General features: G+C 48.5%; 46 protein-coding genes (2 of these 46 cut by a window edge). 41 read left to right on the top strand and 5 right to left on the bottom strand.

The window, feature by feature from the left end:
- From DFP94_RS14680 to DFP94_RS14625, 12 genes are all read left to right on the top strand, one after another.
- Positions 1–693, top strand: the 3' portion of a protein-coding gene (locus tag DFP94_RS14680; RefSeq protein WP_114497226.1) for a flagellin N-terminal helical domain-containing protein. Its footprint begins 123 nt before the window's first position; only the last 693 of its 816 coding nucleotides appear in the window; its start codon lies off the left edge, out of view; the stop codon is at positions 691–693.
- 189 nt (positions 694–882) lie between these two features.
- Positions 883–1,455, top strand: a complete 573-nt coding sequence (locus DFP94_RS14675) for a hypothetical protein (RefSeq protein WP_114497225.1) — start codon at positions 883–885, stop codon at positions 1,453–1,455.
- Between the two features lie 12 nt (positions 1,456–1,467).
- Complete coding sequence (locus tag DFP94_RS14670; protein ID WP_114497224.1) at positions 1,468–3,339, top strand: motility associated factor glycosyltransferase family protein; 1,872 nt, start codon at positions 1,468–1,470, stop codon at positions 3,337–3,339.
- A 41-nt stretch (positions 3,340–3,380) separates the two neighbouring features.
- Positions 3,381–4,385 (top strand): UDP-N-acetylglucosamine 4,6-dehydratase family protein, encoded by a 1,005-nt coding sequence (locus DFP94_RS14665; protein ID WP_114497223.1) that lies wholly within the window; start codon positions 3,381–3,383, stop codon positions 4,383–4,385.
- 16 nt (positions 4,386–4,401) lie between these two features.
- Positions 4,402–5,433 carry an N-acetylneuraminate synthase gene (gene neuB / locus DFP94_RS14660; RefSeq protein ID WP_281269492.1) on the top strand — a complete coding sequence of 344 codons (1,032 nt, stop codon included), beginning with the start codon at positions 4,402–4,404 and terminating at the stop codon, positions 5,431–5,433.
- On the top strand, positions 5,430–6,572 hold the full coding sequence (gene neuC, locus DFP94_RS14655) for a UDP-N-acetylglucosamine 2-epimerase (RefSeq protein ID WP_114497222.1): 1,143 nt from the start codon (positions 5,430–5,432) through the stop codon (positions 6,570–6,572). Before neuB ends, neuC begins: the two co-directional genes overlap by 4 nt.
- A gap of 19 nt (positions 6,573–6,591) precedes the next feature.
- Positions 6,592–7,224, top strand: a complete 633-nt coding sequence (locus tag DFP94_RS14650; RefSeq protein ID WP_114497221.1) for an acetyltransferase — start codon at positions 6,592–6,594, stop codon at positions 7,222–7,224.
- Between the two features lie 9 nt (positions 7,225–7,233).
- Positions 7,234–8,382 (top strand): DegT/DnrJ/EryC1/StrS family aminotransferase, encoded by a 1,149-nt coding sequence (locus tag DFP94_RS14645; protein ID WP_114497220.1) that lies wholly within the window; start codon positions 7,234–7,236, stop codon positions 8,380–8,382.
- A gap of 9 nt (positions 8,383–8,391) precedes the next feature.
- Positions 8,392–9,102: an acylneuraminate cytidylyltransferase family protein gene (locus DFP94_RS14640; protein ID WP_114497219.1), complete on the top strand. Its 711-nt coding sequence runs from the start codon at positions 8,392–8,394 to the stop codon at positions 9,100–9,102.
- On the top strand, positions 9,095–9,892 hold the full coding sequence (locus tag DFP94_RS14635; protein ID WP_114497218.1) for an SDR family oxidoreductase: 798 nt from the start codon (positions 9,095–9,097) through the stop codon (positions 9,890–9,892). Before DFP94_RS14640 ends, DFP94_RS14635 begins: the two co-directional genes overlap by 8 nt.
- Positions 9,886–10,815, top strand: coding sequence for a Gfo/Idh/MocA family protein (locus DFP94_RS14630; RefSeq protein WP_114497217.1), 930 nt, complete (start codon positions 9,886–9,888; stop codon positions 10,813–10,815). Before DFP94_RS14635 ends, DFP94_RS14630 begins: the two co-directional genes overlap by 7 nt.
- Positions 10,799–11,623, top strand: a complete 825-nt coding sequence (locus tag DFP94_RS14625) for an SDR family oxidoreductase (protein WP_114497216.1) — start codon at positions 10,799–10,801, stop codon at positions 11,621–11,623. The genes DFP94_RS14630 and DFP94_RS14625 overlap by 17 nt, the downstream gene beginning before the upstream one ends.
- Positions 11,624–11,708: 85 nt before the next feature.
- Here the strand turns inward: DFP94_RS14625 and DFP94_RS14620 are convergent, their stop codons facing one another.
- Positions 11,709–13,592, bottom strand: a complete 1,884-nt coding sequence (locus DFP94_RS14620) for a glycosyltransferase (protein WP_181873161.1) — start codon at positions 13,590–13,592, stop codon at positions 11,709–11,711.
- A gap of 352 nt (positions 13,593–13,944) precedes the next feature.
- Between DFP94_RS14620 and DFP94_RS14615 the strand changes: the two genes are divergently transcribed.
- From DFP94_RS14615 to DFP94_RS14535, 17 genes are all read left to right on the top strand, one after another.
- Positions 13,945–14,142: a cold-shock protein gene (locus DFP94_RS14615; RefSeq protein WP_114497214.1), complete on the top strand. Its 198-nt coding sequence runs from the start codon at positions 13,945–13,947 to the stop codon at positions 14,140–14,142.
- 231 nt (positions 14,143–14,373) lie between these two features.
- Positions 14,374–15,483 (top strand): hypothetical protein, encoded by a 1,110-nt coding sequence (locus tag DFP94_RS14610; RefSeq protein WP_114497213.1) that lies wholly within the window; start codon positions 14,374–14,376, stop codon positions 15,481–15,483.
- Positions 15,484–15,637: 154 nt separating this feature from the next.
- Complete coding sequence (gene hpf, locus DFP94_RS14605) at positions 15,638–16,201, top strand: ribosome hibernation-promoting factor, HPF/YfiA family (protein WP_114497212.1); 564 nt, start codon at positions 15,638–15,640, stop codon at positions 16,199–16,201.
- Positions 16,202–16,603: 402 nt separating this feature from the next.
- Positions 16,604–19,111 carry a preprotein translocase subunit SecA gene (secA, locus tag DFP94_RS14600; protein ID WP_114497211.1) on the top strand — a complete coding sequence of 836 codons (2,508 nt, stop codon included), beginning with the start codon at positions 16,604–16,606 and terminating at the stop codon, positions 19,109–19,111.
- 108 nt (positions 19,112–19,219) lie between these two features.
- A protein-coding gene (prfB, locus tag DFP94_RS14595) for a peptide chain release factor 2 (RefSeq protein WP_114497210.1) occupies positions 19,220–20,333 on the top strand; the annotation gives its coding sequence in 2 pieces (ribosomal slippage) (positions 19,220–19,291 and positions 19,293–20,333; 1,113 coding nt in all).
- Positions 20,334–20,514: 181 nt separating this feature from the next.
- A complete protein-coding gene (locus DFP94_RS14590) occupies positions 20,515–21,399 on the top strand; it encodes a YitT family protein (protein ID WP_245954840.1) in 885 nt (294 codons plus the stop codon).
- Positions 21,400–22,086: 687 nt separating this feature from the next.
- Positions 22,087–23,139 carry an N-acetyl-gamma-glutamyl-phosphate reductase gene (gene argC, locus DFP94_RS14585; RefSeq protein ID WP_114497209.1) on the top strand — a complete coding sequence of 351 codons (1,053 nt, stop codon included), beginning with the start codon at positions 22,087–22,089 and terminating at the stop codon, positions 23,137–23,139.
- A gap of 71 nt (positions 23,140–23,210) precedes the next feature.
- Positions 23,211–24,446 carry a bifunctional glutamate N-acetyltransferase/amino-acid acetyltransferase ArgJ gene (gene argJ, locus DFP94_RS14580; RefSeq protein ID WP_114497208.1) on the top strand — a complete coding sequence of 412 codons (1,236 nt, stop codon included), beginning with the start codon at positions 23,211–23,213 and terminating at the stop codon, positions 24,444–24,446.
- A 71-nt stretch (positions 24,447–24,517) separates the two neighbouring features.
- A complete protein-coding gene (argB, locus tag DFP94_RS14575; RefSeq protein WP_114497207.1) occupies positions 24,518–25,363 on the top strand; it encodes an acetylglutamate kinase in 846 nt (281 codons plus the stop codon).
- A 167-nt stretch (positions 25,364–25,530) separates the two neighbouring features.
- Positions 25,531–26,850 carry an acetylornithine transaminase gene (locus DFP94_RS14570; RefSeq protein ID WP_114497206.1) on the top strand — a complete coding sequence of 440 codons (1,320 nt, stop codon included), beginning with the start codon at positions 25,531–25,533 and terminating at the stop codon, positions 26,848–26,850.
- Positions 26,847–27,812, top strand: coding sequence for an ornithine carbamoyltransferase (gene argF / locus DFP94_RS14565; protein ID WP_114497205.1), 966 nt, complete (start codon positions 26,847–26,849; stop codon positions 27,810–27,812). Before DFP94_RS14570 ends, argF begins: the two co-directional genes overlap by 4 nt.
- A 48-nt stretch (positions 27,813–27,860) precedes the next feature.
- Positions 27,861–29,096, top strand: a complete 1,236-nt coding sequence (locus DFP94_RS14560; RefSeq protein ID WP_114497204.1) for an argininosuccinate synthase — start codon at positions 27,861–27,863, stop codon at positions 29,094–29,096.
- A 133-nt stretch (positions 29,097–29,229) separates the two neighbouring features.
- The gene (gene argH, locus DFP94_RS14555) at positions 29,230–30,645 is read left to right on the top strand and encodes an argininosuccinate lyase (protein WP_114497203.1); all 1,416 of its coding nucleotides are present in this window, start codon (positions 29,230–29,232) and stop codon (positions 30,643–30,645) included.
- A gap of 269 nt (positions 30,646–30,914) precedes the next feature.
- Positions 30,915–32,912 (top strand): methyl-accepting chemotaxis protein, encoded by a 1,998-nt coding sequence (locus tag DFP94_RS14550; protein ID WP_114497202.1) that lies wholly within the window; start codon positions 30,915–30,917, stop codon positions 32,910–32,912.
- 161 nt (positions 32,913–33,073) lie between these two features.
- Complete coding sequence (locus DFP94_RS14545; protein ID WP_114497201.1) at positions 33,074–33,715, top strand: YhbD family protein; 642 nt, start codon at positions 33,074–33,076, stop codon at positions 33,713–33,715.
- Positions 33,716–34,441, top strand: coding sequence for a hypothetical protein (locus DFP94_RS14540; RefSeq protein ID WP_114497200.1), 726 nt, complete (start codon positions 33,716–33,718; stop codon positions 34,439–34,441).
- Positions 34,442–34,623: 182 nt separating this feature from the next.
- Positions 34,624–35,157 (top strand): hypothetical protein, encoded by a 534-nt coding sequence (locus DFP94_RS14535; protein ID WP_181873160.1) that lies wholly within the window; start codon positions 34,624–34,626, stop codon positions 35,155–35,157.
- Positions 35,158–35,287: 130 nt separating this feature from the next.
- Here DFP94_RS14535 and DFP94_RS14530 read toward each other — a convergent pair whose 3' ends face one another.
- The gene (locus DFP94_RS14530; protein ID WP_114497198.1) at positions 35,288–36,799 is read right to left on the bottom strand and encodes a CynX/NimT family MFS transporter; all 1,512 of its coding nucleotides are present in this window, start codon (positions 36,797–36,799) and stop codon (positions 35,288–35,290) included.
- Between the two features lie 225 nt (positions 36,800–37,024).
- Between DFP94_RS14530 and DFP94_RS14525 the strand changes: the two genes are divergently transcribed.
- Complete coding sequence (locus tag DFP94_RS14525; RefSeq protein ID WP_114497197.1) at positions 37,025–37,690, top strand: DNA-binding response regulator; 666 nt, start codon at positions 37,025–37,027, stop codon at positions 37,688–37,690.
- A gap of 620 nt (positions 37,691–38,310) precedes the next feature.
- Here the strand turns inward: DFP94_RS14525 and DFP94_RS14520 are convergent.
- Complete coding sequence (locus tag DFP94_RS14520; protein ID WP_114497196.1) at positions 38,311–39,819, bottom strand: VanW family protein; 1,509 nt, start codon at positions 39,817–39,819, stop codon at positions 38,311–38,313.
- A 212-nt stretch (positions 39,820–40,031) separates the two neighbouring features.
- On the opposite strand from DFP94_RS14520, the gene ftsE reads away from it, so the two are divergent.
- The 5 genes from ftsE (at position 40,032) to DFP94_RS14495 (ending at position 45,934) form a co-directional block, all read left to right on the top strand.
- Complete coding sequence (gene ftsE / locus DFP94_RS14515) at positions 40,032–40,718, top strand: cell division ATP-binding protein FtsE (RefSeq protein WP_114497195.1); 687 nt, start codon at positions 40,032–40,034, stop codon at positions 40,716–40,718.
- A complete protein-coding gene (gene ftsX, locus DFP94_RS14510) occupies positions 40,708–41,622 on the top strand; it encodes a permease-like cell division protein FtsX (protein ID WP_114497194.1) in 915 nt (304 codons plus the stop codon). The genes ftsE and ftsX overlap by 11 nt, the downstream gene beginning before the upstream one ends.
- 99 nt (positions 41,623–41,721) lie before the next feature.
- On the top strand, positions 41,722–42,939 hold the full coding sequence (locus DFP94_RS14505) for a murein hydrolase activator EnvC family protein (RefSeq protein ID WP_114497193.1): 1,218 nt from the start codon (positions 41,722–41,724) through the stop codon (positions 42,937–42,939).
- A gap of 135 nt (positions 42,940–43,074) precedes the next feature.
- Complete coding sequence (locus DFP94_RS14500) at positions 43,075–44,541, top strand: S41 family peptidase (protein ID WP_114497192.1); 1,467 nt, start codon at positions 43,075–43,077, stop codon at positions 44,539–44,541.
- Between the two features lie 67 nt (positions 44,542–44,608).
- A complete protein-coding gene (locus DFP94_RS14495; protein WP_245954839.1) occupies positions 44,609–45,934 on the top strand; it encodes a PDZ domain-containing protein in 1,326 nt (441 codons plus the stop codon).
- Between the two features lie 90 nt (positions 45,935–46,024).
- Here DFP94_RS14495 and DFP94_RS14490 read toward each other — a convergent pair whose 3' ends face one another.
- Both DFP94_RS14490 and DFP94_RS14485 read right to left on the bottom strand, forming a co-directional pair.
- Complete coding sequence (locus DFP94_RS14490; protein ID WP_114497191.1) at positions 46,025–46,900, bottom strand: OmpA/MotB family protein; 876 nt, start codon at positions 46,898–46,900, stop codon at positions 46,025–46,027.
- Positions 46,897–47,682: a flagellar motor protein gene (locus tag DFP94_RS14485; RefSeq protein WP_114497190.1), complete on the bottom strand. Its 786-nt coding sequence runs from the start codon at positions 47,680–47,682 to the stop codon at positions 46,897–46,899. Before DFP94_RS14485 ends, DFP94_RS14490 begins: the two co-directional genes overlap by 4 nt.
- Before the next feature lie 207 nt (positions 47,683–47,889).
- Between DFP94_RS14485 and uvrB the strand changes: the two genes are divergently transcribed.
- From uvrB to galU, 6 genes are all read left to right on the top strand, one after another.
- Entirely contained in the window at positions 47,890–49,884 is a 1,995-nt protein-coding gene (gene uvrB, locus DFP94_RS14480) for an excinuclease ABC subunit UvrB (RefSeq protein ID WP_114497189.1), read from the top strand.
- A gap of 20 nt (positions 49,885–49,904) precedes the next feature.
- Positions 49,905–52,763, top strand: a complete 2,859-nt coding sequence (gene uvrA / locus DFP94_RS14475; protein WP_114497188.1) for an excinuclease ABC subunit UvrA — start codon at positions 49,905–49,907, stop codon at positions 52,761–52,763.
- A gap of 638 nt (positions 52,764–53,401) precedes the next feature.
- Positions 53,402–53,611 carry a DUF2759 family protein gene (locus DFP94_RS14470; protein WP_114497187.1) on the top strand — a complete coding sequence of 70 codons (210 nt, stop codon included), beginning with the start codon at positions 53,402–53,404 and terminating at the stop codon, positions 53,609–53,611.
- A 372-nt stretch (positions 53,612–53,983) separates the two neighbouring features.
- The gene (locus DFP94_RS14465) at positions 53,984–56,503 is read left to right on the top strand and encodes a U32 family peptidase (RefSeq protein WP_114497186.1); all 2,520 of its coding nucleotides are present in this window, start codon (positions 53,984–53,986) and stop codon (positions 56,501–56,503) included.
- A 310-nt stretch (positions 56,504–56,813) separates the two neighbouring features.
- On the top strand, positions 56,814–57,011 hold the full coding sequence (locus DFP94_RS14460) for a hypothetical protein (protein WP_181873159.1): 198 nt from the start codon (positions 56,814–56,816) through the stop codon (positions 57,009–57,011).
- A gap of 244 nt (positions 57,012–57,255) precedes the next feature.
- Positions 57,256–57,671, top strand: the 5' end (the start) of a protein-coding gene (galU, locus tag DFP94_RS14455) for a UTP--glucose-1-phosphate uridylyltransferase GalU (RefSeq protein ID WP_114497184.1). Its footprint extends 451 nt past the window's final position; 416 of the gene's 867 nt are visible here — the first part of the coding sequence; it begins with the start codon at positions 57,256–57,258; its stop codon lies off the right edge, out of view.

The following is a 57,671-nucleotide window of genomic DNA, read 5'->3' as shown; positions in this document are numbered from 1 at the left end:
GCTGACGATGCTGCTGGTTTGGCAATCTCCGAAAAAATGATTTATCAAATCAACGGTTTGAACCAAGCACAACGTAACGCGCAAGATGGTATCTCCCTCTTGCAAACAGCTGAAGGTGACTTGACTGAAGTTCACTCCATGCTGCAACGTATGAATACGCTCGCTAACCAATCCGCGAACGGAACATACCAAAAAGAAGATCGTGCAAATCTGCAAAAAGAAGTTAATCAATTGCTTTCCGAAATTAACAGAATTACTGAGAATTCCAATTTCAATGGCGTCAGCTTGTTGAAATCGGCAGTTACTGTTAAATTCCAAATTGGTGTAACATCTTCTGAGTCTTTAACTGTTAGCTTGTCTAGCAACAAAGTTAGCGCACTTAAAATCAGTAATCTTTCCATCAGTACAGCTACTCAAGCTGCACAAGCATTGCATAAAATCAAGTCTGCAATTTCTACCGTATCTACAAACCGTGCAAACCTTGGTGCTTACCAAAACCGTTTGGAGCACACAATTAACAGCTTGGGTGTAACTTCCGAAAACTTGTCGGCAGCAAACTCCCGTATTAAAGATGCTGATATGGCTACTGAAATGACAGCATTTACGAAGAATCAAATTCTTGTTCAAGCTGGTACAGCTATGTTGGCTCAAGCTAACTCGGCTCCACAAGCTGTATTGAAACTTCTTGGATAAGAAATACTTCAGGTAATATAAGATTAAGACTGGGCACATCGTTGCTCGGTCTTATTTTTTTGTATTGATATCAATAAATAGTAAATCACCCTGCTATTAATTGGATCTTTATAGATAGATTTGCCTATACAATTAGAATGAAAAACTTCCGATAAATATATTAAACAGAATGTGAGGTCGTGAGTTGAAATGCGAGTAGATGTTGATAATGTAAATGTAAAAGAAATAGATAACAGTATTCAATCGGTTAACAATTGGTGGATGGAAGTTACCTCTAAAATTTATAAACAAGATCGTTTCATATATTGTGTTGAGATTAATGGCCAAGTATTTTATAACGAATATGAACGGGTAATACTGGATAACTTTCAAACAATTGAAAGTATTAATATTCGAACAAAGACGAAGCAGGAAAGTATTACCGAAACATTATCAAACATTAATGAATACTTAGCTGGATTCTTACCTGCTTCTTCTAAAGTTGCTGATTATTTTTATGGCGAGTTAAGCGACAATGAATGGAACCAGTTTTCAAGTTTTGTAAGTGGCCTGCAATGGATTATAGATGCGATCCGCTTTTTGGAAACATTAAATGTCAATAGTGATATGGATTTATTGGTTAGTAACCGGACCGAGATTGAAAGAATTATTGCTGAAATGGACCAGAGTTTGCAAAAAAGAGAATATGTAATGGTAGGAGATCTTATTCAGTATGAATTAGTACCTGTTTTGGAAAATTATAAATTGCAAATTCAAGAATAGAGGTTAGCGGGAATGAATGTTCTGGAATTAAATAAAAAATATTTGTCTCGACACTACCCTGCTTTAATTCGTGCTTTTGAGTCTACTTTAGAAGATGAGTATACTTACACTAGAGAAATAACTCGTAGTGGTGAACTTAATCTTCGAATTGAAATTAATCAAAATTCTTATTACTTGCATAGTCGTTATAATGCACGGCATGAAGCTAAGAAATGGGTTGAATCTATTGGAAGTGAGATTGATGATATAGATAATGTTCTCCTTGTAGGAATTGGCCTAGGTTATTATCTTGAGGAATTGCTCTCTGTTACGAAGGCTAGATATATATTTGTATATGAACCGAGCGTTTTGGTTTTCAAAGAATGGCTGAACGAAAGAGCAATTGAAAAGACTTTGTCAGACCCGAGAATTCGTTTGTTCGCGGTAGGTGAAAGTGAATTTTTGCCCCTTCAGTTAGCTAATGATATTTCAGAACAAATGATAGGCACCTTTAGAAAAGTTTCTCCTCCTATATATGAAAGGTTATTCCCGGAGATTTCCGAACAATTCAATACAAAAATGAAAGATACAATTATACAACAGATATCTAATATGCAAACTCGTGAATTTAACCAAGAAACATGGTTAGAAAATAGTTTGTTTAATCTACCTTACCTCATTAATAATTCTTCTATTCTAGCATTGAAAGATAAATGGAAAGATCAGAATATTAAAGCGATTATAGTAGGTTCAGGTCCTTCCCTGAGCCAGGATTTGCATTATCTATCAGAATTGAAGGAAAAGTGTTTAATAATTGCAGCGGGGTCAAGCATACAAGCTATGGAGCACTTAGGAGTATATCCTCATTTCGTTGTGTCCATGGATGGTACGAAAGCTAATCATCATGTTTTTAAGAACGTGGACGTATCAAGGGTTCCCTTAGTATTTTGTCCATCGATTTATTATGAGATTTTGGAAGGACATAAAAATTCACTTTATTATGGTAAATTCCAAAGTGATATAATAACCAAGTATCTTTATGAATCGCAAGAAAATGAAATTCCTTCGTTTATTTCAACGGCTACTGTGACTGGGACGGGTATTCAAATCGCTGCATTTATGGGGATAAAGGATATCTACTTAATGGGTCAGGATTTATCATATCCCAATAATCAATTTTATGCACCAGGGGTAGTTCATATATCAGAAGAAATTCAAGATTTACACATAGCGCATTCAGAAAAATGGGTGAAGAATGTTGATGGTGGCCTTAATCGCACAAAAGGTAGTATGGAGGTTCTATTAAAAGATATAGAAATACTAGTAAAAATAATGGAACTACAAGGCGTTAAAATTATTAATACTTCTAAAGGTGGAGCGGTTATTGAAGGCACCGAGTGGGCTTCTATGGATAAAATAGCTCCTAGCTTATTGGAGTATCCTTCTATTGATTTTGAAATATCAAAGCAAATACCAGCAAAAACTCCTGAAACGAAAGACAAGCAAGTGAAAGAAGTAAGTACTAAACTAAAAAAAGTTAGTGGAGAAACTAAGAAACTAGAATTGAAAATAAAAAAGTTGACAGAAGTAATAAAAAAATTAGAGTATGCTTTGTCTGAAAGTAGTTTTAATAAAACTACGGAAAGATTAGTTGAGATTGATAAACTATGGAAGAACATTACCCAAAATGATGTTTTTAACGTTTTTTACCAATATTCGTTAGCACATTATATCAATATATATATGCGACATGTTCCTGAAATTGTGGAAGCGGAAGATATATTTAAAAAGGGCCGGCTTATTACAACTCATTTAGGTGTCTTAGTAAAGCGAATGAGGGATTTTAGTCCTAGCTTGATTTCAATTTTAGAGAAGGCAACGGAGAGGCTTAAAGCTTTAACTTAGTTAAAGATCTCCATATCAATCGAAGAAGTAGGCGAATTCTAATGTTTAAAGATAAAGTGGTTTTAGTAACTGGAGGAACGGGCTCTATCGGCAGCGAGATTGTAAGAAGCATTCTTAAAGAGCAACCTCAAGTTGTTCGTATATATAGCAGAGATGAGAGTAAACAATTTTTTTTGCAACAAGAGTTAAAGCAATTTACTAATATCCGCTACCTTATAGGAGATATCAGGGATAAAGAGCGATTAAGCTACGCGGCCGAAAATGTGGATTATATCTTTAATGCTGCTGCATTAAAGCATGTTCCCTCATGCGAATATAATCCGATGGAGGCGATCAAAACCAATGTACTTGGTGTGCAAAATTTAATTGAAGTATCAATCCAGCATAATGTAAAGAAAATGATAGCCATAAGTACTGATAAAGTAGTTAATCCGATGAATACAATGGGGGCAACAAAGCTTCTTTCAGAAAGATTAATCTCTGCTGCTAACCACTATAAGGGAAGTAGAGACACTGTTTTTTCTTGCGTTCGCTTTGGAAATGTTATGGGTTCACGCGGCTCGGTTATTCCTCTTTTCAAAGACCAGATAAGAGCCGGGAAATCCGTAACGCTAACTCATCGAGAAATGACGCGCTTTATGATGTCTATCCCCCAAGCGGCGGAGTTAGTCTTAAAGGCAGCTAGACTCTCTAAGGGAGGAGAAGTTTTCGTCCTTAAAATGCCGACCTTAAAAATAATCGATCTTGCTGTAGGGCTGATAAGATCTTATGAATCAACCGTAGGGTCCAAGTTTAACGGTGAGATTGCTGAAGTTGGAATTCGTCCCGGAGAAAAGTTATATGAAGAGTTGATGACAGCAGATGAAGCGGAGAGAGCATATCAAAACAATGAGATGTATGTTATAACTTCTACAATTAATTCCTCTTTACAAGAGTATGTAGGCTTTACAAAAGCAGAACATCAAGAATATTCATCCTTAAATGCCGACCAGCTCACTCTGGAAGATATTGAAAAATTACTAAATAAATATAATTTAGGGTTCTAATCTGAGGAGTGATAATGTGTCTATAAAAGAAGTTATTACTGGGGTTAGAAAGCCTACTTATATAATCGCAGAAATTGGAGTTAATCATAACGGTTCGAAAAAACTGGCATTTGATTTGATTGATCAGGCTATAAAGGCAGGGGCAGACGCTGTGAAGTTTCAGACATTTGTTAGCGAAAAGTTGGTTACATCAAAAGCTGCCAAAGCTGATTATCAAATGAAAACCTCTTGTTCTGAAGAAAGTCAGTTGGAAATGCTTAAGAAGTTAGAATTAACTTTTTCTGATTTTGCTGAACTAAAGGCATATTGTATAAGAAAAAAAATTGAATTTCTATCTACTCCATTCGATGATGAAAGTGTTGAATTTCTCTACTCGATTGGTGTGAACGGATTTAAAATCGGTTCTGGCGATATGAATAATATTCCTTTTCTACGAAAAATCGACAAATACCAACTCCCGATAATTCTATCTACAGGTATGTCAGATATAGAAGAGGTTGAGAGCAGTGTCCAGAATATAGTCTCAAGTCCTTTAGCTTTACTTCACTGTACCTCCGAATATCCTGCTCCGTTGAATGAAGTGAATTTATTAGCCATGAAAACTATGGAAAATAAATTTAATAAAGTAGTTGGGTTTTCGGACCATACTGAAGGAAATGAAGCTGCAATATCTGCAGTTGCGTTAGGCGCTAAAATAATTGAGAAGCACTTTACATTAGATCGAGGCTTAGAAGGTCCGGATCATAGAGCATCTATGGAGCCTAAGGAATTTAAGGGATTTGTAAATTCTTTGCGACAAGTTGAGCAACTATTAGGGGATGGCATAAAAAGAATAATGCCTTCAGAACAAAGTACAAAAAGTGTTGCAAGAAAAAGTATCGTAGTAGCCAGAGATTTGAAAATTGGGAGTATACTTAGTGAAACCGATCTGGTTATTAAGAGGCCGGGAACGGGAATTGAACCAAAAAAATATTACAATTTGTTAGGCAAAACAGTTATAAAAGAGATAAAGGCAGACCATTTATTGTCTTGGGATGATGTGCGATGAAAAAAGTAATGGTTGTCACTGGGACTAGAGCAGATTACGGAATTTATTATCCGCTACTCAAAGCTATTCAAGAAGCTTCTGATCTCAAGTTAGAACTTCTGGTAACAGGGATGCATCTTCACCCGCATTATGGGAATACCATCGATTTTATTAAGGCAGATGGTTTTCAAATTTCTGCTAAGGTTGAAACTGATATTGAGGCAAACCACGCAGGTATGGCCAAAAGTATTGGCTTAGGTATTGTTGGCATGACGGAAGTTTTTCAATCTGTTAAACCTGACTGTGTGGTCGTACTGGGAGATCGTGGTGAAATGTTAGCGGCTACGATCTCTTCTGTTTATTTAAATATTCCTACCCTTCATTTGCATGGGGGTGAAGTATCAGGTTCAGTTGACGAGTCAGTAAGGCATGCCATTAGTAAACTCGCACATTTACATCTGACTGCTACTAAGGCCAGTAGGGAGCGTTTAATCAAAATGGGTGAAGACCCATGGAGAGTACAGGTGGTTGGAGCACCAAGACTTGAGCTTATCATGAAAATTGAACTGCCGAAAATGAATGATGTGAAGGTAAAATATGGGCTTGATTTTACAGAGGATTATGGTTTGCTGATATATCACCCTGTCACCACAGCAAAGAAAAGTGTTGAGAAGGAATTAGCATCAATATTTCAAGCTATTAGGGAAGAGAAAATGCCTTTCATTTGCGTAATGCCTAATTCCGACGCAGGATCAGAGGACATAGAAAATTTTTATAGACAATTCAATAAAGATTCCGGGATCTATAAAATAGTTAGTTTTGAACATTATGACTATCTCTCTGTACTTAAGAACGCATTTGTTATGGTCGGCAACTCTTCTTCAGGAATTATTGAAGCAGCTTCTTTCAAGGTGCCTGTCATAAATATTGGGACTAGACAATTCAGGAGAGAAAAGTCATCAAATACAATCGATATAAATGCAGATTATGATGAGTTAAAAGCAGCTTTATTTAAAGTGAGAAGTAAAGAGTTTCAAGAACAACTTGAGATGGTTGAAAATGTATATTATCAGGAAGACACTAGCGGTAAAATATTGCGGGTTATTAGGGAATTAGTTGACTATGGAGAAAAATTGATACAAAAAACCATTTCATATTAAATAGGGTGGGTGGTATCTATTGGATCATATTTTGATTGGTGCTGGAGGGCATTCTAAAGTAGTCGTAGATATATTGAGAAGCCAAGGGAAGCATGTTGCGGGATTTATAGATGATAAGATAGAGAAGAAGGATGTTTTAGGCATTCCTATTCTAGGAACCACTAGGCTAATTACGGAATTTATTGATGCTGTATTTATAGTTACTGTGGGGGATAATATAGTTCGAAGTAATTTAGTAAATCAATTAAAGCCGTATAACCTGAACTATGGACAGGCTATTCATCCAACTGCTGTGATAAGCTCTAATGTTGTAATAGGGGCAGGAAGCGTTGTTATGCCTAATGTAGTTATAAATACGGATACTACGATTGGTGAGCATACTATATTAAATACGGCATGTACTATTGATCATGAGTGTGTATTAGAGGATTTTGTACATATCTCTCCCGGGGTGAATCTTGCCGGAAATGTACGTGTAGCCTCTCACTCCCAAGTTGGTATTGGTACAAGCATTATTCAAGGAGTATTGATAGGAAGCAATACGATCGTTGGAGCCGGTGCTTGTGTTGTCAATGATATAGAGTCGGATGTTGTCGTTGTCGGTTGCCCTGCAAAGAAGATAAGATCAAATCAAAAAAAAGAACATGAATAAGGTGATCAAATGTCAGGTTACGATCGGATTTATTTAGCTTCTCCACATATGGGGGGAAACGAACAGAAATATATCAATCGAGCATTTGAAACTAACTGGATCGCCCCACTTGGCGAGAATGTTGATCTATTTGAGCAAGAAATAGCAAGTTATGCGGGTTCAAACGGTGCGCTTGCTTTAAGTTCCGGTACGGCGGCTATACATCTGGCTCTGATTTTACTAGGTGTAGGGAGAGATGATGTAGTTTTTTGTTCCTCTTTAACTTTTATAGCTAGTGCAAATCCTATCTTATATCAAGGAGCCATTCCTGTTTTTATTGATTCTGAGCCAGATACATGGAATATGTCTCCGTCTGCTTTAAGATCAGCATTCGAGCTTTATGCAGCGAGAAAGAAACTTCCTAAAGCCGTGGTTGTTGTTAATCTATACGGGCAGAGTGCTGATTATAATCAGATTAAGGACATTTGTGACTCCTATGGTGTACCTATTGTAGAGGATGCTGCTGAATCTTTAGGGGCTACTTATCACGGGAAGAGAACAGGCGGATTTGGGAAATTCGGTATTTTTTCTTTTAATGGCAACAAGATAATTACTACCTCAGGTGGAGGAATGCTTGTTTCGGATGATACTGCAGCATTAGAAAAGGCCAGGTTCTATTCTACACAAGCCCGAGATAAAGCTATCCATTATCAACATAGTGAGTTAGGTTATAATTATCGCTTAAGTAATGTTTTAGCGGGGATTGGTAGAGGACAGTTAGAGGTATTGGATGAACGAATTAATAAAAAACGGGAAATTTTTGAGAGGTATCGAGAGCAGTTGCAGGATATCGACAGTATTCGTTTTATGCCTGAAGCAAATGGATGTACCTCAACGCGATGGTTAACAGTTATGACAATAGACCCGGATGCAACAAACAAAAAAACATATGAATTGATAAATTATTTACAGCAGTACAATATAGAATCTAGGCCTGTCTGGAAGCCACTTCACATGCAGCCATTGTTCCAAAATATTGATTATTTTCGGTATAATGAACTTGATGTCAGTCAAAACCTATTTTATAACGGGGTTTGTTTACCATCCGACACAAATATGACAGAGAACACGCAAGATTTTGTCATTGATAAAATTCGGGCGTTTTTTCATCAGCGTTAGGAGTTTGCTATGATAAACAATAAAAGAGTAATTGCAGTTATACCGGCTAGGGGAGGCAGTAAGTCGATTCCCTACAAGAATATTAAATTATTGGCAGGAAAGCCTTTGATCCAATGGACAATTGAGGAAGCAAAAAAGACACCCGAAATAGACCGTATTGTAGTTTCGACAGACGATTATAAGATTGAGAATGTGGCTATTGAGTGTGGCGCTGAGGTTATTGAGAGGCCGGAAGAACTTGCAAGAGACGATTCTTTGGTTATCGATGCAATAAGAGACCTTATTTCGAAGTTAAGAAATAGCGGAGAAAAGGCAGAGTATATGATATTGTTAGAACCAACTTGTCCGTTGAGAGCAAGCCGGGATATCAGAGAATGTATAGAACTTCTGGATAAGCATCAGTTTGATTCAGTAGCGACCTTCAAGGAGGCCGACTTGAATCCTCATAGAGCTTGGAGAATAAATAACGATATACCTGAAACATTTATTACCGGCGCTATTCCTTGGTTGCCTCGTCAAAAATTACCGACAGCGTATCAACTGAACGGTGCAGTTTATGCATTCCGAATCGATAAATTGCAACAAGATGACATTAGTTTACTATTCGGTAGCATTGGGGCTGTACTAATGCCTAAGAGTCGTTCTGTTGATATTGATGATGAGATGGATTTTCTTTTGGTTGAAACGTTGATTAAGAAAGGGTTGGATACCTATGAATAGTCTTAAAAGTCTGTTTTCTTTGAAAGACAAAGTTGCACTGATTACAGGTGGGGCAGGTTATTTAGGCTCAGAGATCAGTTATACTTTGGCTGAGTTAGGCGCAAACATCATCATTGCCAGCAGAGATTATGAGGCCTGTAAATTAAAGTGTTCAGAAATTGAACAACATTTTAACAATACCATCACTGCGACAGCGATTCAGCTTGATCTAATGAGTAAAGACTCAATTAAGGCATGTTTCCAACAAATTGAAGATGATTTTGGTGGTTTGGATATCCTTGTTAATAATTCATGGTCGGGAAATAAAAATTCTTTTGAGTCTATTAGTGATGAGGACTGGGATTATGATATCGAAATGAGCTTGAATTCCGTATTTAGATGTATAAAAACTGCAGTACCTCAGCTTAGAGAAAAGAAAGGTGTTATTCTCAACATTACTTCCATGTATGGACATGTGGCACCTGATTATCGAATATACGATGGGATTCAATACACGAATCCGCCCAGCTATGGCGCGGCGAAAGCGGGCGTTATCCAGTTCACCAAATATTTAGCAAGTTTCCTTGCTCCACATCAAATACGTGTTAATTGTTTAAGTCCAGGCCCTTTTCCGCATCCTCAAACCCAAGAGAATACCGAATTTATGGAGAAATTAGGATCAAAAAACCCCTTAAACCGAATAGGCCAGCCTCATGAAATTAAAGGTGCTGTTGCATTGCTATGTTCGAATGCGTCGAGTTATATGACTGGTCAGAACATATGTGTTGATGGTGGTTGGGCTGTATGGTAAAAAAAATTGGCATTATTGGTCTGAGTGAAGGTAATGGACATCCCTACTCTTTTTCAGCAATAGTAAATGGATATAATGATATAGAACTAAAAAAATCAGGCTGGAATGTGATTTACGATTATGTGACTAGAAGGGATCCCTCGGAATTTGGATTTAGTGGATTTCAGATTACATATGCTTGGACACAAAACAAAGAAATAACCGATTCTTTGTGTAACTCTTGTCGCATACCTAACTCAATGGATGAATATGAGGAAATGGCCGGTCTGGTTGATGGAGTAATTATTGCTCGGGATGATTACGAATCGCATTACGAGATAGCTAAGTTTTTTTTGGAAAAAAATATACCGGTCTTTATAGATAAGCCTCTGACGTTGAATGTAACTGAGTTGCGATATTTTAAACCCTTTTTGGAGAATGGAAAGCTGATGTCATGTTCCGGGATGAGATATGCGAAGGAAGTAGACCAACTTCGTCAAGATATAATTACGCAGAAGTTTGACCATATAAAATTAATTAGAGGGACCGTCATTCATTCTTGGGAAAAATATGGAATCCATTTGATTGACGCCATCTTAAACCTAGCCTCATTTATTCCTGAGTCTGTTCAATGCATAGAATCCGAGTTTGAATCCATGGCGATCACTATGTCGGACGGAACTCTGGTACAAATCGATGCCCTTGGGCCAATCCCTTTGGCTTTCCATATTGATGTTTATGGATCTCAAAAAATTACAAAAATTGAAATCTCGGATAACTTTTCTATGTTTAGAAGAACTTTGTGGCATTTCTTTCATTTTATAGAATCTGGTAAGCCAGCAATCCCGGCTTATACTACAATTAATGCTATGCGTATACTTATGGCTGGACAGTTGTCGAAAAAAGAAAAAAGAAGGGTAGCTATCGATGAATTTTCAGTTTAAGAATTTATTTGGTTTAGTTGGAAAAGTAGCTGTTGTTACTGGAGGAGCGGGTCTTCTAGGGCAGAACTTTTGTAGAGGATTGGCTGAATTCGGCGCAAATGTAGTTATAGCTGATATCAACAAAAGTGCTGTGACAGAGCTTGCCGAGAAACTTACGTCAGAATATAAAGTGAAATGTATTGGGATTCCGTGCGATGTTACGAGTGAAGAATCTATCCATGGAATGGTGTCGGAGGTTGTAAGAGTCTTTGGGGGAATTAATATTCTTTTAAATAATGCAGCAAGTAAAGCAGATGATCTGGATGCATTTTTTGCCTCAATCGAAAATTATTCATTAGATGAATGGCGTAAGATTATGGCCGTTAATATCGATGGAATGTTCTTGGCAGCTCAGGCAGTGGGTAAACAGATGCTACTTCAGGGACAGGGAGGCTCGATTATTCAGACCTCTTCTATTTATGGAGTTGTCGGTCCTGACAATAGGATTTACGAAGGCTCTTTCTATTTGGGCCGAAAAATTAACACACCTCCTGTTTACTCTGCATCAAAGTCAGCTGTAATTGGTTTAACGAGATATTTAGCTACCGCTTGGGCTGATAAAGGGATCAGAGTGAACACCATTACTCCAGGGGGAGTCAAGAGCGGGCAGAATGAAGAATTTATTGCAAGATATTCAGATCGTATTCCTATGAGACGTATGGCTAAGGCAGAGGAGATGGTCGGAGCTGCTTTATATCTGTCTTCTGAGGCGTCTAGTTATGTAACAGGTCAAAATCTTATTATTGATGGCGGACTTACGGCTTGGTAGTAGTCATCCAGTAGAGGAATAGCTGTAAAAGACCCGAAGCGAATCTTGTTAAAGATTTGCTTCGGGCCTTTTATCACCCTAAAAATTAAATTAAGTTTTTATAGTAATTATAGTATTGAGTGATTCCTTCTACATCATTGTGATAATTATTATTATCAGTGCTTATATTAGTTTTATAAAATTCTTCCCGTATACAGAAATGATAAGCCTGGTCTAACAATTCCCGGAAGTTAGAACTGAATTTTTTATAAAACACATTTATTGAAAGTGAAGTTAATAGTAGTGTCTTTCCACAAAGCCGGAGGTACATCTCCCTGTATAACTCAGCATCATGATTACATATTTCTAAAGCGTTAAAAGTTGAAACAAAATCTTCGTGTTGTTTTAGTCGGCCTTCTACTGAAGCATAGTAGGGCATAATCACCTCGCTATTGGTTTCTACTTCCTCGCATTCAGTTTTTTCAGCTTTACCTTCCGTTATCAAAATGAAAGATGTACTTTGTACCTTTCCATATTGACATAATAGTAATTCCCAGAACATATGAGGGTAATAGAAGCATACGGTATTATCAAGGTTTTTCTTGATGTATTCAAGCCCATTATATTTATTGAGAAGCCCTCTGTTAAAAATAATCCCTGACATGTAATTAGATGATAACATAAATTCTAAAAGGGCATCTCTTCCAGGTGATGCACTTAAATTTGACAGCTTATAATTTGAATTAGTTGAAGTTTTTAAAATGGATAAGCCGCTATCTGAAGGTGTTAATAGATTCATGATGGAGGGTAAAACACTTAAGTTTACCAAGTCTTCATCGCTCACCAATAAAATGAATTTACCACTTGCCATTTCGCATATCTTACAGCAATTAATGGCAAATCCCATGTTCTCCTTGAAGGCATAATATTTTATTCTCGTATCCTTAATATCCTCAATTGCATTATAGTACTCTGTTGTTTCATTTTGTGTTCCATTATTAGATATAATGAATTCTATCTCTTCGTCGTAATAAAGTTTTAGTAAATGAAGTATATTTTCGTAGGCCCTATTTCCTCTGTTGTAACTAGGAATACAGATGCTGAGTAATACACGGTCTCCGGTTCTATTTTCTTTCCGGTGGGTCCGATTGTTATGAATTTCATTAATCATTTCTGTGGGTTTTTCACTGTTATCTATAAGATTAATAATATTTCTTGGTAGGTATTCACTAGAGTTTATGAAATAATCTTGAAGTGCAGCTAAACTATCAAAAAATAACACGTTGGATATAGTGAAATTATTCAATAAAGCACCTTGCAAACATGATAGGAATTTCTCCATGTTTTTCATTAAAATATAAGTTTTTTTATTGGCTGTTTTTATAGCGTTTGTATATGTCAAAACACTATGCCAATTCCAATCCTCTAGTAACAAATAATCCGAAAAAACATCTAAGGTTGGAATAGAACGGGAATGAATTTTTTGGTACTTAAATAATGTAATTTTCTCTTGTATTAGCTTTTGTTTCTTATCATAAATATAGTATTCATTAAATGTTCCGGTAGGAAGTAGCCAGTAAGGCAATTCCTGAAAAGATAAAGGAGTCATGGTGTCAATATAATTGTTTGAGACCAGAAAATTCACATTGGTTTCATAATTGGCTTTGAATTCATTTAAGTTTGGATTGATAAATGCTTCCCAAAGTAATTTATCTATTTCCTCTCTTGAATAATCCAGATTTTGCGCTTTAATAAGCATTTCAAAAAAGTATTGGAATTCAGCGACAGCAAACAGAAAATAAGCAAAAGAAATGTAGACCTTAACTTTCATATCTTGATCGGCTTCTTTATATTCATTACTTTCTATTTTTGTCACAAGGTCAATATATATTTGATAAACTTCATCGGCGGATCCATTATTTAACAGTTCATTTATGGATATTAATTCGTGTTCGATCAGCTGATTTGTCCTTACTATTTTCTCTTTCATTAAGGTATTCATCACCTTTTTTTGTATTTAGAATACAATATATTGATGTTATTATCTAGGATGAGTTTAAAGATTTGCGGATTATTAATATTCCTAATGATATAATAAATGCTTTTATCGATTTCATTACTGTTTCACTCCCTTCCTTCAGGGGTAATAATAAATGTGATTCTTATACTCACCGCTGCTTACTAACTCCCCACCATTCTCATTCGACAAGAATTTACATTATTTTTACAGGAAAGCCTAATCTTTGGTAATTGACATTGGTGAACTTGGGGTGGTATAGTCAGAAATGTGGGCTTGGTCACAGGGTCACACTCTTATTTGATAATGAAGGGAATGTTAGTGCATGCAAGGTAAAGTTAAATGGTTTAACGCAGAGAAAGGTTATGGCTTCATCGAAACTGAAGAGGGCGGCGACGTTTTCGTACACTTCTCCGCAATCCAAACGGAAGGCTTCAAAACTTTGGAAGAAGGACAATCCGTCGAGTTCGAAATCGTTGAAGGCGCTCGTGGACCGCAAGCCGCTAACGTAATCAAATTATAATCATCCCGGCACAGCCGCGACCTACATAGAACGGTACGATGGTTAACAATTGGAGATTCGCTAGCAACAGACCCTGGAACCCCAGGGTCTTTTTTTAATGCCTAGATAATCCAAATATTGTAAAGTTAGAGGAAATATATTACTATTATCATATGATTTGGATTTTGATAGTGTTTGTGCAAATGGACTTGAAGTTGTAGTCATTTTATCAATGAGAGGGGAAGATGATTGATGAAGAGGGCAAACCGCAAGTTAGCTTTTGTTTTAATGCTGCTAATTATGGTGATCGGGTTGTTTGGATCTGCGGTATCTGCAGATGATGCGTACACAGGATCAGTTATTCCGGAGAACACGCTTAAGGAATTTGGTTCATCGAGTTTACAGGCGCTTAAAGCTCAAGCTTTAGAAAGCCAGCAGCAGGACATTACGACATTCGACCAATTCGAGGTTGAACAAAAGAAAGGAATTGCAGTAGAACAGCCTTTTGTTACTCAAGCGGTTTATGAAACGCCCGACTCCATTCTGAATGTTACTGACTCCCTTCAAGTGAACGATTCAGAGGATATGATTTTCTTTAACGTGAATTCGGACCGAAGTATGATTTTGAAGCTGCTTTCAACAAATGCAGATTACTTGGCCCAGTTATATATAGTCGACTGGAGCACTGGACAAGCTTATCCTACAAGCGTAGGAGCTTACGCCCAGACACAAATTGCTCTAAAAAATTTACCTGCTGGCGACTATATGCTTCGGATCTACTCTGAGGGAAGCGTCGGTGAGGCGTATAATCTTAGTATGAATGCAGCAAATCCGTCAAATTATAATATACTCGTTTACTACTCAGATACTTTAAATGTGGTTCTGGCCTCTTACCCGAACGGTGATCTTTACTCCAACGGTAAATTTATCTATAACTCGCAAAGCGGAAGTGCATATTCCAACCTGGACTGGACGAGAGAATATTATTTTTCTTGGGGAAGCGGCTATAGATCCCGTACTCATAAAGTTTATAATCCGATAATCACAGGGGTTTCCGTTCCGGTAAGTTATTCTTCATCTTACGCTAGTTCCAATAAAGCCCTTTTACTTTATGTAGGGGAAAACACGGGTTTTATGCATCATGAAGCCTATTATCAATCCGGACCGGATCACATTTACGAAAGCAGTTTTTATGATACGCTCGGTAAAAGAACGCCAAGATCTCTGGATTCGGAAGACATGAATTGGGACCATATACTGGTGTATGATCTGAACACGAACAAAACGATCGATTTTTATAGCGTATTGAATTATTACTATGCTGCCGGAATTGAACCTGCTCCAACGGCAACTCCGCTTTGATTTGCAATTGAGCGAATTCTGGAATATAGATGAGACCCCGAAGCTCCGGGGTCTTTTTTGTTCTAAATTTCGCCCTTTACCTCCCCTTTACAATTTTTACTTTAGGCTTACACCTGTGTTATAATGAAGGTGCAAAGCAAAGGAGGAGTGCCCAATGAATTATAGTATTCGTGGACAGCAAATTGAAGTGACTGAGGCCTTGAGAGAATACGTAAACAAGAAGCTCAGCCGGCTTGACAAGTACTTTGATGCACCCCTTACCTCAGATGGTTACGTCACCTTGAGTGTCGTACGAGGCTTGCACGTGGTGGAGGTTACGATCCCTCTTACCGGCGTTGTGCTTCGCGCTGAGGATCGCAGCGACGATATGTATGCATCGATCGATGCGGTCGTGGACAAGCTGGAACGTCAGATCCGCAAGCACAAGACCAAGATCAACCGCAAGTTCCGTCAGGAAGGCAGCTTGAAAACACTGTTCGTCGAAAACACGGCCGGCAATGGAAATGTTGCCACGATGGATGAAATCGACACCGACGAGGATTTGGAACTGGTTCGCACCAAGCGGTTTAATTTTAAACCGATGGACGTGGAAGAAGCGATTTTGCAAATGAACATGGTTGGCCATAATTTCTTCGTTTTCTCCAACATCGATACACAGGAAATTAACGTAGTTTACAAACGGAATGACGGGAAATACGGGCTGATCGAGAAAGAATAGGAAACTATATGAGGATTCAAAAGCCAGGTTTTCAAAACCGAGAAGCTTGGATAAAGCTAGTGACTGAGTAGCGGAGCGTAGGCAGACCTACGTGAGCAACGGAAGGCCCGTCTGAATTCAAGATTCGATATCGATTGAGCTTCCTGTGCTGACCTCGTGATCAAAGGATGACTTTTTGAATAACTTAAAACGTATCCAATCATGAATATTGTTTGAATGAGAGTGGTAATTCTTGCAATTGAAGTAAAAGGAACGAGCCTTTATCCGTGCGCGGATAGGGCTCTTTATTCGTATAGATGGGGTTTTGACAGGGCCCCGGCCGTGACGCCGTGTGTTGCGGCATGCCTTACAAACTGTTACAATTTAGGCAAATCATCTGTTTATGCGTGAAAGGGGTAAACCATGCTGGGATTAATGAAGAAGATTTTTGGCGACACGAACGAACGTGATGTCAAACGTCTTATGAAGACGGTAGATTATATTAATACATTGGAACCACAATTTGAAGCACTTTCGGATGAGCAACTACAAGCGAAAACCGCCGAGTTCCGGGAACGGATCGAAAAGGGCGAGGCGCTGGACGAGCTTCTTCCGGATGCTTTTGCGACTGTAAGAGAAGCTTCCAAGAGAACGCTGGGCATGCGTCATTTTGACGTACAGCTCGTCGGAGGGATGGCCTTGCACGAAGGCCGGATCGCCGAAATGAAAACCGGTGAAGGTAAAACCCTGGTCGGGACCCTGCCGGTTTATTTGAATGCGCTTCTGGGCAAAGGCGTTCACGTCGTGACCGTCAATGATTACTTGGCACAGCGCGACAGCCAGCAAATGGGACAAATTTATAACTTCCTCGGAATGACCGTCGGGGTCAACCTGAATGGTATGGAACACCATGAGAAGCAGGCCGCTTACGCTTGCGATGTTACTTATGGAACCAACAATGAATTCGGTTTTGACTACCTCCGTGATAACATGGTGCTGTACAAGGAGCAAATGGTACAACGCCCGCTCTACTTCTGTATTATTGACGAAGTGGATTCCATCCTCATCGACGAAGCTCGTACCCCGCTGATCATTTCCGGACAAGCTCAGAAATCGACCGAGCTGTATTATGCAGCAGACCGGTTTGTGAAGCGTCTGGTTCCTGAAGAAGATTATACGGTTGATATTAAGGTTAAAGCAGTCTCCCTTACCGAAAAAGGGGTGGCAAAAGCCGAGAAAGCATTTGGCATCGAGAACCTCTACGATCAAAGCCACATTACTCTGAATCACCATGTGGTTCAGGGGCTCAAGGCGAACGTGATTATGCGCCGCGACGTGGATTACGTGGTAACTGAAGATGAGGTATTGATCGTCGATGAGTTTACGGGCCGGATTATGCAAGGCCGCCGTTACAGCGACGGTTTGCACCAAGCGATCGAAGCGAAGGAAGGCATCGAGGTTCAAAACGAATCCATGACGCTTGCAACGATTACGTTCCAGAACTATTTCCGGATGTACCGGAAACTGGGCGGAATGACCGGTACGGCCAAGACCGAGGAAGAAGAATTCAAGAAAATTTACGGCCTCGAAGTGCTGCAGGTGCCGACCAACCGGCCGAACCAGCGCCAAGATTTGCCGGATGTTGTATATAAGAGCGAAGAAGGCAAATTCAAAGCCGTGGTGGACGAAATCGTCAACCGCCATAAGCTGAACCAACCGGTGCTGGTCGGTACGATATCGATCGAAAACTCCGAACTGGTATCGGAAATGCTGAAGCGAAAAGGCGTCCAGCATAAGGTCCTTAACGCGAAGTACCATGCTGAAGAGGCCGAGATTATTTCCCGTGCGGGCGAACCGGGTTCCGTAACGATCGCTACCAACATGGCGGGTCGCGGTACGGATATTTTGCTGGGAGACGGCGTATCCGGAATTGGCGGTTTGCACATCATCGGTACGGAGCGGCATGAATCCCGCCGGATCGATAACCAGCTGCGTGGCCGTGCCGGACGTCAGGGCGACCCCGGGTCGACCCAGTTCTATCTGTCTTTGGGCGATGAACTGATGAAGCGCTTCGGTGCCGACAACGTCCTGAATATGATGGACCGTTTGGGCTTCGAAGAAGATCAGCCGATCGAAAGCAAAATGATCACGCGTGCGATTGAATCCGCGCAAAAACGGGTGGAAGGCAATAACTTCGACGTCCGGAAAGTCGTCCTTCAATATGACGATGTCATGAACCAACAACGGGAAATTATTTATAAACAGCGCCGCGAACTGCTGGAATCGGAAAATATCAAGCAAATCATTGTGGATATGATCAAGCCGGTCATTGAACGTGTGGTCCAAGTGCATACCAGTGACGACATTCCTGAAAACTGGGAACTTCAGGAAGTCGCAGACTATGTTAATAGCAAGCTTTTGGATGAAGGCGTAATTACGAAAGACGACTTGTGGGGTAAAGAGCCGAACGAGATGGTCGATCATATTTTTGACCGCGTCATGGTAAAATATGATGCACGCGAAGCTTCGCTCGGCGAAGAAATGGTCCGTGAGTTTGAAAAGGTAATCGCCCTCCGCTCGGTTGACAGCAAATGGATGGATCATATCGACGCAATGGACCAATTGCGCCAAGGGATTCATCTTCGGGCTTATGGCGGTACGGATCCGTTGCGTGAATATCAGTTCGAAGGCTACGAGATGTTCAATCAGATGATTGCCAGCATTCAGGAAGAAGTAGCCATGTATATCATGAAAGCCCAAGTGGAAAGCAACCAGGAACGTCAGGCTGTCGTGGACGAGGACAAAATCTCCACCAGCGGCGAACCGGCTGAGAAGCGTCCCGTGAAACGCGGGGAGGAAATCGGGCGCAATGATCTTTGCCCTTGCGGCAGCGGCAAGAAATACAAGCACTGCCATGGACAGAACGCATAAGGGAGCTAGTTCCGTTCAGCTCTGATGAAAAGCGGGGGGCCGTCCGTGTCGGATGGCGTCCCCGTTTCTGTGTGCATACTATTTATATTAGAAAGGTGGTATTACAGCATGATCGATCCGAGCGTTAAACAGGACATGCGCGAAATTGCCAAAAAATTATCCAACCTTAGGGGGTCTCTTTGACTTAGACCTTAAGCAGGAAATGATTGCAAACTATGAGGAAAAGATGGCGGCTCCGGATTTTTGGGATGATAACGACAAGGCGCAAAGCTTAATCTCAGAGCTCAATGCTGTTAAGTCTTCGGTGGATCAGTATAACATCTTACAGCAGGAGTATGACGATGCTGAAATGATGGCGGAGTTGGCCGAAGAAGAGGGCGACGAATCACTGGCGGCGGAAATCGGGACGTCGGTGGCCTCGCTGGTGAAAAAGCTCGAGGATTTTGAACTGCAGCTGCTACTAAACCAGCCGTACGACAAGATGAACGCCATTCTTGAGCTGCATCCGGGCGCAGGCGGCACCGAGTCACAGGACTGGGGCCAAATGCTGCTGCGAATGTACACGCGCTGGGCGGAGAAGCGCGGTTTCAAAGTCGAGACGCTCGACTATCTGCCGGGTGACGAAGCAGGCATTAAGAGCGTAACCTTGCTGATAAAAGGTTACAACGCCTATGGCTATCTCAAGGCGGAAAAAGGCGTCCATCGTCTCGTCCGCATTTCGCCGTTCGACTCTTCCGGCCGCCGGCATACCTCCTTCGTTTCTTGCGACGTCGTGCCGGAAATTACGGATGACGTGGAAGTGGATATCCGTACGGAGGATCTCAAGATCGATACGTACCGGGCGAGCGGTGCGGGCGGGCAGCACATCAATACGACGGATTCGGCCGTGCGGATCACGCACTTGCCGACGGGCGTCGTGGTGACGTGCCAGAACGAACGCTCGCAGATCAAGAACCGGGAGCAAGCGATGACGATGCTCCGTTCCAAGCTGTACGAGCGTAAGCTCGAGGAGCAGCGGAAGGAGCTCGATGAGATCCGCGGCGAGCAATCCGATATCGCCTGGGGCAGCCAGATCCGTTCCTACGTCTTCCATCCGTACAGCATGGTCAAAGACCATCGTACTTCAGTGGAGACAGGCAACGTTGGCGCCGTCATGGACGGCGATCTCGATGCATTCATCGACGGATATTTGCGCAGCCAGATCCAGAGCGAAGTGCAATAAAGCAATAACGCTGCATGCGGTGATTTGCATGTTGGCTTTAACAGGATAGAACCGATTCCTACACCGCGGAAGTCCGGATAGGAAGGTGCGCTCGCTTTCCGATGAAGCGGTTCGCTCCTTCCCATGCCGGGCTCACTGACAGGGTGTAGGAATTTTTTTGAATCAGTGAGGAGGGGCAGCGGTGCCGCCAAAAACCCGCAAACGCAGATTAAACGAATATATTCCAATTACCGGTCCAGCCCGGCATACTATGGACACGCTGATGATTATCGTTGGGTCCTTCATTACAGCGCTGGCTTTTAACTTATTTTTAGTGCCAAACCATATCGCCTCCGGCGGCGTGTCCGGCCTTTCCGTCATCGCGCAGTCCCTGTTCCGTATAGAGCCGGCATACACCCAGTGGGCTTTGAACATCCCGCTGTTTGTGGCAGGATTTTTGCTGCTTGGGCGGGACTATGCGATCCGTTCCCTGCTCGGAACGGTGGTTCTTCCGTTATTTGTTTTTCTTAGCAAGGATTTTCCCGTACCGACTACAGATCCGCTGCTGGCTTCCCTGTACGGCGGGATCGGTGTCGGTCTGGGACTGGGCATCGTGTTCCGGGGCAGAGGCTCTACAGGCGGACTTTCCACCCTGGCCCAAATCATCCAAAAGTATAGCGGGCTCAGCCTTTCCGTTTGCGTAGTGCTCATGGACGGCATGGTCATCGCGCTTGCCGGTTTTATCCTTTCTCCGGAAAAAGCGTTGTACGCGCTGATCGGTCTCTATATAACCGGCAAATTCATCGATTCGATTGAGCTTGGCTTCAACTATACGAAGGTCGCTTATATCATCGCGGATAATACCGAGGCGATTTCCAAGGCGGTCCTGTCCGAACTCGACCGGGGCCTGACCAAGCTGAATGCCCAGGGCGGCTATACGGGAGACAATCGTACGGTACTGATGGTTGTCGTCGGACAGAGTGAGGTAACCCGGCTCAAAACGCTCGTACAGACTTTGGAACCGTCGGCGTTTGTCATTATAACGAACGCCCATGAAGTATTAGGCGAAGGATTTAAGCGGACCTGAGGGTACTAGCATATCTATGGGTACAAGTGTATCCGACGGATTGAACTGATCGGTGGCATCAACCTCATTAACTGCATTAACGGTAATAACCGCACCACCCGCACCACCCGCACTAACCGGACCAACAACATAAAGTAATTTATCGAGGGCTGTTCTTGCTAGTCATTTTGGAGTGACTGTGGGAACGGCCCTTTTGTACTTTCCAAAAAGACAAAGACCCACAAAATGTCCACCTAAAAGTGGACACAAGGAAGATAATGCTCATAATAAGGAAATATCAATATATAGATCAAAGTATAAAAAAATGTGCTATATATATGGAATGCGTGGACAGGGGAGTACTTCTCTTTTTCAGAAAAGTGTCCACTATTTGAAAGACAAAACCTCAATTTCTCCACCGTACGAGGACAATGCCTCGAAGCCGGATGATTCATCCGCTTTTGACTTTTAAATTTTCCATTGAAGGCGCACGCAGCCAGGGAAAAGCTTCCAACGGAGGCTAACCATTTGATCGAATGGAAAAGTAGGCACATATAATTTAAATGGGCATACAATCAAAAAGACTGACATAGTATGAAAATTATTCGTTGTATATATATTAATATGAATGTATAATAATACGTACTTACTATTGGAATGTATGGAGTGCAATTATAGAGCCTTGAGGGGAGAAAGAGAGGGAAGTCGGTGAGTGGAGAAAAAGTAAAAGTCGCTATTGTCGGTTCCACCGGATATGGAGGGGTGGAGCTGATTCGTTTTTTATTGGGGCATCCGGAGGTGGAGATTGTTTCCGTCATTTCGTCGTCCAGTGCGGGCGCGCCGATTACGGAAGGGTTTCCGCATCTGAGCGAAATCGTTCTGCAAAACCTGGAAGGCGTCGATCCTAAGGCGATTGCGGAAAAAGCGGATGTCGTGTTTACGGCTACGCCATCCGGTATCAGCGGCAAGCTGGTACCCGAACTGCTGGTGGTTGGACTTAAGGTCATCGACCTCTCTGGAGATTTTCGGCTCAGGGACGGATCGGTCTATGAAGCTTGGTATAAGCATGAAGCTCCGGATGCAGAGCTTTTGGAAAAGGCGGTTTACGGGTTGGCCGAAATTAATGGAGATGCCGCAAAAGGAGCGGACTTCATTTCGAATCCCGGCTGTTATCCGACCGCAACGCTCCTTGGTCTGATTCCGGTGCTAAGCGCAGGATGGATCGATCCCAAAACCATTATTATTGACGCCAAATCGGGCGTTTCCGGGGCAGGGCGGGGCACAAGCCTGATGACCCACTACGGGGAAATAAATGAAAATTTGAAAGTATATAAAGTCAACAAACATCAGCATATTCCGGAAGTCGAACAGTGCCTTTCGCTAATTACGGGGGAGCCCGTAACCGTCACGTTTACGACGCATCTCACACCGATGACAAGGGGAATCATGAGCACGATGTATGCCGGATTAAACGGGATCCATACGGAAGAGGACCTGGTGGAATTATATCGGCAATACTATGAGGGGAGGCCGTTCGTTCGCATCCGCGAAGCCGGGAAATGGCCGGCGACGAAAGAAGTATTCGGATCGAACTATTGCGATATCGGTTTTGCCGTTGACAGCCGGACCGGGAGACTGACGATCATTTCCGTCATTGACAACGTAGTAAAAGGAGCCGCCGGGCAGGCGATCCAAAATTTGAATTTGATGATGGGCTGGGACGAAACAACCGGGCTCCGATTAAGTCCGGTTTATCCATAATAAATCGCTTTAGAGAAATCATGAGCTTTTGAAATTAGGAGACTTGCTTGTTGAAATGAAAGGAGAAGGTCATGGGAGTGGTTAGTTTGTTTAGCGTGGCGCCGGAGGGCTCCATTACTTCGCCGAAGGGATTTCAAGCAGGAGGACTGCACTGCGGTTTGAAAAAAACGAATCGCAACGATCTCGGCGCGATCGTGTGCGAGGTGCCTGCGGTGGCGGCGGCCGTTTACACGACGAACGTGTTCCAGGCAGCTCCGCTTAAAGTGACGCGCGAGAGCATCGCGTCGAGCGGACGGAAGCTGCGGGCGATCGTCGTCAACAGCGGCAACGCCAACGCCTGTACCGGGCAGCAGGGTGAAGCCGATGCTTACGCCATGCGGGCCGCGGCGGCGAAAGCCTTCGGGCTCGGTGAGCACGAAGTTGCCGTCGCCTCCACCGGCGTCATCGGCGAACTGCTGCCGATGGACCGCGTTGCCGGCGGGATCGCCGGGCTGCCGGCGGTGTTGGCGGAAGGTAACGACGGGGCGGAGCAGTTCTGCCAGGCGATCCTGACGACCGACCTTGTGAAGAAAGAGGTCTGCGTCCGGCTCGCGGTGGACGGCCGCGAAGTATTGATTGCCGGCGCCGCCAAGGGCTCCGGCATGATTCATCCGAACATGGCGACGATGCTCGCTTTTATGACGACGGATGCGGCCGTGGAGCCACAGGCTCTGCAGCAGTTGCTCGGCGCCACGACCGACGTGACCTTTAACATGATCACGGTCGACGGCGATACGAGTACAAACGACATGCTGGTCGCGATGGCTAGCGGCCTCGCGGAGAACCGGCCGTTGGCGCCGGGCCATCCCGACTGGGAGGCCTTCGCGGCCGCGTTCCGGCACGTGTGTGAGAACCTCGCGCAGGCGATTGCCCGCGACGGCGAAGGCGCCACGCGCCTGGTTGAGGTGACGGTGGAAGGCGCCGTCACCGATGAATCGGCCCGCGCGATCGCCAAGACGGTGATCGGCTCCAGCCTGGTGAAGTCGGCCGTTTTCGGGGCCGACGCCAACTGGGGCCGCATCATCGCGGCGGTCGGCCGCGCCGGGGAGCCGGTGAACCCGGAAACCGTCGATATCTCCCTTGGCGATATCGTAGTCCTGACCGGGTCCCGGCCGATTCCTTTCGACGAGGAAGAAGCCCTCGTCTACCTGCAGGGCGACACGGTAGCCATCCATGTCGCCCTGCATAACGGCAAGGGAAGCGCGACGGCCTGGGGCTGTGATTTAACCTACGATTACGTAAGAATTAATGCGGCGTACCGCACTTGATATATTTTTTTTGGTGATGATTGATTCATGGCGTTAAGCACACATATTTGATAGGCGAGAGGAGCGTTACAATGAGAATCGTATTGGAAGGCGGCCAATTGTCCGCCGCGGGTTTGGGCTTCGGCGCCAAGCGGACGTTTGTGATGAAATGCGGAGGAAGTACCTTGGAACAATTGCCGGATTCTTTTTATAAGGATTTGGCCGATCTGCAGGAAAACGGAACCCAACCCGTGATCGTACACGGCGGCGGCCCGGCCATATCCGACAATTTGGGCAAATTGGGGATCGAAACTCATTTTGTGAACGGTCTGCGCTATACATCAGAAGAGGTGCTGGATGTGGTTGAAATGGTGCTCGCCGGCAGCATCAACAAGAAGATCGTACGCCGGATCGGACAGTCTGGCGGCAAAGCGGTGGGCTTGTCGGGGGTAGACGGCAATCTGATCCAGGCCAAACCGGTGTTAAACACAGCCGAGGTAGGGTTTGTTGGTGAGGTGACCGGCGTCAATGCGGCTCTGATCGAGGGTGTGGTGAAGCTCGGCTTCATGCCTGTCATCGCGCCGGTCGGGATCGGTGCGGACGGACAACGTTACAATATTAACGCAGACACGGCGGCCGGGGCAGTGGCTTCGGTGCTGGGCGTCCAGCAGATGATCGTGGTTACGGATGTGCCGGGCATTTTGAAGACGGTTAACGGGGAGAAAAAAGTGCTCCGCACCGTGACCGTACAGCAAATCGAAGACATGATCCAGACCGGTGAAATCTACGGCGGAATGATCCCGAAGGTGCGTGCAGCGGTTGCATGTATTAACGGCAAAGTCAACGAGGTCGTCATTGTGAACGGTAGCGAGCCGGGCGTATTGGGCAAGGTGCTGGCAGGAGAAGAAATCGGGACAAAAATCGTACGCATGCAGTAGCCCGTAATTCCTTTAATGCGTTATAGTAAAGAAGACGTTGGATCTATCCATTGAGATAGTTTACTAAGGGCCATTTTCCCTGGAGTAGAGGCATAAGTCATTGGAAAAATCCATTAGGGACTTTCGCAAATAGAAGAATGAGAATATAAACGATAGGAGTGATAGGGATGGCGCAAAGCGATATCCAGGACAAAAAGGCGGCTGCCGGGGCAGCCAATGAGGGAACTGATACACGCGACGGAAAAGGGACCGGAGCAGGGACACCAGGAGCTGTAGCTCCGTCAGTAGGGAACGCGGCCGGGCAAAGTGCTCTGCTCGCTACATATTCGCGCTATCCGCTTAGCCTGGTCAAAGGCCATGGAAGCTGGGTTTGGGATGATCAGGGTAACCGGTATCTCGACTTTATGAGCGGTCTGGCTGTAACCAGCCTGGGTCACGCCCCGGAAAAAGTGAAAGAGAAGGTCAAAGCCCAATTGGATGAGCTTTGGCATGTCTCGAACCTGTTCCAAATTCCGCAGCAGGAAAAGGCTGCCCGTCTGCTGACCGAGATCAGCTGTGCGGATGCCGTTTTTTTCTGTAACAGCGGGGCGGAAGCGAACGAAGCGGCCATCAAGCTGGCGCGCCGCTATCATCAGAAGGTGAAGGGCACGGACCGGTATGAAGTGATTACGTTCGAGCAGTCATTTCACGGGCGCACGTTGGCAACATTAACCGCGACAGGACAGCAAAAGGTCAAAGAAGGTTTCCTTCCGCTGCCTACCGGATTCGTGACGGTACCGCTGCATGATATGGACGCGCTAAAGACGGCGATCGGTCCTAACACGGCGGCGGTGATGCTGGAGATGGTTCAAGCCGAAGGCGGCGTGCATCCGGTAGATCGGGGATTTGTGCGTGAGCTTGCAGCGCTCTGCAAGGAAGAAGGGCTGTTGCTGATCATCGACGAAGTGCAGACCGGCATGGGCCGGACCGGCTCCTGGTTCGCCCATCAGCAGTACGGCATTGAGCCGGATATTTTCACCGCCGCTAAAGGAATCGCCAGCGGCCTGCCTGCGGGAGCCATGCTGGCGAAAGATTACCTGCGCGAGGCGTTTACGCCAGGAACGCATGCATCGACGTTCGGCGGGAATCCGGTTTCGGCTGCCGCGGTCGTTGCGACGATTGAAACGATGAAAGAGGAACATATACCGGAGCGGGCTGCGGAGATGAGCAGCTACTTGAAGGAGCAACTGCGCAAGAAGCTTGCGGATGATTCATTCGTTAAGGAAATTCGCGGCCTCGGCCTGCTGATCGGCATCGAATGTGCGGGACCGGTCGGAGACCTGGTGACGGCTGGGCAAAAGAACAAATTGCTGTTCGTGACGGCCGGGCCGAACGTGATACGGCTTCTGCCGAATCTCAAGGTTTCACGCGAAGAGGTCGATCAGGCCGTCGATACGCTCGCCGCTTTGATTGCAGCCCACACCGTGAAGGAGGATAATAATTTATGAGCCTGACCGAGCAAACCAAACATACCGGCTTCAATCTCAGCGGCCGTGATTTTCTGGAGATGGACGATTACACCTCGGAAGAGATTGAATATTTGATCGATTTGGCGATCGAGATCAAAGCCAAGCAAAAAAACGGAGAAGTATACCAGCCGCTCAAAGGGAAAACGATCGGATTGATTTTTGAAAAATCGTCCACACGGACCCGCGTATCATTTGAAGTCGGCACGTACCAGCTTGGCGGGCATGCGCTGTTCCTGAGCAAGAACGACATCCAGTTGGGCCGCGGCGAGACGATTGCCGATACCGCGGGCGTTATGTCCCGTTATCTCGATGGAATCATGATCCGTACGTTCGGGCATGACAAAGTCGTTGATCTGGCCCAATATGCGACCGTTCCGGTCATCAACGGTCTGAGCGATCTGGCACACCCTTGCCAGGTGTTAGCCGATTTCCAGACGATCTACGAGCACAAAGGCGTTCTGAAAGGGTTGAAGCTGGCTTATATTGGGGATGGCAACAATATGGCACACTCCCTCATGATCGGCGGGGCGAAGCTCGGCGTTCATGTGTCGGTGGCGAGTCCGGAGGGATATGAGCCCGATCCGCAAGTGGTCGCAAGCGCACAGGAAATCGCCAAGGCAACCGGAGCAATCATAGAAGTGGTCCGCGATCCTCAAGACGCGGTGAAGGACGCCGGCGTCATCTACACGGACGTATGGGCGAGCATGGGCTTTGAAGAAGAACAAAAGGCGCGCGAAGTCGCGTTTGCTTCCTATCAAGTCAATGAGGATCTGGCGAAGCTTGCCAAGCCGGATTACTTGTTTATGCACTGTCTGCCGGCTCACCGCGGGGAAGAAGTCAGCAAAGGCGTCATTGACGGCAAGCATTCTATCATTTTTGACCAGGCGGAAAACCGGCTGCATGCGCAGAAAGCGCTAATGGCGGCTTTGATAGGAAATTAACGGGAGCCGGCTGTGGCTCAAACCCCATTTTTAGGAGGATTCACAATTATGGCAAAGGAAAAAATCGTACTGGCGTATTCGGGCGGTCTGGATACGTCGGTCATTCTGAAGTGGCTTAAAGAGACTTATGACGCCGAAATTATCGCCTTCACGGCGGATATCGGCCAGAAGGAAGAATTAGACGGGCTGGAGGAAAAAGCGCTGGCGACCGGCGCCTCCAAGGTGTACATCGACGACTTGCGCGAAGAATTCGCCAAGGATTTCATCTTTCCGATGTTCCAGTCGGGCGCTCTGTACGAAGGGCAGTATTTGCTCGGCACGAGTATCGCCCGTCCATTGATCGCGAAGCGCATGGTTGATATTGCCCGTGCCGAAGGCGCGACGGCGATCGCCCATGGCGCCACCGGCAAAGGCAACGACCAAGTGCGCTTCGAATTGGCGGCGGCTGCGCTTGCGCCGGAAATCTCCGTGATCGCTCCTTGGCGTTTGAGCGAGTTCCGCGACCGCTTCCCGGGTCGCGCCGAAATGATCGCTTACGCGGAAGCGAACGGCATTCCGGTTACCGCCTCGGCGGCGAAACCGTACTCCATGGACCGCAATCTGCTCCATATCAGCTATGAAAGCGGTGTGCTGGAAGACCCTTGGTTCGACGCTTCGGCACCGGAAAACAAAGGCATGTTCCTCCTCAGCGCTTCGCCGGAGGATGCTCCGGATCAGCCCGAATATTTGGAACTGACCTTTGAGCAAGGGGACTGCGTGGCGCTGAACGGCGAGCAGTTGGACCCGCTGCGCGTAATGGAGAAGCTGAACGAGCTGGGCGGCAAGCATGGGATCGGCCGCGTCGACATGGTCGAGAACCGTTTCGTCGGCATGAAGAGCCGGGGCGTCTACGAGACGCCGGGCGGAACAATCCTGTTTACGGCCCACCGCAAAATGGAGTCGCTGACGATGGACCGCGAAGTGATGAATCTTCGCGACAGCCTGATTACCCGTTACAGCACGCTGGTGTATAACGGATTCTGGTTCGCACCGGAACGCCTCGCCTTGCAGGCGCTTGTGACTGAGAGCCAGAATAACGTAACGGGAACGGTTCGCGTGAAGCTGTATAAAGGCAATATCATCGCAGCGGGCGTGAAGAGCCCGGTTAGCTTGTACAATCCGGATATTGCGACGATGGAAGCCGATCCGACGCAAGCTTACGATCAGGGAGACGCTACGGGCTTCATTCGCCTGAATGCGCTGCGCCTGAAAGTGGGTTCGGGCGTGCAACAAAGCAATAACTAGGTCTTTAATGAACAACATGACAAGTTTTGGATAAGTATAAGGATAACGGACCGTCGGCCGTTTCCCGTTAGCAGGATAATGCCCTGTCGCCGGGAAACGGCCTGCGGTTTGATTCAGATAAGGAGTGGATCAAGTGAGCAAGCTGTGGGGCGGACGTTTTACGAAACAGACGAACCGGTTGGTGGAGCAGTATACCGCATCGATCGGTTTTGACAAGGCACTGGCGGAAGAGGATGTACAGGGCAGCCTTGCGCATGTGACGATGCTGGGCAAATGCGGCATTCTCCCGGAAGAGGATGTCGAGAAAATCAAGGACGGGCTGCATACCGTGCTGAACAAAATCAACCGGGGCGAACTGGAATACTCTGTGTCGGACGAGGATATTCACATGAATATCGAGAAGCAGCTGATCGATGAAGTCGGTTCCGTAGGCGGGAAGCTTCATACCGGGCGCAGCCGGAACGACCAGGTGGCGACGGATATGCACCTGTATCTGCGCAAGCGGGTTGTAGAGTTCGTGGGCTTGCTTCAGGATCTCCAGGAAGCGCTGATCGGACAGGCCAAAGACAACCGGGAGACGATCGTTCCGGGTTATACGCATCTGCAGCGGGCGCAGCCGATTTTGTTTGCCCATCACTTGATGGCTTACGTCTCAATGTTCCAGCGCGATATCGAACGCCTGCAGGACAGCTACAAACGCATCAATGTGCTTCCTCTCGGCGCTGGGGCGCTAGCGGGTACTACGTTTCCGATCGACCGCCATTTCGTGGCGGAGCAGCTTCATTTTGACGGAGTTTACGAAAACAGCCTGGACGCGGTGAGTGATCGCGATTTCATCATCGAGTTTCTGGCCGACGCCTCGATCCTGATGATGCATCTGTCGCGTCTCAGCGAAGAGCTGGTCCTGTGGAGCAGCACCGAGTTCCGGTTCGTCGAGCTTGACGACGCCTTTTGCACGGGCAGCAGCATTATGCCGCAGAAGAAAAACCCGGACGTGCCGGAATTGGTCCGGGGCAAAACCGGCCGTGTGTACGGCAACCTGATGGGCTTGCTTACCGTGCTGAAGTCGCTGCCGCTGGCTTATAACAAGGATATGCAGGAAGACAAGGAAGGTATGTTCGACACGGTGGAGACGCTTCGAGGGGCGCTGCAGCTGTTTGCGCCGATGATCGCCACGATGAAAGTGAACAGCGGACGTATGCGCGAAGCGGTGAACAAAGACTTCTCCAATGCGACCGACATTGCCGACTTCCTGGCGAACAAAGGACTGCCTTTCCGTCAGGCGCATGAAGTGATCGGCAAAACGGTGCTATACTGCATCCAGAACGGCAAGTTTCTGCTGGATCTCACTCTGGATGAATTCAAGCAATTCTCTCCGCTGTTCGATGAGAGCATCTATAACGTGCTTCAGCCGGAAACGGTAGTGAACGCCCGTAATGTTTACGGGGGAACGGCTTCCGGGCAAGTGGCCGCGGCGATCTCCAGGGCGGAAGCCAAGCTCGGAACCGTAGCGGAATGGGTACAGGAATATACGGAAAAAAGTAAATAGTCCGCCGGATCCCTGTTGGTCCTTGAAACAGCCTTTCGTTAATTGACGTAAGGCTGTTTTTTTGTCCGAAAAGCTGCTTCAATTGGAAAAATATTCTGAAATTCAAATCAATTTCATATAACTTTCAGAAAATTATAAAAAAATCGTCGCATTATGTCGAAATATAAGTTAGATCATTCCTTGAAATGATTATAATTTTGTAGTCGCACATTCCATCTTGGATCAGACACAAAACATACATAGCACATTTGCAAAGGGGAGATATATCAATGAAAACTTTTTTTGCCCGCGTGAGAAGACTGCTAGAAATCAGAACGCTTCGCAATCGCTTGATATCTTTGTTTGCCATCATGCTGATCATTCCGAATGTCGTCATCGCGTTTTCCAGCCTGACCAGCGCCAGCGGCCAGCTTCGCGACAAAATGAATGACAGTACGCGTTCGAGCGTTAATCTGCTGAACGACTCGCTGAATCATATCGTAGAAGCGGAAGTCCGAAATGTGGAACAACTGGTTATGGAAATTGAAGCGAAGCAAATTGACGCCAAATCCCAGGAACTCAGGAAGCTGCTTGAGCTGTTTGTCGAAAAGCATCCCGAACTGGAGCTTATTACGGTAGGGAATCAAAATGGCGCTTGGATGAAGGCGCCTGATCCCGGCAATCAGGATTACGATCCGAGAGAAAGGGACTGGTACAAGGCGGCGTTAGCCAAACCCGACCAGACGGTCATTCTGGATCCGTTCAAATCGGCTACGACGGGGAACTACAATTTGTTCATCAGCCGGGCGCTGCCCGACGGCCAAGGGGCGATCACGGTATCTCTGGATTTGGCCAATCTAAACGAAATGGTTAAAAAGATCAGCCTCGGTGCCAAAGGTTACATTTACTTGCTGGACCGGACCAACCATTTCACTTCCCACCCGACGCAGGCGGTCGGAGCGGAGGGGGTCGGAGACCATCTGGTCAAGATCCAGGGCGAGGAATCGGGATTCTTGAATTACGATAACCCGGACACCGGCCAACCGCAGAGCGTTTATTTTACGACCAACGATTTGACCGGATTCAAAATCGTCGGCGTGCTGCAAACAAATGAATTCACTAAAGCCTCGATGCCTATTTTTTGGACGGCTTTAATCGTACTATGCGTTTCCCTTGTTGTCGCGGGCATTGTCCTGTTCCTGGTCATCCGCAGCGTGACTCGTCCGATTGAGCAATTGAACCGATCCGCGAAACGCGTGGGCGAAGGCTATTTGAACGAAGAAGTAATTACCACTCGGAGCGATGAAATCGGTCAACTGGCTCAAAGTTATAATGAGATGGTGGGTTCTATTCGCGTTATGGTCCAAGACATCTCCGAAATTTCCAGTCAGCTTGCCGCTTCGAGCGAAGAACTGACGGCCGGAACCGAGCAGAACGCCCGAACGGTTGAACATGTAGTCGGATTGGTGCAGGAGACCTCGGCAGGCGCGGAGATTCAGGCGTCCGTATCCGCGGAAAGCGCCAAGACGATGGAAGAGATGTCGACGGGCATCCGCAAAATCGCCGAGGCATCCGGAACGATTGTGGAATCCTCGCAACAGACGGAACATGATGTGCGTTTCGGCAGCGAGAAGGTTGTGCTCGTCGGTCGGCAAATGGAGGAGATTCGCCGCTCTACGCAGGAATCCGCGGAACTGATGCATCAAATGAATGATCTCAGCGCCCAGGTCTCGGGCATGAGCAGTGCGATCTCGGACATTGCGGTACAGACCAACCTTTTGGCACTGAACGCGGCGATCGAAGCGGCTCGGGCAGGCGAGGAAGGCCGAGGGTTCTCGGTCGTTGCCGGGGAGGTCCGGAAACTGGCCGAGCAGTCCCGAACTACGGCGGAGGGCATTCAACAGAGTATTGCCCGAATGGTCGAAATGACGGGAAAAGTGCACGAGGTCATGAACCGGGAGGTTACCGAGAGCGTGGAACGCGGCATCTCCGTTACGGAAGAGGCCCAGAGTGCTTTCCGTGAAATCGAAAGCTCCACGAAACGGATTGCGGAGCAGATTCACGAGGTATCGGCGATCACCGAGCAGATGTCGGCGAGTGCGGATGAAATCGCAGATTCGGTGGCGCAAATCGCCAAAACCTCTTCACATAGTCTGGATTCTTTCCAGAGCGTAACCGCGGCGACGCAGGAGCAACTTGCTTCCATGGAGGAAATCTCTTCCGCGTCGGATGGACTGGCCCGCATGGCCGCAGAAATGCACGGAAAGATCGATCACTTTAAGTTGTAAAGCGTTGTTACAAAAGATGAAGTTATGGCCGTGCCGGTCGCGTATCTTTCAGAGGTACGCGGCCGGCACATTTTTTTCGCAAAGGCGAGGAAGGATTCAATAATATTTACAGCGTAACAATGTTATGTTACATTGATAATGCAAGAAAGGAGCAGATCAAAATGAACGAGGATTTGATCTCAAAAAAAGAATTGCTGGATATGACGGGGATTTCTTACGGACAGTTATACCGTTGGAAGCGGAAAAACCTCATCCCCGAGCAATGGTTTATCCGTAAATCATCCTTCACGGGGCAGGAAACCTTCTTTCCTCGCGAGAAAATATTGCAACGAATCGACCGTATTTTGAACATGAAGGATGATTTGTCGCTGGATGCGCTGGCGGATGTGTTCTCTCCGAGCCCCGGAGAAGTGAGTTTGAGCGTTGGAGAAATTTTGGAACGAAACATTGTTACAACAATTTCGTTGAATTTATACATTGAATCCGCCGGAGCTCCGGCTCAACCGGAATTCAGTTTTGAAAAAATGCTGATTATCTACGTGCTGGACAAAATGCTGCGAAGCGGGGATATTTCGCTAGAGGAAGGCCGGCTACTGGTTCGGACCTTGGAGGCGCATTTTCCGGAACGAACAGGAAGAGAATGCGGCGTAATGCTGACCAGAAAGATGGGCGTTGTCGCTTTTATGCTCGTGCCGGGCAACGGGGAGATTTATATGGATAGCGAGGTCCGGACCGTGGTCAAATTGTCCATGGCTCAATGTACGGAAGAATTGAAATTATGGATGGGCGGGAGTGAAGGTTAAGTGAGGGAACAAGAGGCAAAGAACCTAAGAATCAACGGATTGGGAAAGGCTGCCGGCGGTACCTATGGGAAGATCAATACGGACGGGATCGCCACGCTGAACGGGGACATCGTATGCAATTCACTGACCTCGAACGGGACTTTAAAATTGAAAGGCTCGATACAAGCAGGGCGAATCCGGATGAACGGAAATGGATCGGCGGAGGGGAGCATCAGCGGAGAGCTGCTCCGGGTGGACGGTATGTTAAAAACCGCTGCAGATTTGCGGGTGGAGCAAGTGGATATTCATGGCATGCTGACGCTGGCCGGAAATGCGTCCGGTGAGGGCTTGGAGCTTGACGGAGGCCTGAAACTGGGAGGTAACGCGGAATTCGAGACGTTTAAAGTCCACGGCGGTTTCCAAATCGGCGGCATGCTAAATGCGGGAACTGTGGACATCTTCATGGCCGCAGCCTGCCAGGCCAGAGAAATCGGCGGGGAAGTCATCCGGGTTAGCAAAAAACCAGGCACAAGAAACTTGTTAGCTTTGTTTTCCTCTTCTTTGGCGGTCGGCTTGACTGCAGATGTGATCGAGGGAGACAACATTGAACTGGAGGAAACGAAAGCGGAAATCGTGCGGGGCAATTCAGTCCGGATCGGGCCGGGATGCGAAATTGGACGCGTGGAGTATAAAGACCGTTTCGAGGCCCATCCCAAAGCGGCTATCGGCAGTGCCGAGCAAGTATAGATAGGGAATATACAGGAGGTGAAAATTCATGAATCATCAGGAGGAGCAACGGGATGATTTGCGGCTGATTGGAGACAGCGTGTCGAACGGGGGGGGTCTTCGGCAAAGTCAGCGTGACTGGCGATGCTGAATTTAACGGGAGCATCGATTGCCTTTCTTTAAAATCTACCGGGAACATCAAGGTGGACGGGAGCCTACGCAGCGGTATCTTGAAGGCTACCGGGGATTTGAAGATCGAAGGGGGCCTGACTGTCACCAAGATGTCTTTAACGGGTGAGATTCAGGTGAAGGAGAGTATTTCCGGCGAAGATATGAAAATATTCGGGACCTGTACGGTGAAGAACGGAATCCAGACTGACCAATTTAAGCTAAAAGGAGCCGTTCAAAGTGAAGGTATGCTGAACGCGGAAGTGGTGGAAATGGTGCTGATCGGGAAAAGCAATGCCGCTGAAATCGTCGGAACCCGAATTGATATTCACCCGTTCGGAGTCCAAAAATGGGTGCCATGGCTGCGGATGGGGGGGACGCCGGAGCTTGAAGTCCAAGTAATCGAAGGCGATGTGATCTCGTTGGAAAATACGATGGCGGATACGGTTCGCGGCGGCAAGGTGAGTATCGGTCCCGGCTGCCGGATCAGGCTTGTGGAGTACAGCAAGTCCTTCCATCAGGATAGACGGGCGGAAGTGGTGGAAAACGTGAGATTGATGGAGGATTAGGATAAGGGGGAGAGAGATAAATAATAGATGAGAAGCCCGGCTCCGGTGTAAACGACGGCCTCCTCCCGTATGCGGGAAGGAGTAAGTCATCGTTTAAAGGGGGGCCGGGCTTTGTTTGTTTAAAGAGAGATCAAACTTCCGAACCGATGCGGTCTTTTCGTCCGGCGGCATAACCGAAAACGATGGTGATTAGCGACATGCCGGTGATCGTAGCCAGCGGCATAGACCAGCCTCCGGTTTGGTCATGAATGAAACCGAACAGGGTCGGCCCCACCGCGGACAAGAGATAGCCGATGGACTGCGCCATTCCGGACAATTGGGCTGCCTGTCCTGCCGTGCGGGAACGCAGGGCGAAAAACATGATGACCAGGCTGAACGTCGTACCGCTGCCGAGTCCGATTAACAGGATGAAAAGCAAAGCCAAGGATGGGGGACCGAGCCAGATGCCTCCGAATCCGACCAGGAATAGAGCGGCGGAAGCGGCGGACAGCTCCTTTTGGCTCTGCATCCGCGCCGCGAGCAGCGGCATGAGGAAGGCCCCCGACATGCTGGACAGCTGCATCAACGATAGCATCCAGCCGGCCTGATCCATGCTCATTCCTTGCTCGTGAAGGATTTCCGGCAGCCAGGAGACGCCGACATAAAACATGATGGACTGGAAGCCCATAAAGAGCGTCACACGCCAGGCGATAGGCGAGCGCCAAACGGAGCCGGAGCGCTTGGAGGACCTGTCGCTGTCCGCTTTGGCGGTGCCCGGGTTGGCGTCCCGGTGCTGGCCGTGATCGGAAAGCGGGTCCGGCAAGGCAGCAACGGCCGCTGCCTTGCGGGGATTTTTGCTCATGGCGCTATGCCGCCGGGCCAGAGGCAGCCAGACCAAAGCGGTGGCCGCCGACAAAATGAGCCAGCAGGCTAACGCTCCGCGCCATCCCAATGCAGTGCGGGAGAGGGGCATGCTGATACCAGAAGCAATGGCGGACCACATATTCATCAAGGAAGTGTATAGCGCCGTCATCAACCCGAGCCGTAGCGGGAAATCGCGCTTGATGATGCTGGGAACCAGCACATTCGCGATGGCGATGGCGCTGCCGATCAGGGCCGTGCCGCCGAAAAGGGCCGGAATGCCTGGAAAGGAACGAAGCAGGATCCCGGCCGACATCAAGATCATGCAATAGAACAGCGTGCGCTCCGCGCCAAAGCGGGACGACAGCTTCGGCGCGGCGAGTGCGAACACGGCAAAGGCTAAGAGCGGAAGGGTAGTCAGCATTCCGCTCATCGTATGCGACAGGCCGGTGGAGCCTTGAATCTCGCCGATCAGCGAACCGACCCCGGTGATCGGCGACCGCAGCGTCGATGCGGTCAGCAGCACGGCTACGATCAGCAGCGTTGCCGCCGCGCCACGCGGGAGAGCTGTCTCTGCCCCCTCGCCAAGGAGAGCGGCATTTGCTCCGGAGAGAGCTTTATCTACCCCTGGGAGAGATGTCTCTCCCCCCTTGCTCGGGAGCGCATTTTGAGGGTGCTCATTTCCGTTTGGCGGGGCAGTCGATATATGTTCAGAACCTGTTCCTGTTCCTGTTTCGGAATCGGATCGGTATAGGGCATCGGCTGGTTTTTCATGCTTCGGAACAATCGTGCTTTGCTTCATATTAATTAAGGGTCCTTTCGGCGTATTTCGCTTTACCATATCATATGAAAACTTTTACAAGCAATAGTCTGTGAAAACAGTTTATTTGGTTTGCAAAGTGAGGTAAAATCTGGGTAAACATATTTCATTGTGATTTTGTCGTGAAGTACACGCCTGCTTACCGGGAATCCATTCTATGGGTCCGACGGAAGGGGGCGTTTTTATTTTGTAAAAGGGGGGATGGGTATGGAATTTTCCGAGGCTCACAACATTTTCTTGGAGCGGCATAGGTCTGTCAGGCAGGGAGAACGTTTAAGAAGATTGAAAGAGGGACATGGACATGCGGAAAGGCTGTTTTTGGAGTCGGTGTGGTGGCCCGCATTTGGACAATTTCAGTATCTGCATCCGGAATACGAAGTGAACGATTTTAAGGATGGCTTTAGGTATCTGGATTTTGCCTACCTACGGGCAGGCTTGCAGTTGGCGATCGAAATCGACGGGTTCGGCCCGCATTGGAGGAATATAAGCCGGACTCAATTTTCCGATCACTGCCGGAGACAGAATGATCTGATTATCGACGGATGGAAGGTGCTGCGTTTTACTTATGACGATGTAAGGGAAGGCCCACGCTACTGTCAGCAAAAGCTGCAGCAATTTATGGGGCGGTGGCTGGGCGAAGAGCGGCAGGTGCTTGAGGCGGATTGGGTCGAGAAAGAGGTCATTCGCTTGTTCATGCGAGTTGGAGGTCCGCTGACCCCGGCGCATCTATGTAACTTTATGGGGTTTCAGAACAGGAAGGCCCGCCGGTTGCTCAAAAGCCTAATGGAAAAAGGATGGATTCAGGCCGCCAGCGGAACTGAACGCGTGCGTTCCTACCGCCTTAACCTGGAAGGCAAAGATTTCAAATTGTGAATTGTACCGTGAAAAATAGGGGTCCTTTAGGTCACTATTTTTGGTTTATGCGTTAAAGCTGCACAAATTAGGGGACTTTTGGGTTCCTATTTTTCTACTTAGGACAGATAAAGCAACTTTTTAATCGAATCTGGTAGAATAACGGCCTGAAAATCCACTATTTCTAAAGTTGGGCCTTAAATAGGTGAAATAACGGCCTAAAGTTCGTTATTTTGTTAGATGGGGAGGCTGGCGCGGTTGAGGGGCTCTGCGGTAATAGGGAACAGAAAAAGGGGAGCGGGTAATATTGACTGGCAAGCGCTATCGGCTGGGTTAACGGGTAAAGTTAGCAGACATAGGTTAACAGGCAAAGGAAGTTGTTGAAGTTAGCTGGCAGGGGCTATAGGCAAGGGATAGCGGGTAAAGTTAGTAGGAGTTAACCGGCAAGGATATCGAGTGAATTTGGTTGTAAGTGCTATCGACAGGGCCAATGGGTAAAGTTAGCAGCAAGGGCTGATATGCAGCGACGAACAAGATGATTCGTTTGCAGAGTTCTGTATCTTGTCTTTCCATGGTCACACTCAGGAACCCTCCGGTAATGATGACTCGAGGGTTCCTCTGCGTTCTCCATCCCGGTGCGGTTAGGGGAATCTCGGGCCGGTGACTCCATCCTCAAGCACCGGAGGCCGCGATTCGACGGCCGGCTCTTTCGAAGTCGGAGCTTTACCCGATTTTACCTCATTGCCGGAGACCTCATTCTCCGGCATAACTTCCCCTGCATCGGGCGCCACGGCGATGACATTCGGCTGCGCCGGATAAGTATCGCGCGATAGGCGGGTTTTGGCGGCAGGTTTGCCGTCGACATATTTGATCCGGTACGTTTCAACGATGTAACCGGGTTTGCCTTGCAGAATCACTTCCCGGCTCCCGGCCGAAAGGGAGGAGTTCTTGACGTATTTGTCCGGAGCGGAGAGGATGTCCATCATGCGGGACTCAATGCCGTAAGACACATTGTCCGGGATGTCGCCGAACAGCTTGACGCCCAAACGCCCGTCCTCAACGCGGGCTGCGATGAGCAGATGATGTCCGCTTGTATTTTGGAAGCGGAAATTTATATAGCCTTGGGCGAAGGTGGCATCCTGTCCAAGCGGCACGTAACTGACCGGCAAGGAGTGGTTGCGACGTTCCACCATGTCCAGGCCGGCAAGGATCGCCGCATTGTACAGCGTGCTCGACACCTGGCAAATGCCGCCGCCGACACCGGGGACAAGCTTGCCGCCGAAAATGACCGGCGCCTCGCGGAAGCCGTAGCTCTGCTCCGCCGCTTCGACGACCTTGGCGTAGTCGAATATTCCCCCCGGCGGCAGCACCATGCCGTCGATGCTGCGTGCTGTGGCATCAACGTTATGCAGCCGTCCGGCTCCGCTGGTTCGCAGCCCGGTCGAGAACTCGGCGATTTTGCGGCGGACGCCTTCCCTTTGCAGACTCTCAACCGTTACGGCAGGCTGTACCAGCGTCAGCGGAATGACAATATCGAGTGGCTTGATCTCCGCACGTGCGCCACTACCCGCAACCATCCCCGGAACGGCCGCTTGCACGAGAACGGCAAGCGACTCCCAATGGATCCGCTGCGCCGGCTGCCCGGGCAGATAGGTGATCACGTCGTCTTCCCCGATACTCCGGACGGCATTCACGGGACTCCCGAAATGTTTCTTTTCCCAGGCCGGACTAAGGGTCCTTTTTAAAACCGCCGGATTGAAAGACGACTGGATCGTCCATGTTTTTGCAAAATTTTTGCGCGCTTTGGCGCGTTCCCACACCTTGCCCGCAGAAAGTGACATCAACTCCGTACGGAAATTCGGCGCATCCCACGAAACCCCGGTTTTTCCCCAGGTCAGGATCTCTCCATTTTCCGCGTGGCCCGCTTCCGCTAACGTGAACTTTATTTGCTGCCCTTTTAATTGATCAATTAAGGAGTCCAGTCTCTCCAGCGCCTCCTCGGCCGAAAGTCCGCCGAGTTCAAGGCCGCCCACTTTAGTGCCGGAAGGGACCGAATCGCGGGAGGCATAAAGCCACAGCCCGCCGTAAACGAAGGAAGCAGTCAGAATCATTAGGGCGGCTCCGATGACGAACAGATGAGTTCTTCGCATAACATTCTCCTTATATGAAATGGTAAAAACCTGTGTACAACCATATATATGATGAAATTCTGGAAACTTTCGGGTACTCAAGAGGTAACATATTTGTTACAATAAGTATCGGACTGATGAAATAACTCGTCTTTTAAAGGATTTGACGGGAAGATGTCGAAAGTAAAAACAGACAACCAAGCGTTTGGAATCAAGGTTTAGGACGTGATCTAGTGATAGAAATGCAGGATATTTGGAAGACGTACCCGAACGGAACGCATGCTCTGAAGGGCGTCTCGGTCAAAATCGACCGCAATGAATTCGTCTACCTGGTCGGCCCGTCGGGAGCGGGGAAATCGACCTTCATGAAGCTTATCTACCGCGAGGAAGTGCCTACCAAGGGACAAATTTCCGTCAACGGTTTTAATATCGGCAAGCTTAAGCCGCGTAAAATTCCTTATGTACGCCGGAATATCGGCGTTGTTTTTCAGGATTTTCGGTTGCTGCCCAAGCTGTCCGCCTATGAAAATGTCGCTTTCGCGCTGGAGGTTATCGAGGCACCCAAGAAAGTGATCAAGAAGCGAACGATGGAAGTACTGGAACTGGTAGGTCTCAAAAACAAAGCCAACCGGGATCCTTCCCAGCTATCTGGCGGGGAGCAACAGCGCGTGGCGATTGCCAGAGCGATCGTCAACAATCCGTCGGTAATTATCGCGGACGAGCCTACAGGAAACCTCGACCCGGAGACGTCATGGGGCATTATGCAGCTGCTCGACGAGATCAATTTCCGGGGGACAACCATCGTGATGGCAACGCACAACAAAGATATCGTAAACACGATGCGCAAACGCGTAATCGCCATAGAGCACGGCAACATCGTCAGAGACCAGCTGAGAGGGGAATACGGTTATGAGTTTTAACACCCTCCTCCGGCATTTTCGGGAAGGCGCCAAAAACGTGTTTCGTAACGGCTGGATGTCGGTAGCGTCCATTACGTCGATCATCGTTTCTTTATTTATTTTGGGCGTGTTCATTTTGTTGGTACTCAATGTCAATTCTTTTGCCAATGACGCCGACAGCCAGGTACAGATCAGTACCTACCTTGCCTCCAACGTGGATGAGCCGATGCGGGTCAAGATTCAGAACGACATAGCCGCCATGGAAGAAGTCAGTCGGGTGACCCTGATCCCCAAAGCCGAAGGCTTGAAGGATTTTAAGGAGAAGCTGGGCGAAGAAGGCAAGGATTTGCTGGAAGGTTACGACGAAACGACGAATCCGATTCCCGATACGCTCAAGGTAGAGGTTATCGAACCGACCACCGTTCCTTATGTGGCAAGCAAGATTAATGCCCTTAATGAAAAGTACGAGGAAAAATCGATATATAAAGTGAATTACGGCCAAGGCACCACCGAGAAATTATTCAAAATTACGCGAGCTGTCCGCAACATTGGCTTTGCTTTCGTCGGGGGGCTTGCCTTGATGGCGATGTTCCTGATTTCGAACACGATCCGCGTGACGATTCTCGCCCGACGCCGCGAAATCGGCATCATGAAGCTGGTTGGCGCGACGAATATGTTCATTAGGTGGCCATTCTTTGTGGAGGGCGCCTTGATCGGATTTCTTGGTTCGGCAGTTACCGTCGGGATTCTGCTTTTTGGATATAGCGAACTGGTCGATTCCGTTAAAGCGGATATTACGCTCGCCTTTCATCTGATTCCGGTAGGAGAGATCGGCTTTCAAATAGCGGGCCTGCTGATGGGTCTCGGCCTTCTGATCGGGATTTGGGGCAGCACCATGTCGATCCGGAGATTCCTGAAGGTATAGTGGAAATTAATTCAAAATGACAATGATTGCTCAAGAGTTGCCATGTGATCTAAAAGTCGGCTTATTGACTACCTATAAAAGAAGGATGGGGAAGCGAAGTTGAAAAGATGGTTGTCCATTGTTGCCGTTGTCGCTTTAGCCGCTACGATCTTTCAGCCTACTGAGGGTTTTGCGAAGTCGAAAACGATCAGCCAGATTGACAAGGAGCTGAAACAGCTCCAGGAACAGGCCAAGCAGGCCAAGAACCAGCAGGAAAAGGCCGCCGATCAGAAGCAAACGGCACAGCATTACGTGAACAAGAACACGAATTACCTGAAAGAGGTTATGGCGCAAATCGATTCCGTCAGCAATGAGTTGGCTCAAATTTCGATGGATATCGAAAATACGGAGCAAAGCTTGCGGGATACGGCGGTCAAGCTGGATGAAACGAAAGCGCGGATCGCCGAGCGTTCGGATCTGCTTGATTCCAGAGTCCGCCTGATGTATACCGATGGAGCCGTTTCATACTTGGATGTGCTGCTGTCATCGACAAGCTTTACGGATTTTCTGGAGCGGGCCGATTCTTTGCAGGCGATTGCGAACCAGGATCATGTCCTTCTGGATGAGCATAAGCACGATAAAGAACTGCTGGATCAGCAGCAGAAGCAACTGGAGAACGATTACGCCAAAGTGAAGACGCTGTATGCAGACGCGGAATCGCGCAAGAGCACTTTGGAAGAGAAAGAGAATGAGAAGCAGCAGCTGATTTCCAAATATTATGCCGAGATTGAAGAATCCGACGATATCAGCGAAGAACAGGAAAATCTGCTCGTAGAGCTTGCGACGAAGCGGGCCGCTTTGGAGAAAGAAAAGAACAAGCTTAAGGCGGCTCAAGTATATACGTATAAACGCAAATCCTCCTCGTCAGGCGGCTTTAAAGGAAGCGGCGGTTCAATGGGCCTTCCGGTCTCGGGTGCCCGGTTGTCATCGGGCTACGGTTCCCGGATCCATCCGATCACCGGCAAGAAGAAGACGCATACCGGGATCGACCTGGCGGCTCCGCAGGGGACCGATATCCACGCAGCCGAAGGCGGGGTAGTTATCGTCGCCGAATGGTGGAGCGGATACGGCAACACGGTAATTATCGATCACGGCGATAATGTTTGGACCCTGTACGGCCACATTCGCAATGGCGGAATCAAAGTGGAAAAGGGACAAAAGGTAAAGAAGGGCGAGAAGATCGCCGAGGTGGGCAGCACCGGCAATTCGACGGGTCCGCACTGCCACTTCGAAGTACGGATCGACGGCAAGCCGGTAGACCCGATGCCATATTTATAATAAAATAAGGATGCCGATAGAAACGGATAGCCGTTCGCGAGACGGGTTATCCGTTTTTCGTTCATGCAAATTGTTTAATATTCCGTAGTTTACGGACATATACTATGAGACAAACATAGGCGGTGAATTCATATCATGTATAAAAAACGCACAGTAGCATTATTTGTGGTTGTGGCCATGCTGGCCAGCTGTTTGCTTACCCTGACCTTTACAGGACAATGGAGCTTTGCTGGCTCGGGCCCGCTGCGGAGCGGAATTTTCGCCGACAACGTGGGGACGGGCTCCAAGGACAGCATCAAGAAAATCGAGACCGCCATGCAATTGGTCAAAAACAATTACGTGGAGGGCATCGATCAGCAGAAATTGGTTGACGGTGCCATCGACGGAATGATGAACGCATTGGGCGACCCCTTTTCCTCGTATATGGGTCCCGAGACCGCACAGCAATTCTCCGAGCAGATTGAGGGCTCGTTTACCGGAATCGGCGCGGAAGTGTCGATGGAAAACGGCAATGTAGTCGTTGTTTCCCCGATTAAGGGATCACCGGCCGAGAAAGCCGGAATCCAGCCGAAAGATATTTTGCTGTCGGTGAACGGCGAATCTTTTGAAGGACTCAGCCTGAATGAGGCGGTGGCCAAAATTCGCGGCCCGAAAGGGACCGAGGCCAAGGTAAAGGTAAAGCGCGCGGGTTCGACGTCGAATCTGGAATACAAGATTATTCGGGATGACATTGCGCTCGAAACAGTATACGCCCGGATGGAAGAGGGCAAGGTTGGCGTTATTGAAATTACCGAGTTTTCTATGAATACCGCAGAACGCTTTAAGCAAGAATTAACCGCTTTGGAAAGTCAGGGAATGAAAGGTCTTGTCATCGATGTGCGAAACAATCCGGGCGGCGTGCTCCAAATCGTGATCGAGATGGCGGAGCATTTCGTGCCGAAAGGCAAATCGATCGTACAGGTGGAAGATAAAAACAAGCAGAGAGAAAAGACCGTGTCCAAGGGAACGGGCAAAACCTATCCGATCGCCGTCGTTACGAATAAAGGAAGCGCCAGCGCATCCGAAATTTTAGCGGGGGCGTTGCAGGAATCGGCGGACGCTAAGCTGATCGGCGAAGCGACTTACGGCAAAGGCACAGTACAGACGAGTTTCAGCCAGGAACTCGGAGACGGCAGCTTGCTGAAAGTCACGATCGCCAAATGGCTAACTCCGGACGGCGAGTGGATTCACAAGAAGGGGATTCAGCCGGATATCGCGGTATCCCAACCGGGTTATTTTTCGGTGGCGCCGATCAATAAAGAAAAAACATATAAATACGATATGCTGGGCGAAGATATCAAGAGCGCGCAGACCATGCTGCAAGGGTTGGGTTATAATCCCGGACGTACCGACGGATATTTCAGCAAAGCGACGGAAAATGCGCTGAAGAAATTCCAGGGTACGGCGAAGCTTCAGGCGACGGGCGTTCTCGACGAAAAGACGGCGGAGGCGCTTGAAGCCGGCCTCATCGAGCAAATCCGCGATCCGAAGAACGATAACCAAATGAACCGGGCAATCGAGGTGATCCGGAAGGAAATCGCCTCCCCGGTGTCGAATAAATAAGAAGGCTGCTTTTTGGCCTTCTTTTTTTCTGTGCCAATGAGTATCAAGGATAGGAGCGTGAGCCGGGTTGGATCTCTTGCTTGAAGGATTGTGGAGCGTGACGGAAGCGGTAGCGCAGTTGTTTCTGCAGCCGTTTTACTATATTTCGATCATATTAATTATGTTGCTGTACCGCAGACAGGTATTGTTGGAGCGAAAGTTATTCCATGTCAGGCTGCACAGCTGGCTGGCTCAGACTTGGCGAACCGTGCTAGGCGGATTGCTGGCCGGTATTGGCATCTCGCTGGTGTCCGCGTTTGTGGGAATGACGCTAACAATAGAAGGAATTTTATGTATCTGGCTTGTAACGGTGTTGCTGTTATTGATCCGGGTCCGCTACTTGTGTCTGGCCTATTCGGTTGGGCTCTTGGGCGTAATTCAGTTCGGGTTAAATCTGTTTCCTTCGTTTACGGGCAGCGGGTGGGTAGCCGAGTCCGTAAGAATTGTAAGGGAACTGAACATCCCGGCGTTGCTTTGCCTCGTCGGCCTGCTTCATTTGGCGGAGGGTCTGCTTGTCCGGTGGCAGGGCGCCGCCTTTGCCGGACCGCTATTTTATGAGGGAAAACGAGGGAGGCTGGTAGGCGGCTATCAGATGCAGAGCCTTTGGCCCATTCCGCTGCTGCTGCTCATCCCGGCCCAGACGGCGGGCGGGGTATTGCCCTGGACGCCGCTTTTTGGCGGTGAAGCATGGCAGGGCGGCTTCGCGCTGGTTGCATTGCCGATCGTGATCGGCTTCTCGGAAGTGACGACCGGTATGTTGCCCAAGGCGAAGGCCAAGATCACATCCGGCCGTTTGCTGGGGTACGGCATCGTCATCATCGCTTTGGCTTTGCTTGCCAATTGGTGGTCACCGCTTATACTGCTCGCCGCGCTTGCGGCTTTCCTGCTGCATGAAGGCCTGGTCTGGTACAGCCGCTTCGAGGAGCAGCAGCGTAGTCCGCTGTTCGTGCATCCGCAGGGCGGGCTGAAGGTGCTGGCCGTGCTGCCGGGCAGTCCGGCGGAGGAACTGGGCATCCAGGCCGGCGAGTCGATTGTGCGCGTGAACGGCGTGCCGGTTCCGACGAAGGAGGAACTGCACTCCGCGCTGCGCATCCAGTCGGCCTTCTGCAAGCTGGAGGTGCGCAATCTCGCAGGCGAGAGCAAGTTCCTCCAGCGCGCGATCTACGCCGGCGAGCATCACCAGCTCGGCGCGATCCTGGCGCCGGACGAGCTGGCGCCGGTAGCCGTGAGGCTGCAGCCGCTGTCGCTGCTGCAGCTGCTCAAGCCGCGCCGCGGCGCGCACAACGTGCGTCGCGCGGACGCAGGCACGCCCGCCGCCTCCGGCGAGGCGGGCGTAGGGGACGCCGCCCGTTAAGAGCGGCATAGGGAATTTGCATAAAAAAGCTTCTTCCGATTCAATCGGAAGAAGCTTTTTCTAGTTATATAAAGAACTAATAACACCCTATCACTGCTGCAATTGTCGTAGCACCGTGATCTCCACTCGGCGGTTCTTTTGCCGGCCTTCGGCAGTGGAGTTGTCTGCGGCAGGGCGGGTATCGGCGTAACCGGCGTATTGGAAGCCTTCCGGATCAAGCTTTTCCTTATCGAGGAAAAAGCGCAGGACGGACATGGCGCGTGCGCCGGACAGGTCCCAATTGTCCTTGAATTCGGAGGCTCGGACGATCGGAAGATTGTCCGTATGTCCCTCGATGCTGATGACGGTGTCGAGTTGGCTGAACAAGCTGGCCAGTTTGGACAGCGTTTTGGCTGACCCTGATTTCAGATCGGCTTTGCCGGGATCGAACAGGAAGCGGTCGCTCAAGGTGATGGAGATTCCCTTGGGCAAGTCGGCCACACGGATCTGATCTTCCAGTTGATTATCCTTGATATAGGACTCGATCCTGCTCACGAGGGTTTGCAATTCTTCTTCCTGTTTGCGGAAGGCAAGTTCGCGTTCGGTCATTGGCTTCTGCGACAAGTCGCCGTCGTTTTGGCCCTGCTGCCCTATACTTCCGTTTTGGCTGTCCTGGCCGTTGTTGTTGCCACCGCCATCATTCGTGGTAGACGGGGGATTTTGGTGAATATAGTGGTCCTCGCTGCCGAGAATACCGTTGCCTTTTTCCAACAGGGAATCGCCGCTCTTGAAAGTAAGTTGAAGCGATTGGGTGACGATATCGTATTTTTCAACGTCTAGACGACTCATGGCATACATGACCACGAAAAAGATCAGCAGCAGCGTGATCAGATCCGCATATGTGATCATCCACCGGTCTTTCGTGTCTTTGTTGTCCTGGCGCTGACGGGACCTTCCGTGCCCTTCGGGTCTGTTTCGTCGGCTCATAAGCTCTCATTCTCCCCGTAAGTTGGCAGGTCACGCCGCGTATCGGCCGTGAAGGATTCCAGCTTGCGCCGGACGAGCAGCGGATGGTCGCCGTTTTGAAGGGAGAGTATGGCCTCCAGTATCATTTCCATCCGATCGACTTCTTCTTCGCCCCGCGCCTTGATTTTGGAGGCGATCGGAAGGAAGATGAGGTTGGCGCTGGCTACACCGTAAAGGGTAGCTGTAAAGGCTAGCGCAATGGACTGACCGAGTGCGGTAGGCTCGGTAAGGCTCCCGAGGACATGAATGAGCCCCATCACCGTGCCGATGATCCCCATTGTAGGCGCATAGCCGCCGGCCGATTCGAATATTTTGGCATAACCTTCATATTTATTTTGGATGGCGTCAATCTCCAGATCCATGATTTGCTTGACCATGCCTTGTTCCGTGCCGTCCACGACAAGTTGGATGCCCTCCCGCAAAAAAGGGTCTTTGTGGTCCGCAGCTTTTTTCTCAAGCGCTAAAACCCCTTCGCGGCGGGCGACCGTTGACATGCTTACAATCTCTTCAATCAGTTCTTCCGCGTTATGCCGTCCGGAGGTAAAGGCCAGAGCGAGCGCGCGGGGTACTGTCTTTAATTTGGCCAGCGGGTAGCTGACCATGACGGCAGCCAGCGTTCCGCCAAACACAATGAAAGCTGCCGCGATCTGCATTAGCCCGGCCAGTTCTCCTCCCTCCCACAAAAAACCGCCGATCAAAGCAGCCAGTCCGATAATGATGCCTAAAATTGTTGCGATATCCATCAGTGATTTGACAACTCCTATTCCACGACATATCGTTTGCATCCCAAACCCAAAACATGTATAATCAATGGGAACATCCATTCTTATTTTGGGATGGATATGAACGCTTCTCGTATTACTTTCATTTAAAGTAGAAGAACTAAGGTTAATATAGAAATACAACGAAAGTACAGTTTCCATTTTAGACGATAAGGGTGATGTTGGACAATGAGTGATATTGTCTTTAGTAACAATAAATTCGACCTTATATCCGAATTTTCGCCGCAGGGTGACCAGCCGGCGGCGGTGGAGCAATTGGTCGAAGGCATAAAAATGGGTAAAAAGCACCAGACACTTTTAGGTGCAACAGGGACGGGAAAGACCTTCACGATTGCGCATACCATCGCCAAGCTTGGAAGACCTACCCTGGTTATCGCCCACAACAAGACGCTTGCTGCGCAGCTCGCCAGTGAATTTAAGGATTTTTTTCCGAATAACTCCGTAGACTACTTCGTCAGCTATTATGACTACTACCAGCCGGAAGCATATATCCCTTCTTCTGACACTTATATCGAGAAAGATTCCAGTATTAATGAAGAGATCGACAAATTGAGACACTCCGCGACCAGCTCGTTGTTTGAACGGCGGGATGTCATTATCGTAGCGAGCGTATCTTGTATTTATGGTCTCGGTTCACCGCAGGAATACGGGAGCATGGTTTTGTCGCTGCGCGTCGGTATGGAGAAGCCTCGAAATGAGATTTTGGCCCGTCTGGTAGATATTCAATACCAGCGGAACGATCTCAACTTCGTTCGCGGCACGTTTCGCGTTCGGGGAGATGTGCTGGAGATTTTCCCGGCATCGAAGGGAGAACAGGCGGTCCGAGTGGAGTTCTTCGGCGATGAAATCGAACGGATAACCGAAATCGACGTGTTGACCGGTGAATTGGTCGGGGAACGTGAACATATCGCTATATTTCCGGCCTCTCACTTTGTGACCCAAGAGGAAACAATGAAGGTCGCTCTGACGAATATCGAACGGGAACTGGAAGAACGGCTTGAGCTTTTCCGGTCCCAGGGCAAGCTGCTGGAGGCGCAGCGTTTGGAACAACGCACCCGCTATGATATCGAAATGATGAAGGAAGTCGGTTTTTGCTCGGGAATCGAGAATTACTCGGGACCGCTGACGTTCCGTGAGCGCGGAGCCACGCCGTATACACTGATGGATTATTTCCCCGATGACATGCTCATCGTGATTGACGAATCCCATGTGACGCTGCCGCAAATCCGTGCGATGTACAATGGTGACCAGGCACGAAAAAACGTGCTTGTCGATCATGGGTTCCGGTTACCTTCGGCTCTGGACAACCGTCCGCTGAGATTCGAAGAGTTTGAGGATAAGGCGGACCAGTTGATCTATGTGTCCGCTACACCCGGACCCTACGAGCTTGAACATTGCGAAGAGATGGTGCAGCAGATTATCCGGCCGACCGGCTTGCTTGACCCGATCATCGAGGTTCGTCCGACCAAAGGGCAAATCGATGATTTGATTGGAGAAATCAATGATCGGATTGCGAAAGATGAGCGGGTGCTGGTGACGACGCTGACGAAGAAGATGTCGGAGGATTTGACCGACTACCTGAAGGAGATCGGCATAAAGGTACGCTATCTGCATTCGGATATCAAAACGCTGGAGCGGATGAGCATCCTGCGTGACCTGCGGCTGGGTACCTTCCACGTATTGATCGGGATTAACCTGCTGCGGGAAGGTCTGGATTTACCGGAGGTTTCTTTAGTGGCGATCCTGGACGCGGACAAAGAAGGCTTTCTGCGCTCCGAGCGTTCCCTGATCCAGACGATCGGGCGGGCGGCCCGGAACTCGGAAGGACGCGTACTGATGTATGGCGACAATATTACCGAGTCGATGGACAAAGCGATCAAGGAAACCGAGCGGCGCCGTAGTATCCAGATTGCATACAATGAGAAGCACGGCATTACGCCGCAAACGATCCGCAAAAAAGTGCGGGATGTCATCGAAGCAACCCGCGTAGCCGAAAGCAAGGCCGACTATTTGGGGGATGCGGCAAAGAGCAAGATGTCCAAGCGCGACCGCGAAGCGATGATCGGCCGTCTGGAAGTAGAGATGAAAGAAGCCGCCAAAAATCTGCAGTTTGAGAGAGCGGCAGAGCTACGCGATGCCATCATGGAACTGCGGGCGGAATAAGAGTTGGGAGATGAAATCGATTGGCTAGTGAGAATATCGTCATTAAAGGCGCCAGAGCGCACAATTTGAAAAATGTGAACATTACGATTCCGCGCGACCGTTTTGTTGTCTTGACCGGGCTTAGCGGTTCCGGGAAATCTTCGCTTGCGTTTGATACCATTTATGCCGAGGGCCAACGCCGGTATGTGGAGTCTCTCTCCGCCTATGCCCGGCAGTTCCTGGGGCAGATGGAGAAGCCGGATGTGGATTCTATCGAGGGCTTGTCGCCTGCGATCTCGATCGACCAAAAAACGACCAGCCGTAACCCGCGCTCAACCGTTGGTACGGTTACGGAAATATATGACTATTTGCGTCTGCTATTCTCACGGATCGGGCATCCTCATTGTCCGGAGCATGGAGTTGAAATCACATCCCAGACCATAGAGCAGATGGTAGATCGTATAATGCAGTATCCCGAGAAAACGAGATTGCAGATTTTGGCGCCCGTGATTTCGGGGAAAAAGGGTGAACACAAGAGCTTATTTAGCGAAATCGCCAAGCAAGGCTTTGTCCGTGTTCGTGTTAACGGAGAACAGCGGGACCTTTCCGAAAATATCGAGCTGGAAAAAAATAAAAAACATTCCATCGAAGTAGTAGTCGACCGGATTGTCGTGAAAGAAGATGTACGCAGCCGTTTGGCCGATTCCATTGAAACTGCTTTGAAAATGTCCGGCGGGCAACTGCTTGTCGACATTATTGGGCAGGAGGAGCTGCGATTCAGTTCCAACTATGCCTGCCCGATTTGTGGCTTTAGCATCGAGGAATTGTCGCCCCGGATGTTCTCTTTCAATAGCCCGTTCGGGGCTTGCCCGGAATGCGACGGTCTTGGCGTGAAGATGATCATCGATCCCGACCTGCTTGTTCCCAATCCTTCCAAAAGCATTGAGCAAGGTGCGTTTGAGGCATGGGCCGGCAGTACTTCCAACTATTATCCGCAATTTTTGCGTTCCGTGTGCGAGCATTTTGATATTCCTCAGGATGTTCCCGTATCGGAATTAAGCAAGGATCAAATGGACAAGCTGCTCTACGGCACAGGCGATACGAAGGTCCGTTTCCGCTATCAAAACGATTTCGGCATGACCAGGGACGCTTACGTAACATTCGAGGGAATCGTGCCCAACTTGGAGCGCCGGTACCGGGAAACCACTTCGGAAGGGATTCGCGAATTTATCGAAGAATTCATGGGTTCGAAGCCATGCGGAACTTGTAAGGGACACCGCCTGAAGAAAGAAGTTCTTGCTGTAACAGTAAACGGCGAAAATATGGCGTTCGTCACGTCGCTGTCCATCGGCGAAGCGATGGTGTTTTTTGATGGGCTCGTACTGAGCGAAAAAGAACAGACGATCGCTCATATGATCCTGAAAGAAATCAACAGCCGGTTGGGTTTTCTGGTTAATGTAGGGTTGGACTACTTGACTCTGAGCCGTGCAGCGGGTACGTTGTCCGGCGGGGAGGCTCAGCGTATTCGGTTGGCGACCCAGATCGGATCAAGCCTTATGGGCGTGTTGTATATTCTTGATGAGCCAAGCATCGGGCTGCATCAGCGGGATAACGACCGATTGATATCGACACTTGCGCATATGCGGGATCTCGGCAACACGTTGATTGTCGTTGAGCATGACGAGGATACGATGCTGGCTGCCGATCATATTATTGATATCGGACCTGGTGCCGGTATTCATGGAGGGCAGGTCATCTCGCAAGGAACGCCGCAGGAGGTCATGGATGACCCGAACTCGCTGACTGGCCAATATTTAAGCGGCCGGAAATTTATCGAGGTTCCGGCGGAGCGGCGCAAACCGGATGGCCGTTGGCTGGAGGTCAAAGGCGCGAAGGAGAATAACCTGAAGAATATCAACGTTAAATTCCCGATCGGCGTTTTTGCGGCGGTAACCGGCGTATCCGGATCGGGGAAATCTACGCTGGTCAATGAAATTCTGTACAAGACGCTGGCCAGGGATTTGAACAGAGCGAGGGTGCGCCCGGGGCAGTACCGGGAGATGAAGGGCTTAGAGCATGTCGAGAAGGTTGTGGATATTGACCAATCTCCGATCGGCCGGACACCGCGCTCCAACCCGGCGACCTATACCGGCGTTTTTGATGACATTCGCGATTTGTATTCGCAAACGAATGAGGCCAAGATCCGCGGGTACAAGAAAGGACGGTTCAGCTTTAATATTAAAGGGGGCCGTTGCGAAGCCTGTAAGGGCGACGGGATTATCAAAATCGAAATGCACTTCCTACCGGATGTGTATGTGCCATGCGAAGTGTGCAAAGGCAAACGGTACAACCGGGAAACCTTGGAGGTCAAATACAAGAACAAGAGCATCGCGGACGTGCTGGAGATGACGGTGGAGGATGCGACGAATTTCTTCGAAAACATTCCGAAGATCCATCGCAAGCTTCAAACCCTGCTTGACGTTGGTTTGGGATACGTCAATCTCGGCCAGCCGGCGACGACGCTGTCCGGTGGCGAAGCACAGCGCGTGAAGCTGGCTTCCGAATTGTACCGGCGCAGCACGGGCAAGACGATCTACATTCTGGATGAGCCGACGACCGGCCTCCATGTGGACGATATCGACCGTCTGCTTTCGGTACTGCATCGCCTGGTGGATTCCGGCGAGACGGTTCTGGTGATCGAACACAATCTGGACGTGATCAAGACGGCCGACTATTTGATTGACCTCGGTCCCGAAGGCGGCAGCGGCGGCGGTACGATCATCGCTACCGGCACGCCGGAAGAGATCGTGAAAGTCGAACAATCCTACACCGGCCGCTACCTTGCCCCGGTCCTGGAACGTGACACGAAACGGACGCAGGAACGGAAAGTCCATTCCTGATTTGCGGAAGGGCAAAGCTATTCCACGTCGATTAACCGACAGGTAATACCCGTTGACGCAAATGCAAAGCTCAAGCAGAGAATGCTTGAGCTTTTTTTTAGGGCGGTGATGAAGATTAGTGATGATGTTGATGATGGGAATTATGAATGATTGGAATAATGGGAACGATGGTGTTGGTGGAGGTTGCTATCGAATGAATTGCCGGGATTCGGGGGAAAATAGGAATGCTGTGGCCTTGTTGATATTGATTTGTCCTTGGGAGACGGATTTTTTGCTGAAAATGTCTTTTAAAAGGTGGACATGATTTTGAAAAGGGAATAGATATAGCTTATCACCGGAACCGCAACATATAGTAATAAGTGATGATTTGTAACTAAATATAGATTGATTTCTATAAACGTACAAAATAGGTTCGTGTCCACTTTTAGGTGGACATTTTAGGGATTTGTCCGTTTAGGGAGAACGGAACTCTGGAACAATAGTTTCAGGACAGAAACAGATATAAATGAATATGAGCTATTTAACTTTTCAAGCAATAAATACAACATTTTTTTGACTTTTCTCTTGCATCCGCTTTAATGAGACGCTAACATATAAGAAGATGGAAATTCCGCGAACATTACTGAGGAGGGCTTGCCATGTTACTCGCCGCTGCAGGAGAAGTAACGACGACCTTTAACGGTTTCGATATTTTTATGATTTTGTTTACGATTGTCATTCTCATCGGGGTAGTAAGATTGTTGAAAGAGCGTCCGAAGAGAAATTTGTTTGCGATTGGCTTCGGCATCCTCAGTCTGCTGATCTTTTTGGCCTCCGATGCCATCATGATCAAAGCATGGTTTAGTTAATCATGGCTTTGACTTATTAAGTAAACCTAAAAGTGAAATACAACAAAGGCACTTTGTTTCCAGCTTGGGGATGGGGTGTCTTTTTGCGCATACATCCAGTGGTTCGGTGAATATTAAATCTTTTGAATCGACTGTTGTTTTTTATTGCCGAGCATGACTTTTATTTAGCAATTTATTTTATGCGGTTAAGGAGTTCAGTCGTTTGGGAGATTTTTTTGCATGTGCCAGCGGTTTCCGTTGCTTGATGGCTAGAGTCTTAGCGCGATGTCTGTTAAAATAATAAGGTTATTGGAGTTTTAAATTTTAAGATTTATTTGATGAACAAATTAATTCGATGGGTCGCAGTGTTGCGGCACATCCGGGAGGATATAAATGAGCCAGACGGCAATAACAAGACAAGATGTGGAGCTGCTTGCTCCGGCAGGAGACTGGGACTGCATGCGGTCCGCGGTGGCGAATGGCGCCGATGCGGTATTTTTTGGCGTGGAAAAGTTCAATGCCCGTGCACGGGCAAACAATTTCAGAATGGACGAGCTGCCTGAAATCATGGCATTTTTGCATAGCTATGGCGTGAAGGGTTTTTTGACTTTTAATATTCTGGTGTTCGAAAATGAATTGGAAGATGCCCGGGAATTGATCGATGCCTGCATCGAGGCGGGTGTGGACGCGGTCATTGTACAGGATCTGGGTCTGGTGAAAATGATCCGGGAGATGTCGCCGGATTTCCCGATTCACGGGTCGACGCAGATGACGATTACCTCGCCCGAAGCGGTGGAGTTTACGAAGCCCTGGAATATGGAGCGTGTCGTACTTGGACGTGAAAATAATCTGAAACAGATTAAGGCGATCGGGGATCAGGCCAAGCTGCCGATGGAAGTTTTTGTGCATGGAGCTTTATGCGTTTCCTATTCCGGGCAGTGCCTGACTTCGGAAATGTGGGGCGGACGCTCGGCCAACCGCGGGGAATGCGCTCAAGCATGCCGCTTGCCTTATGATTTGATGGTGGACGGAGAGCAAAAACCGATGGGCGATGTGGCTTACCTACTGTCTCCCAAAGATCTGGCGGCGATCGATATCATGCCGGAATTGATTGAAGCGGGCGTGACTTCGTTTAAGATCGAAGGACGCATGAAGAGTCCCGAATATGTAGCCAATGTGGTGAGTAAATACCGGAAGGCGATTGACCGTTACTTTGAAGGGGATAACACGCGTCCTTCCAAAGAGGAAGTACGCGAATTGCAGCAAAGTTTTTCGCGCGGATTTACGCACGGGTTCCTGGAAGGGACGAACAACAAGCAATTGTTGGACGGTACGTTCCCTAAGAGCCGTGGAGTCTATCTCGGCCGCGTGGAGCAGATCCTCCGCGACGGCGTTGTTTGCAAGCTGGAAGCGCCGCTGAAACGCGGGGACGGAATCGTGTTTGATGCGGGCGATCCGACGAAGCAGGAAGAAGGCGGCCGTGTTTACGATTTACGCCGCAAAGGCGTAAAACTGGAAGGCGAGGCCGGCGAGACCTGGATCGTCGACATCGTTCCGGGGCGCAATGACGTGGATTTGCGCCGGGTGCATGTGGGCGACAAGATCTGGAAGACGAGCGACCCGGCTTTGGATAAACGGCTGCGCCAGACGTTCGAGACCGACAAACCGTACCGGGTGTTCCCGGTACATGTGCGGGCGGTCGGCCACGCAGGCGGACTGCTGACGACCTTCTGGACCGATGTCCAGAAGGGAACGACCGTGCGCGTCGACTCGGAGCTGGAGCTCGAGGTCGCGCAAAAACGGCCGATGGACGGCGCCTTGCTCGAAGAGCAGTTCGGCCGTCTCGGCGGCACGGTGTTCCAGCTCGAGCGGCTGGACACGGAGCTGCATGGCGACGTGATCCTGCCTATGCGAGAGCTGAACAGCATCCGCCGGCGCGCAGTGGAACTGCTAGCCGGCGAGCGGCCTAAGCCGCCCGTGTTCACGCGGGCGGCGGCCGGGTCGGCGGGCGCCCCTGCCAAAGGCGGGGTGCCTGCGCCGGTGGCTCGCGGTGAAGCGAAGCTCACCGCGCTGTGCCGCAGCCTGCCGCAGGTGCAGGCTGCGCTGGAAGCCGGCGTCGACATGGTCTACGCCGACTTTGAATTCATCAAGCAGTTCCCGGCAGCGGTGGAAGCCGTTCGGGCCGCCGGCAAGCAAATTGCGCTGGCTACGCCGCGCATCCATATGCCGGGCGAGAACGGCTACCATAACAACATCCTGCGCCTCCAGCCCGATGCGGTGCTGGTGCGCAACACCGGTGCGCTGTACTTCTACCTGCGCCACCGGATGGAAAACCCGTCCGCCTCCCATCCGCGGCTGATCGGCGATTTCTCGCTGAACATCGCCAACCATAAAGCGGTGGAGCTGTTCCTCGAGGCGGGTTGTGACCTTGTCACGCCGTCCTACGACCTGAATGTGCAGCAGATGGTGGATCTGCTGCGTCAAAGCCGGACGTCCAGCATGGAAATCGTCATCCACCAGCATCTGCCGATGTTCCATACGGAGCATTGCGTTTACTGCACCTTCCTGAGTGAAGGTACGGACTACACCAACTGCGGCCGCCCATGCGAGGAGCATCGCGCTTCGCTGCAGGACCGGATCGGCATGAGCCACCCGGTACGGGTCGACGAGGGCTGCCGGAATACAGTATACAACGCCATTGAGCAGTCTGGTGCGGAGTACCTGAGCAATTTCATGGAGCTTGGCGTGGCGACTTACCGGGTAGAGTTCCTCGAGGAAACCCCGGAACAGGTTCACCAGGTAATCGACCTCTACAACCGGGCGCTTCGCGGTGAAATCAGCGGTACGCAAGTCTGGAAATCGCTCAAAGCGACCAACCAGCTTGGGGTGACTCGCGGACAACTCGTTAAATAAAACGATATGTGTTTTAGTATAAATAGTAGCTTTCTGCGCTTCTTGCGTAGAAGGCTATTTTTATCGGTGAAAGGGTTCGGAAACGGAAGGATACTCCTGTGACGGACAACTGTTTTCTGTACGCAGACATCCTATAAACCCGCGTCAGTAAAGGGATTCTTAATTGTGAACAATCTGCAAAATGATAATAAAAACAGGGGATAAACGATATTTATAACTAAGTAAAAAATCGGTAATGTGATATAATGAAAGCGTAAACAATACAAGTGGACGAATTAATGAAGTCCATTTTTGTAGGAGGGTGAAAGTGATGTTTGAAGGATTCCTCGAAATGCAATCGGTGGTAACTAAAGTTCATGGACGGCTGGAAATCGGCGGTGACCAAGAGTATCGGAAAATCGAATACGGAACGGAGCGCCACCTCCACACCCCAGAACCAGGAAGCCGGAACCGCTGCGAGGAAGCACCTCAGTCTATCGCGTCGCGCCTGAAATTCTGGGTACAATAAATATTGAAATTTACGAAGTAACCTATTCTTAAGCGCCTTACGGATAAAGTTCCGTAAGGTGCTTTTTTATTAGGAACTTTCTGATGGATTCGGGCTCCGGTACTGGGGTTGGAACAGTTGAATCCACACTTGATTTGCGACAAACGGATCCGATGAATTTTCTAAGAATCCGCCTGTCTTTTTTTACCCTGAACTATGTTATAATGGCACCATCTTGATGTCATGGGAAAGGAAGATTTATGCTATGAAAATCCGGAAAGCGATTATCCCCGCAGCCGGGCTGGGCACTCGCTTCCTGCCGGCCACGAAGGCGATGCCGAAGGAAATGCTCCCGATCGTGGATAAGCCGACGATTCAGTATATCGTTGAGGAGGCTGTTGCCTCCGGTATTGAGGATATCATAATCGTTACAGGTAAAGGCAAACGGGCGATCGAGGATCATTTTGATAATTCCTTCGAATTGGAACATACATTGTCCGAAAAAGGCAAATGGGAGCTGCTCAACGAGGTCCGTAAGTCCTCGGAGATGGCCGATATCCATTACATCAGGCAGAAGGAGCCGAAAGGTCTGGGGCACGCAATCTGGTGCGCCAGGAAGTTTATCGGCGACGAGCCGTTCGCCGTCCTGCTGGGCGATGACATCGTGGAATCGGAGGTTCC

Origin of the sequence: Fontibacillus phaseoli (genome assembly GCF_003337355.1) — a bacterium.
Lineage (GTDB): Bacteria > Bacillota > Bacilli > Paenibacillales > Paenibacillaceae > Fontibacillus > Fontibacillus phaseoli.
Note: the sequence above shows the minus strand (reverse complement) of the source record. Positions and strands in the feature narration are given on the sequence as shown.

Coding starts and splice junctions, on each gene's coding strand:
- DFP94_RS14675 (WP_114497225.1), top strand. CDS start 883: ATGCGAGTAGATGTTGATAATGTAAATGTAAAAGAAATAGATAACAGT.
- DFP94_RS14670 (WP_114497224.1), top strand. CDS start 1,468: ATGAATGTTCTGGAATTAAATAAAAAATATTTGTCTCGACACTACCCT.
- DFP94_RS14665 (WP_114497223.1), top strand. CDS start 3,381: ATGTTTAAAGATAAAGTGGTTTTAGTAACTGGAGGAACGGGCTCTATC.
- neuC (WP_114497222.1), top strand. CDS start 5,430: ATGAAAAAAGTAATGGTTGTCACTGGGACTAGAGCAGATTACGGAATT.
- DFP94_RS14645 (WP_114497220.1), top strand. CDS start 7,234: ATGTCAGGTTACGATCGGATTTATTTAGCTTCTCCACATATGGGGGGA.
- DFP94_RS14640 (WP_114497219.1), top strand. CDS start 8,392: ATGATAAACAATAAAAGAGTAATTGCAGTTATACCGGCTAGGGGAGGC.
- DFP94_RS14635 (WP_114497218.1), top strand. CDS start 9,095: ATGAATAGTCTTAAAAGTCTGTTTTCTTTGAAAGACAAAGTTGCACTG.
- DFP94_RS14630 (WP_114497217.1), top strand. CDS start 9,886: ATGGTAAAAAAAATTGGCATTATTGGTCTGAGTGAAGGTAATGGACAT.
- DFP94_RS14625 (WP_114497216.1), top strand. CDS start 10,799: ATGAATTTTCAGTTTAAGAATTTATTTGGTTTAGTTGGAAAAGTAGCT.
- DFP94_RS14620 (WP_181873161.1), bottom strand. CDS start 13,592: ATGAAAGAGAAAATAGTAAGGACAAATCAGCTGATCGAACACGAATTA.
- DFP94_RS14615 (WP_114497214.1), top strand. CDS start 13,945: ATGCAAGGTAAAGTTAAATGGTTTAACGCAGAGAAAGGTTATGGCTTC.
- DFP94_RS14610 (WP_114497213.1), top strand. CDS start 14,374: ATGAAGAGGGCAAACCGCAAGTTAGCTTTTGTTTTAATGCTGCTAATT.
- hpf (WP_114497212.1), top strand. CDS start 15,638: ATGAATTATAGTATTCGTGGACAGCAAATTGAAGTGACTGAGGCCTTG.
- secA (WP_114497211.1), top strand. CDS start 16,604: ATGCTGGGATTAATGAAGAAGATTTTTGGCGACACGAACGAACGTGAT.
- argJ (WP_114497208.1), top strand. CDS start 23,211: ATGGGAGTGGTTAGTTTGTTTAGCGTGGCGCCGGAGGGCTCCATTACT.
- argB (WP_114497207.1), top strand. CDS start 24,518: ATGAGAATCGTATTGGAAGGCGGCCAATTGTCCGCCGCGGGTTTGGGC.
- DFP94_RS14570 (WP_114497206.1), top strand. CDS start 25,531: ATGGCGCAAAGCGATATCCAGGACAAAAAGGCGGCTGCCGGGGCAGCC.
- argF (WP_114497205.1), top strand. CDS start 26,847: ATGAGCCTGACCGAGCAAACCAAACATACCGGCTTCAATCTCAGCGGC.
- DFP94_RS14560 (WP_114497204.1), top strand. CDS start 27,861: ATGGCAAAGGAAAAAATCGTACTGGCGTATTCGGGCGGTCTGGATACG.
- DFP94_RS14550 (WP_114497202.1), top strand. CDS start 30,915: ATGAAAACTTTTTTTGCCCGCGTGAGAAGACTGCTAGAAATCAGAACG.
- DFP94_RS14545 (WP_114497201.1), top strand. CDS start 33,074: ATGAACGAGGATTTGATCTCAAAAAAAGAATTGCTGGATATGACGGGG.
- DFP94_RS14530 (WP_114497198.1), bottom strand. CDS start 36,799: ATGAAGCAAAGCACGATTGTTCCGAAGCATGAAAAACCAGCCGATGCC.
- DFP94_RS14525 (WP_114497197.1), top strand. CDS start 37,025: ATGGAATTTTCCGAGGCTCACAACATTTTCTTGGAGCGGCATAGGTCT.
- DFP94_RS14520 (WP_114497196.1), bottom strand. CDS start 39,819: ATGCGAAGAACTCATCTGTTCGTCATCGGAGCCGCCCTAATGATTCTG.
- ftsX (WP_114497194.1), top strand. CDS start 40,708: ATGAGTTTTAACACCCTCCTCCGGCATTTTCGGGAAGGCGCCAAAAAC.
- DFP94_RS14500 (WP_114497192.1), top strand. CDS start 43,075: ATGTATAAAAAACGCACAGTAGCATTATTTGTGGTTGTGGCCATGCTG.
- DFP94_RS14490 (WP_114497191.1), bottom strand. CDS start 46,900: ATGAGCCGACGAAACAGACCCGAAGGGCACGGAAGGTCCCGTCAGCGC.
- DFP94_RS14485 (WP_114497190.1), bottom strand. CDS start 47,682: ATGGATATCGCAACAATTTTAGGCATCATTATCGGACTGGCTGCTTTG.
- uvrB (WP_114497189.1), top strand. CDS start 47,890: ATGAGTGATATTGTCTTTAGTAACAATAAATTCGACCTTATATCCGAA.
- DFP94_RS14470 (WP_114497187.1), top strand. CDS start 53,402: ATGTTACTCGCCGCTGCAGGAGAAGTAACGACGACCTTTAACGGTTTC.
- DFP94_RS14465 (WP_114497186.1), top strand. CDS start 53,984: ATGAGCCAGACGGCAATAACAAGACAAGATGTGGAGCTGCTTGCTCCG.
- DFP94_RS14460 (WP_181873159.1), top strand. CDS start 56,814: ATGTTTGAAGGATTCCTCGAAATGCAATCGGTGGTAACTAAAGTTCAT.